Origin of the sequence: Paenirhodobacter ferrireducens, from assembly GCF_004022265.1 — a bacterium.
GTDB lineage: Bacteria > Pseudomonadota > Alphaproteobacteria > Rhodobacterales > Rhodobacteraceae > Rhodobacter > Rhodobacter ferrireducens.
This window is the reverse complement of the sequence record NZ_SAVB01000010.1, coordinates 1-56,160: the sequence shown is the minus strand read 5'-3', so window position 1 is coordinate 56,160 and position 56,160 is coordinate 1. Positions and strand designations below refer to the sequence as shown.

51 protein-coding genes and 1 pseudogene (1 of these 52 only partly in view) are annotated in these 56,160 nt (G+C 66.4%); 11 read left to right on the top strand and 41 right to left on the bottom strand.

Going from position 1 to position 56,160, the window contains the following annotated elements:
- The 5 genes in view from EOW65_RS09430 to EOW65_RS09410 are tightly spaced (at most 55 nt apart) and all read right to left on the bottom strand, a layout consistent with a single transcriptional unit that may run on beyond the window.
- A protein-coding gene (locus EOW65_RS09430; protein ID WP_128148835.1) for an ATP-binding cassette domain-containing protein crosses the window boundary here: on the bottom strand, positions 1-17 show its 5' portion. It extends 721 nt beyond the left edge of the window; the window shows 17 of its 738 coding nt (coding positions 1-17); its start codon is at positions 15-17; its stop codon lies off the left edge, out of view.
- Positions 10-1,038 (bottom strand): ABC transporter permease subunit, encoded by a 1,029-nt coding sequence (locus EOW65_RS09425; RefSeq protein WP_128148833.1) that lies wholly within the window; start codon positions 1,036-1,038, stop codon positions 10-12. Before EOW65_RS09425 ends, EOW65_RS09430 begins: the two co-directional genes overlap by 8 nt.
- 13 nt (positions 1,039-1,051) lie before the next feature.
- Complete coding sequence (locus EOW65_RS09420; RefSeq protein WP_128148831.1) at positions 1,052-1,918, bottom strand: branched-chain amino acid ABC transporter permease; 867 nt, start codon at positions 1,916-1,918, stop codon at positions 1,052-1,054.
- 21 nt (positions 1,919-1,939) lie between these two features.
- A complete protein-coding gene (locus EOW65_RS09415; RefSeq protein WP_128148829.1) occupies positions 1,940-3,175 on the bottom strand; it encodes an urea ABC transporter substrate-binding protein in 1,236 nt (411 codons plus the stop codon).
- A gap of 55 nt (positions 3,176-3,230) precedes the next feature.
- Positions 3,231-3,524 (bottom strand): hypothetical protein, encoded by a 294-nt coding sequence (locus EOW65_RS09410; protein ID WP_128148827.1) that lies wholly within the window; start codon positions 3,522-3,524, stop codon positions 3,231-3,233.
- On the opposite strand from EOW65_RS09410, the gene EOW65_RS09405 reads away from it, so the two are divergent.
- Positions 3,523-5,265, top strand: a complete 1,743-nt coding sequence (locus EOW65_RS09405) for a nitrilase-related carbon-nitrogen hydrolase (RefSeq protein ID WP_128148825.1) — start codon at positions 3,523-3,525, stop codon at positions 5,263-5,265. The two genes, EOW65_RS09410 and EOW65_RS09405, sit on opposite strands and share 2 nt — an antisense overlap.
- On the opposite strand, the gene EOW65_RS09400 is transcribed toward EOW65_RS09405, so the two are convergent.
- The 6 genes from EOW65_RS09400 to EOW65_RS09375 form a co-directional block, all read right to left on the bottom strand.
- Positions 5,255-6,031, bottom strand: a complete 777-nt coding sequence (locus tag EOW65_RS09400; RefSeq protein ID WP_128148823.1) for an SDR family NAD(P)-dependent oxidoreductase — start codon at positions 6,029-6,031, stop codon at positions 5,255-5,257. The two genes, EOW65_RS09405 and EOW65_RS09400, sit on opposite strands and share 11 nt — an antisense overlap.
- A gap of 3 nt (positions 6,032-6,034) precedes the next feature.
- The gene (locus EOW65_RS09395) at positions 6,035-7,345 is read right to left on the bottom strand and encodes a TRAP transporter large permease (protein WP_128148821.1); all 1,311 of its coding nucleotides are present in this window, start codon (positions 7,343-7,345) and stop codon (positions 6,035-6,037) included.
- Between the two features lie 84 nt (positions 7,346-7,429).
- Complete coding sequence (locus EOW65_RS09390) at positions 7,430-7,945, bottom strand: TRAP transporter small permease (RefSeq protein ID WP_121534257.1); 516 nt, start codon at positions 7,943-7,945, stop codon at positions 7,430-7,432.
- Positions 7,946-9,031, bottom strand: a complete 1,086-nt coding sequence (gene dctP, locus EOW65_RS09385) for a C4-dicarboxylate TRAP transporter substrate-binding protein (protein WP_128148820.1) — start codon at positions 9,029-9,031, stop codon at positions 7,946-7,948.
- 43 nt (positions 9,032-9,074) lie between these two features.
- Positions 9,075-10,562, bottom strand: coding sequence for a class I adenylate-forming enzyme family protein (locus tag EOW65_RS09380; protein ID WP_128148818.1), 1,488 nt, complete (start codon positions 10,560-10,562; stop codon positions 9,075-9,077).
- Positions 10,563-11,723, bottom strand: coding sequence for a thiolase domain-containing protein (locus tag EOW65_RS09375; protein ID WP_128148816.1), 1,161 nt, complete (start codon positions 11,721-11,723; stop codon positions 10,563-10,565). It lies immediately after the preceding gene.
- 102 nt (positions 11,724-11,825) lie between these two features.
- On the opposite strand from EOW65_RS09375, the gene EOW65_RS09370 reads away from it, so the two are divergent.
- A complete protein-coding gene (locus EOW65_RS09370) occupies positions 11,826-12,392 on the top strand; it encodes a LuxR family transcriptional regulator (RefSeq protein ID WP_128148814.1) in 567 nt (188 codons plus the stop codon).
- 54 nt (positions 12,393-12,446) lie between these two features.
- Here EOW65_RS09370 and EOW65_RS09365 read toward each other — a convergent pair whose 3' ends face one another.
- Genes EOW65_RS09365 through EOW65_RS09340 form a run of 6 tightly spaced genes read right to left on the bottom strand, consistent with a single transcriptional unit; the run spans position 12,447 to position 17,950 of the window.
- Positions 12,447-13,250: a M55 family metallopeptidase gene (locus tag EOW65_RS09365; RefSeq protein ID WP_128148812.1), complete on the bottom strand. Its 804-nt coding sequence runs from the start codon at positions 13,248-13,250 to the stop codon at positions 12,447-12,449.
- 35 nt (positions 13,251-13,285) lie between these two features.
- Positions 13,286-14,329, bottom strand: coding sequence for a DmpA family aminopeptidase (locus EOW65_RS09360; protein WP_128148810.1), 1,044 nt, complete (start codon positions 14,327-14,329; stop codon positions 13,286-13,288).
- Positions 14,330-14,337: 8 nt separating this feature from the next.
- Positions 14,338-15,081, bottom strand: a complete 744-nt coding sequence (locus EOW65_RS09355; protein WP_128148808.1) for an amino acid ABC transporter ATP-binding protein — start codon at positions 15,079-15,081, stop codon at positions 14,338-14,340.
- 3 nt (positions 15,082-15,084) lie between these two features.
- Positions 15,085-16,203 (bottom strand): amino acid ABC transporter permease, encoded by a 1,119-nt coding sequence (locus tag EOW65_RS09350; RefSeq protein WP_128148806.1) that lies wholly within the window; start codon positions 16,201-16,203, stop codon positions 15,085-15,087.
- Positions 16,204-16,207: 4 nt separating this feature from the next.
- Positions 16,208-17,053, bottom strand: a complete 846-nt coding sequence (locus EOW65_RS09345; RefSeq protein ID WP_128148804.1) for an ABC transporter substrate-binding protein — start codon at positions 17,051-17,053, stop codon at positions 16,208-16,210.
- Positions 17,054-17,086: 33 nt separating this feature from the next.
- Positions 17,087-17,950: a D-amino-acid transaminase gene (locus EOW65_RS09340; protein ID WP_128148802.1), complete on the bottom strand. Its 864-nt coding sequence runs from the start codon at positions 17,948-17,950 to the stop codon at positions 17,087-17,089.
- 173 nt (positions 17,951-18,123) lie between these two features.
- Between EOW65_RS09340 and EOW65_RS09335 the strand changes: the two genes are divergently transcribed.
- Entirely contained in the window at positions 18,124-19,041 is a 918-nt protein-coding gene (locus tag EOW65_RS09335; RefSeq protein ID WP_128148800.1) for a LysR family transcriptional regulator, read from the top strand.
- A 31-nt stretch (positions 19,042-19,072) separates the two neighbouring features.
- Here the strand turns inward: EOW65_RS09335 and EOW65_RS09330 are convergent, their stop codons facing one another.
- From EOW65_RS09330 to EOW65_RS09290, 9 genes are read right to left on the bottom strand one after another with little or no spacing between them, the layout of a single operon-like run.
- Entirely contained in the window at positions 19,073-19,876 is an 804-nt protein-coding gene (locus EOW65_RS09330) for a M55 family metallopeptidase (RefSeq protein WP_128148798.1), read from the bottom strand.
- A 25-nt stretch (positions 19,877-19,901) separates the two neighbouring features.
- Positions 19,902-21,542 carry a flavin monoamine oxidase family protein gene (locus tag EOW65_RS09325; RefSeq protein ID WP_128148796.1) on the bottom strand — a complete coding sequence of 547 codons (1,641 nt, stop codon included), beginning with the start codon at positions 21,540-21,542 and terminating at the stop codon, positions 19,902-19,904.
- 51 nt (positions 21,543-21,593) lie between these two features.
- Positions 21,594-23,144 (bottom strand): L,D-transpeptidase family protein, encoded by a 1,551-nt coding sequence (locus tag EOW65_RS09320; protein ID WP_128148794.1) that lies wholly within the window; start codon positions 23,142-23,144, stop codon positions 21,594-21,596.
- On the bottom strand, positions 23,141-24,118 hold the full coding sequence (locus EOW65_RS09315) for an ABC transporter ATP-binding protein (RefSeq protein WP_128148792.1): 978 nt from the start codon (positions 24,116-24,118) through the stop codon (positions 23,141-23,143). The genes EOW65_RS09320 and EOW65_RS09315 overlap by 4 nt, the downstream gene beginning before the upstream one ends.
- Positions 24,111-25,088, bottom strand: coding sequence for an ABC transporter ATP-binding protein (locus EOW65_RS09310; protein ID WP_128148790.1), 978 nt, complete (start codon positions 25,086-25,088; stop codon positions 24,111-24,113). The genes EOW65_RS09315 and EOW65_RS09310 overlap by 8 nt, the downstream gene beginning before the upstream one ends.
- Positions 25,085-25,912, bottom strand: a complete 828-nt coding sequence (locus EOW65_RS09305) for an ABC transporter permease (protein WP_113901758.1) — start codon at positions 25,910-25,912, stop codon at positions 25,085-25,087. The genes EOW65_RS09310 and EOW65_RS09305 overlap by 4 nt, the downstream gene beginning before the upstream one ends.
- Positions 25,913-25,923: 11 nt before the next feature.
- Positions 25,924-26,856: an ABC transporter permease gene (locus EOW65_RS09300; protein WP_128148788.1), complete on the bottom strand. Its 933-nt coding sequence runs from the start codon at positions 26,854-26,856 to the stop codon at positions 25,924-25,926.
- 51 nt (positions 26,857-26,907) lie between these two features.
- On the bottom strand, positions 26,908-28,512 hold the full coding sequence (locus tag EOW65_RS09295; RefSeq protein ID WP_128148786.1) for an ABC transporter substrate-binding protein: 1,605 nt from the start codon (positions 28,510-28,512) through the stop codon (positions 26,908-26,910).
- Between the two features lie 28 nt (positions 28,513-28,540).
- On the bottom strand, positions 28,541-29,398 hold the full coding sequence (locus EOW65_RS09290) for a serine hydrolase (RefSeq protein WP_164880050.1): 858 nt from the start codon (positions 29,396-29,398) through the stop codon (positions 28,541-28,543).
- Between the two features lie 177 nt (positions 29,399-29,575).
- On the opposite strand from EOW65_RS09290, the gene EOW65_RS09285 reads away from it, so the two are divergent.
- On the top strand, positions 29,576-30,523 hold the full coding sequence (locus EOW65_RS09285) for a LysR family transcriptional regulator (protein WP_128148783.1): 948 nt from the start codon (positions 29,576-29,578) through the stop codon (positions 30,521-30,523).
- A gap of 146 nt (positions 30,524-30,669) precedes the next feature.
- Here the strand turns inward: EOW65_RS09285 and EOW65_RS09280 are convergent, their stop codons facing one another.
- Positions 30,670-31,707, bottom strand: a complete 1,038-nt coding sequence (locus tag EOW65_RS09280) for an aldo/keto reductase (protein WP_128148781.1) — start codon at positions 31,705-31,707, stop codon at positions 30,670-30,672.
- A 174-nt stretch (positions 31,708-31,881) separates the two neighbouring features.
- Between EOW65_RS09280 and EOW65_RS09275 the strand changes: the two genes are divergently transcribed.
- The gene (locus EOW65_RS09275; protein WP_128148779.1) at positions 31,882-32,781 is read left to right on the top strand and encodes an AraC family transcriptional regulator; all 900 of its coding nucleotides are present in this window, start codon (positions 31,882-31,884) and stop codon (positions 32,779-32,781) included.
- Positions 32,782-32,974: 193 nt separating this feature from the next.
- On the opposite strand, the gene EOW65_RS09270 is transcribed toward EOW65_RS09275, so the two are convergent.
- From EOW65_RS09270 to EOW65_RS09255, 4 genes are all read right to left on the bottom strand, one after another.
- Positions 32,975-34,027, bottom strand: a complete 1,053-nt coding sequence (locus EOW65_RS09270; protein ID WP_128148777.1) for a 2,3-butanediol dehydrogenase — start codon at positions 34,025-34,027, stop codon at positions 32,975-32,977.
- A gap of 192 nt (positions 34,028-34,219) precedes the next feature.
- Positions 34,220-36,019 carry an NAD(P)/FAD-dependent oxidoreductase gene (locus EOW65_RS09265; RefSeq protein WP_128148775.1) on the bottom strand — a complete coding sequence of 600 codons (1,800 nt, stop codon included), beginning with the start codon at positions 36,017-36,019 and terminating at the stop codon, positions 34,220-34,222.
- Positions 36,020-36,159: 140 nt separating this feature from the next.
- Positions 36,160-37,908 (bottom strand): sigma-54-dependent Fis family transcriptional regulator, encoded by a 1,749-nt coding sequence (locus EOW65_RS09260; protein WP_128148773.1) that lies wholly within the window; start codon positions 37,906-37,908, stop codon positions 36,160-36,162.
- A 138-nt stretch (positions 37,909-38,046) separates the two neighbouring features.
- Positions 38,047-39,063: a GlxA family transcriptional regulator gene (locus EOW65_RS09255; RefSeq protein ID WP_240664607.1), complete on the bottom strand. Its 1,017-nt coding sequence runs from the start codon at positions 39,061-39,063 to the stop codon at positions 38,047-38,049.
- 185 nt (positions 39,064-39,248) lie between these two features.
- Between EOW65_RS09255 and EOW65_RS09250 the strand changes: the two genes are divergently transcribed.
- Both EOW65_RS09250 and rlmF read left to right on the top strand, forming a co-directional pair.
- Positions 39,249-40,085: an alpha/beta fold hydrolase gene (locus EOW65_RS09250; protein WP_206364047.1), complete on the top strand. Its 837-nt coding sequence runs from the start codon at positions 39,249-39,251 to the stop codon at positions 40,083-40,085.
- Between the two features lie 270 nt (positions 40,086-40,355).
- On the top strand, positions 40,356-41,261 hold the full coding sequence (gene rlmF, locus EOW65_RS09245; RefSeq protein WP_128148767.1) for a 23S rRNA (adenine(1618)-N(6))-methyltransferase RlmF: 906 nt from the start codon (positions 40,356-40,358) through the stop codon (positions 41,259-41,261).
- 159 nt (positions 41,262-41,420) lie between these two features.
- Here the strand turns inward: rlmF and map are convergent, their stop codons facing one another.
- The 10 genes from map to EOW65_RS09200 form a co-directional block, all read right to left on the bottom strand.
- Positions 41,421-42,170, bottom strand: coding sequence for a type I methionyl aminopeptidase (gene map, locus EOW65_RS09240; RefSeq protein ID WP_128148765.1), 750 nt, complete (start codon positions 42,168-42,170; stop codon positions 41,421-41,423).
- Positions 42,171-42,184: 14 nt separating this feature from the next.
- Entirely contained in the window at positions 42,185-42,313 is a 129-nt protein-coding gene (locus EOW65_RS20380; protein ID WP_276319600.1) for a hypothetical protein, read from the bottom strand.
- Between the two features lie 406 nt (positions 42,314-42,719).
- Positions 42,720-44,501 (bottom strand): thiamine pyrophosphate-binding protein, encoded by a 1,782-nt coding sequence (locus tag EOW65_RS09235; RefSeq protein ID WP_240664605.1) that lies wholly within the window; start codon positions 44,499-44,501, stop codon positions 42,720-42,722.
- 65 nt (positions 44,502-44,566) lie between these two features.
- Positions 44,567-46,357 carry an ABC transporter substrate-binding protein gene (locus tag EOW65_RS09230; RefSeq protein WP_128148761.1) on the bottom strand — a complete coding sequence of 597 codons (1,791 nt, stop codon included), beginning with the start codon at positions 46,355-46,357 and terminating at the stop codon, positions 44,567-44,569.
- Between the two features lie 107 nt (positions 46,358-46,464).
- A complete protein-coding gene (locus tag EOW65_RS09225; protein WP_128148758.1) occupies positions 46,465-46,746 on the bottom strand; it encodes a DUF2160 domain-containing protein in 282 nt (93 codons plus the stop codon).
- A gap of 12 nt (positions 46,747-46,758) precedes the next feature.
- Complete coding sequence (locus EOW65_RS09220) at positions 46,759-47,628, bottom strand: carbohydrate ABC transporter permease (protein ID WP_128148756.1); 870 nt, start codon at positions 47,626-47,628, stop codon at positions 46,759-46,761.
- Between the two features lie 9 nt (positions 47,629-47,637).
- Positions 47,638-48,501 carry a carbohydrate ABC transporter permease gene (locus tag EOW65_RS09215; protein WP_128148754.1) on the bottom strand — a complete coding sequence of 288 codons (864 nt, stop codon included), beginning with the start codon at positions 48,499-48,501 and terminating at the stop codon, positions 47,638-47,640.
- Positions 48,494-49,576, bottom strand: a complete 1,083-nt coding sequence (locus tag EOW65_RS09210; RefSeq protein ID WP_128148753.1) for an ABC transporter ATP-binding protein — start codon at positions 49,574-49,576, stop codon at positions 48,494-48,496. The genes EOW65_RS09215 and EOW65_RS09210 overlap by 8 nt, the downstream gene beginning before the upstream one ends.
- Positions 49,569-50,657 carry an ABC transporter ATP-binding protein gene (locus tag EOW65_RS09205; RefSeq protein ID WP_128148751.1) on the bottom strand — a complete coding sequence of 363 codons (1,089 nt, stop codon included), beginning with the start codon at positions 50,655-50,657 and terminating at the stop codon, positions 49,569-49,571. Before EOW65_RS09205 ends, EOW65_RS09210 begins: the two co-directional genes overlap by 8 nt.
- Complete coding sequence (locus EOW65_RS09200; RefSeq protein ID WP_128148749.1) at positions 50,654-52,210, bottom strand: FGGY-family carbohydrate kinase; 1,557 nt, start codon at positions 52,208-52,210, stop codon at positions 50,654-50,656. Before EOW65_RS09200 ends, EOW65_RS09205 begins: the two co-directional genes overlap by 4 nt.
- A 253-nt stretch (positions 52,211-52,463) precedes the next feature.
- On the opposite strand from EOW65_RS09200, the gene EOW65_RS09195 reads away from it, so the two are divergent.
- From EOW65_RS09195 to EOW65_RS09180, 4 genes and pseudogenes are all read left to right on the top strand, one after another.
- A complete protein-coding gene (locus tag EOW65_RS09195) occupies positions 52,464-54,206 on the top strand; it encodes a glycerol-3-phosphate dehydrogenase/oxidase (protein ID WP_128148747.1) in 1,743 nt (580 codons plus the stop codon).
- Positions 54,178-54,966 (top strand): GntR family transcriptional regulator, encoded by a 789-nt coding sequence (locus tag EOW65_RS09190; protein WP_128148745.1) that lies wholly within the window; start codon positions 54,178-54,180, stop codon positions 54,964-54,966. The genes EOW65_RS09195 and EOW65_RS09190 overlap by 29 nt, the downstream gene beginning before the upstream one ends.
- 232 nt (positions 54,967-55,198) lie before the next feature.
- A pseudogene (locus tag EOW65_RS20480) lies at positions 55,199-55,609 on the top strand (transposase); the annotation flags it as partial.
- 301 nt (positions 55,610-55,910) lie between these two features.
- Positions 55,911-56,160 (top strand): hypothetical protein (locus tag EOW65_RS09180; protein WP_206364045.1); only part of this gene is annotated, 250 nt, incomplete at its 3' end.

Here is a 56,160-nt window from a genome sequence, read left to right as displayed (position 1 = left end):
TTCGTCCAGTCACTCATCGGCCTTGCCTCCGGTCTTCTTCCGCCGCGCCAGGGTCCAGCCATCGACGATCAGCTTGCGCAGCGTCGGCACGATGCCCTTGGGCAGGGCCAGCACCAGCACCATCATGATCGCGCCAAGGACGGCGAGGCTGTTCAGCAGTTCCATCGTGCCAAGCTTGAGCGTCAGCCATTGCAGCAAGATCACCCCGATGATCGGACCGACCAGCGTGCCGACGCCGCCCGCCATCACCCAGACCAGCGCCTTGGCCGACATCTCCATCGAGAAGGCGTTGGGGTCGATGAAGGCCTGATAGGTGGCCCACATCGCCCCGGCGAGCCCGGCGATGCCCGAGCCGATGGCAAAGACCACCAGCTTGTGGCGCCGCACGTCATAGCCGAGCAGCGAGGCGCGGGTCTCGTTCTCGCGGATACCGATCGAGACGCGGCCGAAGTCCGAGGCGATCAGCAGCCGCAGCACGATATAGACGACGATCAGGAAGCCCATGAAGACCTGGAACATCTGCACCGGGTCGAGCATCGCCTCGGGCTCGCCCGGGATGTTCATCACCGGGATCGAGGGGATGCCGTTGAAGCCGCCAAGCCGCGCCGCGCCGATCGCATATTCGGGGCCGGCGGTGTGGTTCGCGAGCTTCCAGAACAGCAGCGTGACCACCATCGTGACGACGCCGAGGTAAACATCCGACAGCCGGCCGTAGAAGATGAAATAACCGAGCGCCGCACCGAAGAGACAGGGGATCGCGAAGGCGAGGATCAGCGGAATGGTGGTCTCGCCGATGTTGATCGCGGCGACGGCGAAGGTATAGGCGCCGAGCCCGAAGAAGGCGGCCTGACCAAAGCTCAGGATGCCGCCGAAACCCCAGATGTAGCCGAGCGACAGCGCGAACACGGCCAGCACCACATATTGGGTGATCTGCATGATGGTGAACATGTCGAGCACCACCGGCAGGATCAGCATCGCCGCAAGGCCGATCGCGACCATCACGTAGAAGCCAGGGTCCCGGAGTACGGATTTCTCCATCTGCTGGGTCTCCTCAGAGGGAACGTTTGAAGATGCGGCCGGTGATGCCTTGCGGCAGCAGGCGCAGCAGGACGAGAGCGGTGACCAGAAGCGCCGCATCGCCATAGACGGGGCCGGTCAGGAAGGTGACGCCCTGGCTGATCGTGCCGAGCAGCGTCGCCGAGGACAGCGTGCCCGCGATCACCGAGGCGCCGCCGGTGATGACGGTGATGAAGCTCTGCCCCACCAGGTTCATCCCCATCGTCGGCACCACTCCGGTGACCGGGGCGAGCAGCCCGCCCGCCAGCCCGGTGATCGCCGAGCCGATGCCGAAGGTGGTCATGTAGACCCAGCGGGTGCGGATGCCGAGCGCCTCGGCCATGTCGGCGTTCTGCATCGTGGCGCGGGCGATCAGCCCGGCCTTGGTGAATTTCAGCACGCACCAGATCGCGACCAGCACCAGCACGGCAAAGCCGATCAGCACGAAGTTGTAGACCGGCACCTGATAGGCGCCGATCTTCATGCCGCCGAACGGCGTCGAGACCCCCTGCACGGTATTGCCGAAGATCATCGTGACGCCGCCCATCATCAGCATCGACAGCCCCCAGGTGGCCAGCAGGCTGTCAAGGATGCGCCCGTAGAGCCGCTGGATCACCAGCCGCTCCACGATGATGCCGAACACCCCCACCACGACGGGAGCGAGGATCAGGATGGACACCCACTCGTTGACGCCGGCATTGGTCGAGATGACGACGGTATAGCCGCCCAGCATCAGGAACTCGCCATGGGCGAAGTTGATGATGCGCATCATGCCGAAGATGATCGCAAGGCCCGAGGCCAGCAGCACGAGCCAGGCGATGGCCCGGATCATCTCGAGCGCGACAACGAGTGTGTAATCCATGTCGGTGCTCCGCCTTTCAGCTTACAGGCTGATTTCGTACTGGGTGTTCGACTTCGGATCCTTGATCAGATCGCACACCATCTGGGTGTCTTCGGGCTGCGAATCCGGGAAGGTCTCGTTGATCGCGAAGGCGCCGTCCTTGCAGGTGGCGATATAGACGTCGCGCACCGCATGCTGGGTCTTCGGGTCGATCTTCACCTTGCCCGCCGGCATGTCGTAGGTCTTGCCCGAGGTCAGCACCTCGAGCAGCGCGTCGCGCTTGGTCGAGCCGGCTTCCTTCACCGCATCGGCCCAGATCTTCATGCCCTCGTAGGTGACTTCGGAAATCTCCGACATCACCCATTTCTTGTCCGGGTATTCCTGCGCGACCTTCTCGAGGAAGGCCTTGTTGGTCGGGTTGTCGATCGCCTCGAAATAGCCGAACGAGGCGATGATGCCGTCCGATTCCTCATGCGTCAGGATCACCTGCTCGGTGCCGCCGGCGCCGTAGACGGTGGAGACGATCGGGATCTGGCTCTTCATCCCGGCCGCCGCCCACTGGCGATAGAAGCCGAGGTGCGAGGTGCCGACCATCGCCGAGAGCACGAAATCGGGCTTGGCGCCCTGGATCTTCGAGATCGTCGAGCCGAACTGCGCGACATCGAGCGGGAAGAACTCGGTCGCGATCACCTCGCCGCCGTTCTCCTCGACATAGCGCTTCACCCAGGCCGCGGTGATGTGGCCATAGTTGTAGTCGGCGGCGACGGTATAGACCTTCTTGCCGTAGAGATTCATCGCATAGGGGATCACGCGCTTGACCGTCTGCGCGGGCGTGGTGCCCAGCGTGATCTCGTTGCGGTCGCACACGCCGCCTTCATACTGCGTGTTGTAGAAGTAGAAGGTGTTGTAGCGGTGGAAGATCGGGCGGATCGTCTCGCGGCTGGCCGAGGTGATGCCGCCCATGACCACGTCCACCTTGTCCTTCAGCGCCAGCTGGGTCGCGTATTGCGAATAGAGCGACATGTTCGACTGCGGGTCGTAGATCACCGCCTCGACCTGCTTGCCCAAGAGCCCGCCCGCGTCGTTGATCTCCTTGATCGCGAGCTGGAACACCTGGTTCATCGGCACGCCGGTGGAATCGAGCGCCCCCGAGAGGTCGTGCAGACCGCCGACCTTGATCGTGTCGGTGCCCGCGCGGGCCACGAGCGGCGAGGCAAGCGTCGCGGCCGCTGCGGCGCCCGTCGTGTAGAGGAAGTTGCGTCGGCTGAGCTTGGTCATTTCGAGAGCCCCTGTTGGAAACGGATGCTCGATCAAAGGCAGATTCATTGAATTATCAAATATCGAAAGCTGATAATTGGCGGGATTTATGGATTTCGCCCAAAATTTGACCTGAATCCGGGGGGTGATGGCTGGTTTCGCATCGCCAATCTGCCGAAATGCCCTCGAATCTCTGCCGAATCCGCCGGAAACGGGCCGGATCGGTCAGGACTCTGTCCGCCGCGGGGATGCGGCGGCACAGATTTGCCTCTTGCGCCGATATACTTTCCATTTCAATATTTTTCAGGAATCCGGCCCCATCCCTCATGGGGTTTTCCGGCCGGAGCCCCAGCTCACGGAGATCCGCCATGCCCGCGCCAGCCCCCTTCAAGGTCGCCTCGATCCAGTTCGAACCGACGATGTTCGCGAAGGAGGCGAACATCGCCAGCCTCGCCCGGATGTGCAGCGAGGCGGCGCAGGACGGCGCCCGGCTGATCGTGATGCCCGAGATGGGAACGACCGGCTATTGCTGGTATGACCGCGCCGAGGTCGCCTCCGAGGTCGAGACCATCCCCGGCCCGACGACCGAGCTCTTCCACGAGATCGCCGCGGCGCATGACTGCTATATCGTGGTGGGGATGCCCGAGGTCGATCCGGTCACCGACCTCTATTACAACAGCGCCGCGCTGATCGGGCCCGAGGGGGTGATCGGCACGCACCGCAAGTCACACCCCTATATCTCGGAGCCGAAATGGGCGGCTTCGGGCGACATCGCGCATCAGGTCTTCGACACGCCGATCGGGCGGATCGCGATCCTGATCTGCATGGACCTGCATTTCTTCGAGACGGTGCGGCTTGAAACCCTCGCCGGCGCCGATGTGATCTGCCACATCTCGAACTGGCTGGCCGAGCGCACCCCCGCGCCCTACTGGATCACCCGCGCCTTCGAGAACGGCTGCTATGTGGTCGAGGCGAACCGCTGGGGGCTCGAGCGCACGGTGCAGTTCTCGGGCGGCAGCTGCCTCATCGGCCCCGATGGCCGCGTCGAGGCGCAGGTGGATGCCGGCGACGCGATCGTCACCGGCATGATCGACCCGGCCCGCGCCCGTGTCGGCCGGGTGCTGGGCGAGCCGGTCTTCGAGATGCGCCGCCCGGCGCTCTACAAGACGCTGATGACGAACAGTTTCACGTGGAACTCTCTCGATTACTTCCGGCTTTACGGCTATCAGCCGCTGCCCCGGGCCGGGGCCTCGACGCTTGCCGTCGCGCAATTCGCCCCCGGGGACGACAGCGCCGCAAACCTTGCCCGCATCGCGGCCTTCGCCGCCGAGGCGCAGGCCGCGGGGGCGGCGCTGCTGGTGCTGCCCGAGCTTGCGCTGACCGGCCCCCACGACCCGGCGGCACGCGCCGAACCCGTCGAGGGCGCGCTGATCGACCGCTTCACCCGGATCGCGATGCGGCACCGGCTGCACATCGTCGCGGGCTTTGCCGAGCGGGCGGGCGCGCGGCTTTACAATGCAGTGGTGCTGGCCGGCCCCGAGGGGCGGGTGGGGGTCTATCGCAAGATCCACCTTTCACAGGCGGATCTTGACTGGGCCACGGCGGGCGATGACTGGGCGGTGTTCGATCTGCCCTTCGGCCGGCTCGGGCTGCTCACCGGCACCGATGCACTGCTGCCCGAAAGCGTGCGGGTGCTGGCGCTTGCAGGCTGCGACATCGTCGCCTGCCCCGCCGCGCTGCCGCCCGGTTTCACCGGCGCGCATGCGGGCACCACGATCCCGCACAACTTCCCGATCCCGAAGGCCGCCGATCCCTGGCACTGGCACGCGCTGCGCACCCGCAGCGGCGAGAACAACCTGCATCTGGTCTTCGCGAATGTGCCGGGCGCGGGCAACCCGGGGGCAAGCGGCATCTTCGGCGCCGACACCTTCGCCTTCCCGCGGCAGGAAAGCGCGATCCTCGAGGGCGAGGGGCTGGCGACGCTGGCGATCGACCTGACGAATGCCGACACGCCCTATCCCTCGACCGTGGTGCGGCGCAAGGATCTGGTCACCATGCGCCTGCCACACCACTACCTGCCGCTGGTGCTGGACGGCGGCCTCAGACCCTGAGCGCGCCGGTCTGCGTCATCCCCGCGGCCATGTAGCCGCCGTCGACGGTCAGCACCACGCCGTTGACATAGCCAGCCCCCGCCGAGGCGAGATAGGCCACCGCCTCGGCGATGTCGGCGGGCAGGCCACGGCGCCGCGCCGGCACCATGTCGAGCACCCGCGCCCAGGTCTCCTCGCTGTAGGCGCCCATGGTCATCGGCGTCTCGATCACCCCGGGCGCGATCGCGTTTGCGGTCACGCCGAGCGGGCCGAGTTCCAGCGCAAGCTGCCGCGTGAGGCCGATGATCGCCGCTTTCGAGGTGCCATAGGCCGCGCGTCCGACCCCCGCCCGCATCCCCGAGATCGAGGCGATGTTGACGATCCGGCCATGGCCGCGCGCCGCCATGCCGCGCCCGGCGCGCTGGCTGCACAGGAAGGTGCCGGTGACGTTGACCGCCATCACCTTGTGCCAGCTTTCCGACGCAAGACCGAGCAGCGGCTCGACGATCAGCAGCCCGGCGCTGTTGACGAGAATGTCGATGCCGCCAAGCTCTGCCTCGGCACGGTCGAAGACCGCCCCGATCGCCACCGGGTCGGCGACGTCGAGCGCCAGCCCGACCGCCACGCCGCCCTGTGCGCGGATCTCGGCGGCGACGGCCTGCGCCGCCTCGGCCCGCAGGTCGGTCACCGCGATCGCCACCCCCCGCCGGGACAGTTCCAGCGCCGCAGCGCGACCGATGCCCGAGCCCGCGCCGGTCAGCAGGGCCACCTCTTGCCGATTCCCCATCTCTTACCTCCCCATCATCGTGTCGGGCAGCCAGGTGGTGATGACCGGGATGAAGAACAGGATCAGCACCGTCACCATCTCCATCGCGATGAACCACAGCGCGCCGCGGAACACGTCGGACAGCGGCGTATCGCGGTCGATGCCGGCGATGACGAAGCAGTTCAGCCCGACCGGCGGGGTGATGAGGCCGATCTCGCACATCTTCACGCACAGGATGCCGAACCAGATCGGATCGAAGCCGAGCCCGGTCACCGTCGGGAACATGATCGGCAGGGTGATGACCATCATCGAGAAGGCATCGAGGAACATGCCGAGCGGGATGTAAAGCAGCAGCAGGATGCCGACGACCAGAAGCGGCGGCACACCGCTGCCGACGATCGCCTCGGCCACCGCCTGCGGCACCTGGGCGAGGGTCAGGAAATAGCTGAAGATGCCCGCACCGATCATCGTGAACAGCACCATCACCGTGGTCGTGGTGGTCGAGCGGAAGCTGTCCTGCAGCCGTCCGCCCAGCCCCCGGCGCCCCTCGCGCGAGAACACCAGCATCAGGAAGGCCGCAAGCGCACCGATCGCCCCCGCCTCGGTCGGGGTGACGAGGCCGAGATAGATCCCGCCGAGCACGATCGCGAACAGCACCAGCACCTGCCAGGCCTGACCGGTGGCGCGCAGCCGCTCGCCCCAGCCGGCGCGCGGGCTGCGCGCGGCGATGTTGTGGCGCGAGACGATCGCGGTGCCGGCCATGAAGACGATCGTCGTCAGGATGCCCGGCACGAAGCCCGCGATCAGCATCTTGCCGGCCGAGACCTCGGTCAGCGCGGCATAGAAGATCAGCAGCACCGAGGGCGGGATCAGCACGCCCAGCACGCCCCCCGCCGCGACCGATCCCGCGGCAAGGCGGGGGTCATAGCCCGCGCGCTTCATCTCGGGGATGGCGACGGCGCCCACCGTCGCCGCGGTGGCGACGGACGAGCCCGAGGTCGCGGCAAAGCCCGCCGAGGTCAGGATCCCCGCCATGGCAAGCCCACCCGGCAAGTGTCCCACCCACTTGTTCGCGACATGGAACAGCCGTCGCCCGACCTGCGCCTGATGCGCGAAGGCACCCATCAGGATGAACAGCGGGATGACCGTCAGCGAATAATTCGCGGCCGAGGAGAAGGGCAGCGATTTCAGCCGGCTGAGCAGGAAGGACAGATCCTCGCTCATGACGATGCCGAAGGCGCCCGAGAGGGCCAGCGCGGCAAAGACCGGCGTGCCGATCGCCAGCAGCACGAAGATCAGCCCGACGGCCAGAAGTGTAATCAGTGTGATGTCCATGACATGTCCCATGCGACCCCGCCGCGCCGGGGATGGCGCGGGCGGGACGGGTGAGGGGGGCGGACCGGAGACCGGTCCGCCGGCTCAGTGGGAGGCGCTCTCGCGCGGGTCGGGGGCGATCCGGCCGGTGGCGATCATCGCCGCGTGGACCAGCGCCTGCAGCGCCGCGAACCACAGGCCGAAGGCGGTGGCGATCTTCGCCCACCAGACCGGCACGTGGAAATAGCCCCAGCGGAACTCGCGGATCGAGAAGGAATAGGCGGCCTCCTGCGTCGCGGGCCAGGCCAGCAGCAGGAAGGTCAGCGCCGCCAATATCCAGCCCAGCGCCGCCAGCCCCCGCGACAGATGCAGCGGCAGGGCGTCGGTCATCAGCGTGACGCGGATGTGGCCGTCATCGACCAGCGTCGCGCCGAGCCCCATGAAGACCACCATCACCATCGACATCTCGGTCATCTCGAAAAGCCCGGGCACGGCGCTGCCGATCAGCGCGCGCGCGACGACATCGACAGTGATCGCCACCATCATGAAGCCGAGGAAGGCAAGCGCCACCCAGGTCAGCCCGTGCGAGACCCGCTCGAGCGCGCGGTTCAGCCGCTCCATTCACAGCTCCGCCGCGATCTCGACCGGGCGGCGCAGCCGGCCGGCGGGGGCGTGCTTCGCGATCGCCGTGTCGATCAGTGCCTGCATCGCGGCGCCGTCGATGCCCGCCGGAGTGGCGACGGTGTCGACCCATTGCTGTGTCTCGGCCGGCTGCACCAGCGCCCGGGCCTTCGCCTTCTCGGCATCGGGCAGGGATTGCAGCCTTGCCCCCTCGGCCAGCGCCTTCTTCACATAGTCGGTCAGCACCCGGTCATAGATCTCGGTGAAGGTGCCGCCATAGAGCTCGTTTGCCAGATCGGCGCAGATCTGCTGGTTCGCGGCCGACAACCCCTCGAACACGCCGCGGTTCATCACCGTCACCGCAGGCGCATGGGCGCCGTCGCCGATGTCGTAGAAGTTCGGCGCGATCTCGTGCAGCTTGTAGGCGACGGCGGTGACGAAGTCGAAGCCATAGACCCCGTCGAGCACCCCGCGTTCGAGCGCCTGATAGACCTCGCCCGCCGCCATCGGCACGGCAACGCCGCCCAGGCGCTGGATCACGTCGGTGGCAATGCCATAGCCGCGGATCTTCTTGCCCTTGATGTCCTCGATCGAGGTGATCGGCTCGCGCATCACCAGCGGCGCATAGTTCCAGTTCGTCCAGTACAGCACCTTGCAGCGGTGCCGCTCTTCCCATTCCTGGCGCAGCGGCGCGAACTGCTCATAGACGTCGCGGCAGACGAGCTGCAGCGTGTCCGCCCGGTCGACCCGGAAATACCATTCGAGCCCGCGCGTCACCGGCACCTCGGCCTGATAGTAGCCGGGCGAGATCAGCGTCATCTCGGAGGTGCCGTCGCGCACCGCGCCCAGATGCTCGCCCACCTTGTTCAGGCTGCCCGCCCAGTAGCGGCGCACCTTGATCTCGCCGCCCGAGCGCTTTTCCAGCTCGTCGAGGAACCAGCGGTCGATCCACGAGGGGCCGGCGGTCTCGGTCACGTAGCTGTCGAACTTGAGCGACGTCGCGGCTGCCGCCGCAAACGGCAGGCCGGACAGCATCCCGGCCCCGGCCAGTGCCCCGCTCGTGCGCAGGAAATCACGTCTTTTCATGGTTTCTCCTCCCTTTGTCCGGGCTCCTCCTGCCCGGGATGTGTCAGATCTGCGCGCCGGCGCGCAGTTCGGTCTTCAGGATCTTGCCGTAGCCGTTCTTCGGCAGATCGGGCACGAAGACATAGCGCTTCGGCCGCTTGAACGAGGCGATGTGCTGGCGCACCCAGCTGTCGAGCTCGGCCTCCTCGGCGCTGCGGCCCGGCTCGAACACGACATAGGCCACCACCTGCTCGCCCCAGTCGGGTTCGGGCTCGCCGATCACCGCCACCTCGAACACCGCCTCGTGGCGCAGCAGCGCCTCCTCGACCTCGCGCGGATAGATGTTGGTGCCACCCGAGATGATGACGTCCTTCGAACGGTCGGTGAGATAGAGGAACCCGTCCTCGTCGAGATGGCCGAGATCGCCGGTGTGCAGCCAGCCGCCGCGCAACGTCTCGTCGCTCGCCGCCGGGTTCTGCCAATAACCCTGCATCACCGTCGGACCCTGCACGCAGATCTCGCCGGTCTGGCCGGGCGGCAGGGGCTCGCCCTCGGGCGACAGGATCGCCACGGTCGCGGCGCCTGCCGCGATCCCGACCGAGCTGCGCCGCGCCCGCCAGCGCGGGTGGCCCTGATCGGCGACAAGGGCGCGCGGCAGCACCGAGATCGTCATCGGGCTTTCGCCCTGACCGTAGATCTGCACGAAGCGCGGCCCGAAGAGCTCGAGCGCCTCGTCGATGTCATTGGCATACATCGGCCCGCCGCCATAGATGATGGTGCGGATGCCGACGCCGTCATAGCCAAGCGGGCGCGCCGCGGCGACCAGCCGCTTGACCATCGTCGGCGCCGCGAAGAACACGAGGTTGCCGCGGCTTTCAGCGAGGGCGATGATCTCGGCCGCGTCGAAGCCGCGCGAAGCCGGCACCAGATGCGCGCCGCCCGCGCGGATCTGCGCGAACATGTAAAGCCCCGCGCCATGCGACATCGGCGCGGCGTAAAGCATGTGATCCTCAGGCCGCGGCCCGTCGACGTCGAGCGCATAGCACAGCGTCATCTGCCGCAGGTTCTCGTGGCTGAGCATCACCCCCTTGGGCTTGCCGGTGGTGCCCGAGGTGTAGAAGAGCCAGGCCAGATCACCCGCCGCCGCCGGACGCGGCGGGGTCAGCTGATCGCCCTTCGGCACCGCGGCGGCGATCGCCTCCTCGGCCAGGCCCGGGAAAAGCGTGCCCTTGTCGGTGACGACCAGCGCCGCGCCCGAGTTGCGCACGATCCATTCCGCCTCGGCCGGGTGCAGCTTGCAGTTCACCGGCACGACGACCGCACCGATCCACCAGCAGGCATGCAGCCATTCGATGTATTCGGGCGCGTTCTTGGCAAAGATCGCCACCCGGTCGCCCGGGCCGATGCCATGCACCGCGCCCAGATGCCGGGCCCGGTCGCAGACCGCGCGCAGCAGGCTTGCATAGCTGTGCCGCAGGCTGTCACCCTGGAACACGGCAGGACGGGTCGGCCAGGCATGGGCCGTCTGGTAAAGCCAGCTCGCGATGTTCATTCAGAGGCCCGCCGCCTGCAGCACCGTGGCATAGTTCGCCACCGCGGCGCCGCCCATGTTGAAGGTCAGGCCCCATTCGGCCCCCGGCCGCTGCATCGCGCCCGCCTGTCCGGTCAGCTGCCGGAACGCCAGCGCATGCATCGACACGCCGGTGGCGCCGACCGGATGGCCCTTGGCCTTCAGCCCGCCCGACAGGTTCACCGGCAGCGCCCCCTCGGGCAGCACCGTGCCCTCCTCGATCGCGCGCGCGCCCTGCCCCTTCTCGGCCAGCCCCATCGCCTCGTAGATCAGCAGCTCGGCCGGGGTGAAGCAGTCATGCACCTCGGCGAAGTCGAGATCACCGACCGTGATCCCCGCCGCAGCATAGGCCGCGCGGATCGCGCGTTCCGGCCCCTCGAAGGCGATGAAATCACGCCGGCTCATCGGCAGGTAATCCGAGACATGCTCGGCCGCAGCGATGCGGACACGGCGGGCCGATTGCGGATCGGAGGTCAGCACCACGGCCGCGGCGCCATCCGAAACGAGCGAGCAATCCGACAGCCGCAGCGGCGGCGCGATCAGCGGGTTCTTCTCGCTGACCTCGCGGCAGAACTCATAGGACATCGCCTTGTGCATCTGCGCGAGCGGATTGTTCAGCGCATTGGCGTGGTTCTTCGCCGCAATCCGGGCCATCGCGTCCATCGGGTCGCCGTAACGCTCGGCATAGGCCTGCGCCGCCACGGCGAAGACCTGCGGGAAGCTCAGCGCCGCCTCGGCCGGGTCGTTCTGGTAACCGGCGCCGGCCAGAGCCGTCGTCACCTCGGGCGTCGAGCGGTGGGTCATCTTCTCGGCACCCACCACCAGCACGGTGCGCGCCCGCCCGGCACGGATCATGTTCAGCCCGGCATGGATCGCCGCCGCGCCCGAGGCACAGGCGTTCTCGCAACGCGCCGCCGGCTTGAAGCGCAGCGCCGGATGCGCCTGATGGATCAGCGACGAGGCGAAACCGTCCGGCACCAGCCCCGAGTTGAAATGGCCCAGATAGACCGCGTCGATCTCGGCCGGGTCGATCTCGGCCTCGGCGATCGCCTCGCGCGCCGCCTCGACGATCAGCTCCTCGAGCGTCTCGGTCAGCCGTCCAAAGCGGGTGTGGCCGCTGCCGGTGATATAGATGGATGTCATGTCGATGTCCTCCCGCTGTCACTTTCGCCGTCGGGAGGGCTGGCGCACATCCGCAAAACTACGTAGATAAATACGTATAAACCACGTAGATGCAGGTGCAGCATGGACTATGCGGAGCTTCCCGAGGCGGTGCAGAACCTGACCGGCTTCATGGATGCGCCGGTGGCGATCATGGTGATGTCGGATCGCCGCATCCTGCGGGTGAACACCGAGACCGAGCTGCTGTTCGGCTGGAACCGAGCCGAGCTCGAGGGCCAGTCGATCCGCGTGCTCTATCCCTCGAGCGTCGATTACGAGAAGACCGGCGACCGCTGGCACCGCTGGCTGGCGAGCCGCCCGCGCTATGAGGACGAGCGCTTCATGCAGCGCCGCGACGGCGAGATCGTCTGGATGCGGGCACGCGGGCGCACCCTGACGCCGACCGACCCGTTCCGCCTGATGGTCTGGACCTTCGAGCCGCTGAAGGAGCGCGCCCCCGATGCCGCGACGCTGACGCCGAAGGAGCGCGAAGTCGCGCGCCACATCGTCAACGGTCACACCAGCAAGGAAGCCGGGCAGGCGATGGGGATCTCGCCGCGCACGGTCGAGGTGCACCGCGCCGCGATCCTGCGCAAGCTCGGCGTGCGCAATGCGGCCGAGCTTGCGGCGAAGATGATCGTCGCGCGCTGAGCCGCGGCCGGGCCGGCGGCACGGCTTTTGGGGACCCGGTCAACGGCGGTGGCCTCAGCCGCCGGAGACGAAGCGCAGGATGCGCTGAACCTCGAAGGCGTCGAAGACCGTCCAGCGCACCGACCGCTCGCCGCAGATCTCGCCGCCGGGGAACCAGTGGGACCGGAACGCGCTGGCCGGGTTATCGTATTCGATCACCAGCTCGTAGCGTTCGGGCATCGGCGGCATCAGCGCCGCGCGCCGTCCCGCAACGCCACGCTCGACCCCCTCGCGGATCGCCGCGACCGCCCGCGACGGCGTGAGCGAAACCGTCGCGCTGCCGATCCCCTCGCTCGTCGCCACAGTCTCGATGCCGGGCACGAGGGCGCGCGCCGCCGCACACATCCCGGCATCGCCCGACAGGAAAACGGAAGGAACACCGTAGCGCGCCGCGGTGCGGGCGTTGAGCGTGAACTCCGACGCCGGCGCGCCGTTGATGGTGATCCGCATGATCCGCGTGTTCAGAGTGTGCGCCAGCGGGTTCGTCTCGGCCCCGGCGCGGTCGTGATAGCCGGTGTAAACGGCGGCAGAGAAGCCCCGGTCGAGACCGAACATCATCGAATCCGGATGGCCGCTCCAGTCCCGCACCACGCGCACATACTCCGGCAGGCGTCCGATCACCAGGTTGCGGCCGGTCTCATGCGCATCCTTCACCAGAACCTCTTCGGCACCGGCGGCGCGCGCGCCCTCGCAGGCCGCCACGACCTCCTCAGTCATGTAGGCGCGGAACTCCGCGTAATCGGGATGATCCTTTTCCGTCTCGCTCCAGCTGGTGATACCCGCCGTGCCTTCCATGTCGGCACTGATGAAAACCTTCATATCCTCTCCTTTTCCGATCGTCCGCTCCCCGCGTGCTATTGCGCGGCGCCCGCGCCGGCCCAATCGGCGAGCGCGGGGAAATGCCGCCCGTCGCGGCCCCGGGTCGCCGGCGCCGCGCACAATGCGTTCAGCACCGCCTCCTGAACCGTCTCCGCCGCGGCCCGGAACGGCAGGTCGATCAACCCGTCGTCGAGGCGGCGCAGGGTCCGGAAAGGGTCCGTCCCCTGATGCGGAAGCGGGTCCGCGGTGGTGAAGGCAAGGGCGACATCGCCCGAGCCGTTGCCCCAGAACGCCCCGAGCCGCGCCAGCCCAGCCCCGGCACGGCGCGCGATGCGCTGAAGCTGCCGCCCGTCGAGCGGCAGGTCCGTGCCCAGAACGACGATCACCGAGCCCTTCTCGCCGGGCCGGGGGCCGCGCGGGTCCGGCCGCCGCCCGTCGGGCAGGACCAGATCCCCTGCCCGGCCGAAATTCGCCAGCACCAGCGCCCCCAGCATGAACGCCTGCGCGCCGATCTGCATCCGGCGCGAGGCGCTGCCGATCCCCGCCTTGAAGCCGAAGGCGGTCATCCCGGTGCCGGCCCCGACGGCGCCCTGTTCGAAGGCGCCGCCCTGCGCATCCGCGATCGCCGCCAGCGCATCGGCCTCGCGCACGGCCAGTCTCTGGATGTCGTTGATCGACCCGTCATTGCATTCGAGCACCAGCGGGTTGACCGTCGAGGTCGCGCGACCGATTTCCGGATTTTCGGCGATCGCGCGGCGGATCAGCGCCTCGCAGCAGGCGGCGACGCCGAAGGTGTTGGTCAGCAGGATCGGCGTTTCCAGCGTGCCCAGTTCAGCGACCTGCATCAGCCCCGCCGACTTGCCGAAGCCATTGATGACCTCGACCGCCGCGCGGGGCTTGCTGCGGAAAAGATCACCGGCCTGCGGCAGCACCGCCGTGACACCGGTGGCAAGCCCCGCCCCGGAAATCGTGCGATGACCGACCGAAACGCCGGGGACATCGGTGATCGCGTTCCATGGCCCGGCCGGCAGGGCATTGCGCCCCTCCGTCCAGAGGCCAAGCCGTCGTGCCTCGTTCATCTTCCCTCCTAAAGCCGCCCGGCCCGCTTGAGACTGCTCAGGAAGGCCTGCGTGCGCTCGCCCTGCGGATCGCCGAACACCTGCGCCGGAGGCCCCTGTTCATAGATGTTTCCCGCCTGCAGGAAACAGATGCGGTCGGCAACCTCGCGCGCAAACCCCATCTCATGCGTCGCAAGGATCATCGTCATCCCGCCGGCCGCCAGATCGCGCACGATGTCGAGCACCTCGGAAACCAGTTCCGGGTCAAGCGCCGAGGTGATCTCGTCAAGCAGCAGCAGCATCGGGTCCATCATCAGTGCACGCACGATCGCGACGCGCTGCTGCTGTCCGCCCGACAGGCTGTCGGGATAGGCATTCGCCTTATGCGCAAGACCGATCCGGTCGAGAAAGCCCAGCGCCTTCTCCGTCGCCTCGCGGCGCGACAGGCCAAGCACCCTGGTCGGCGCAAGCAGCGTGTTTTCGAGCACGGTCATGTGCGGAAACAGGTTGTAGCCCTGGAACACGATGCCGATGTCGCGCCGCAGCCGGTCGAGATCGACGCCCTCGCCGGTGATCCGGTCGCCATGGATGCGGATCTCGCCCGCGCTGATTTCTTCCAGCCGATTGACGCAGCGCAGCAGCGTGGACTTGCCGCACCCCGACGGGCCGATCAGGCAGATCACCTCATGCTCGCGGACATCGAGCGACAGACCGGAAATCACCTCGAACGATCCGTAGTGTTTGCGGATGTTGTCGATTTCAAGCAATGCCATGGTTCAGCCCCCTGCCCGCATCCGCTGCCGGTCGCGCTCGGACAGCCGGTCGGCGAGCCGCGCCTGCGGGATCGTGACCGCGATGAAGAGAATGGCGACGGTGGTCACCGCCGACAGGTTGAAATGGTTGGCCGCGATGATCTTCGACTGGTTGAAGGCGTCGATCGTGCCGATGATCGCGACGAGGGCGGTATCCTTCTGCAGGCTGATGCAGTTGTTCATCAGCGGCGGGATGATGTTGCGCACCGCCATCGGCACGACAACGTAGCGCAGCGTCTTCGCATGGCTCAGCCCGAGCGAGCGCGCCGCGGCGACCTGGCTGTGATGCACCGATTCGATCCCGGCGCGATAGACCTCGGAGGTATAGGCGCCGTAGGTCAGCGTGAGCGCGATGATCGCATAGCTCGTCGAGGACAGATGCGCGATCACCGGCAGATTGGTCAGCGGCAGGCCGAAACCGATCAGGTAGATCGTGATGATCGCAGGCAGGCCGCGGAACAGATCGCCATAGGCGATGGCGAGAAAGCGCAACGGCTTGCCCGCCTCGCCCGGCAGCGTCCGCGCAACCGCCACGATGAGGGACCAGATCAGGATCAGGACCCCGGAGACGAAGAAGATCACCACATTGGTGCCGAAGGCGCGCAGCACCTTCAGCGCCGAATCCCGGATCAGCGCGAGGTCGAAGAAGGTGCGGCTGACCGCCGCGTCATTGACCACGAGAAACCAGGCCGCCGCGGTCAGGATCAGCAGCGCCCCCTCCCAGGACATCGCCTTCCAGGCGCCGAGCGAGGCCGAGGCGCCGAGCTCGCGGGCGGCATAGACCTCGCTGTGCCGGGCCGCGGCAAGCGCGCAGCGCAAGGCGCGCAGCGCCATCAGCAGGACCACCACCGCGGCGAGCACCGCCACAATCCCGGGCAGCGTCGCCACGACCGGCGAGACCCCCTGCGAGATCGCGTAGGCGCCGATGTGCTGGGCCGAGATCGCAACGGCGAGAAAGGTCACCAGCCCGAGGGCCAGTGTCAGGCTCGCCCGGCCAAGATGGCTGCGCGGCGTCGAACCTGCGCGCCAAATCTCGGCGCGCAGGTCCTGCTCCGGCAACGCGTTCGAAAACGGGTCTGCCATCGTCTCAGTGCTTCCAGACCGGAACATCCGCCGGCATCAGGCCGCCCCAGGCGGGCGCGAGATACTGCATCTCCAGATCCTTCAGCGTGCCATCCGCCTCCATGTCGGCGATGATCTTGTTGATTGTTGCCTCCTCGGCCGAACCCTTCGGGTAGATCCCGGCGGTGTCGCGGTCGCTCGCATACTTCCCGACCACGGCGAGACGGCCCTTCGAGTTTCCGACCTGGCCAAGCACGACCGACAGGTCGGTCATCACCGCATCGACATTGCCCGCGGCCAGCGCGGTGAACATCGCACCGGTATCGTCGAAGACCGAGAGCCTGGCATCGGGCAGATTCTGCTGGACCCAGTCCACCATGATCGTGCCGGCCTGCGTGCCGAGTTTCGTGGTCTTGATGCTGTCTTCCGTCACCGGCGCATCCGCGCGGGTGGCGATCCCGAAGGCGCCGTGGGCATAGGGCGTCGAGAAATCGACCACCTTCTTGCGCGGCTCGGTCACCGAGATCAGTGCCAGCGCGATGTCGAAATCCTTGTTCTGGCCGGCGACGATCGAGTCGAAGGAGGCATTCTTCAGCACCACCTTGTCGAGCCCGAGACGGTAGGCGATGTTCACCGCCATGCAGAACTCGCGCCCGCTGGTGACGCTGTCTTCGGTATCGCCGTTGAACTCGCCCACCGCGGGCAGGTTGATGATGACGGTGAACTGGCCGGGAACCGCGGGGGTGATCGTCTCCGTGCCGCCCTTGCCGTAGAGTTTACAGTCGCCATAGCCCTCGGCCGCCAGAGCGGGAGCCGAGACACCCAGCACTGCGCCAAGGGCGAGGCCGAGGATCTTTGAAGTCGTCTTCATGTGTCTCTCCTGTTGGTATTGGTTCTTGTCAGGTCAGTTGGAGACCGGCGCACGAACGCCTACGGTCTCGAGGTAAAGCTGTTGCAGATGGCGGGTGACGGGGCCCGGCGCGCCGGTCCCGACCGCAACGCCCGCGATCCGGATCACCGGGGTGACGAAGCTCGAGGCAGAGGTCTGGAACGCCTCGGCGGCAGCCTGTGCCTCCGCCGGCGAAAAGGGACGTTCGTCGAGCGTGAGCCCATGCACCGCACACAGCCGCAAGAGCGCCTGCCGGGTGCAGCCGGGCAGCGAGATCCGCGAGTTCGGCCGCGTCACCACCTGCCCCGCGGCGGTGACGATATAGGCCGTCGCCGAGGCCCCCTCGGTCACCATTCCGTCCTCGCAGAGCCAGACGTCATCGCAGCCCTTGCGCCGTGCCGCCGCCTTCGCGAGCACCTGCCCCAAGAGCATCACCGTCTTGATGTCGCGGCGCTGCCAGCGCGTGTCGGGCGCAAGATCCACCTCGATGCCCTCACGCTGCGCGGCGGTGTCGTGGAGCGTCTTTGCCTGGGTGAACCCGATCAGCGTCGGGGCGATGTCCTCGGGCCACAGGAAATTGCGATCCGCGATGCCGCGCGACACCTGCAGATAGACCACGCCTTCGCGCAGGCCGTTGCGCGCGATCAGCTCGTGCTGGATCCGCGCGATCTCTTTCCGCGCGGCGGGCATCGGAATACCGAGCTCGCCGAGGGAGCGCTGCAGCCGTGCAAGGTGAAGATCGTTGTCGATCATCCGGCCGTCGAAGACCGCGGTCACCTCGTAGACGGCGTCACCGAACAGCGTGCCGCGATCAAAGATGCTGATCGTCGCGCGCGCCTCGGGAACGAAGGTTCCGTTGCAGTAGATGGTTCTGCTCATGTCATGCACCAGTTCGACTTGGGTTGGATCGAACCTGGGGCGATGCGCGGGAGCATGGCCAATTCAACTTGCGCAACATCTCATGCACGAATTGCATAATGCTTTTTATTCATCCCTTTATAAGATGCCCCGTCGGAAGCGCCCGCGTTTGTCGGAAAAGGTGTGCTCAATAAATGGAACTCAAGTGGCTCGAAGATTTCGTGACGCTGGCGGAAACCTCGAGCTTCTCGCGCGCCGCCGAGGCCCGGAACGTCACGCAACCGGCCTTCAGCCGCCGAATCAAGCAGCTGGAGGCCTGGCTCGGCACGACGCTCATCAACCGGGCCACGGTGCCGGCCGAACTCACCCCGGAGGGGCGGCGGTTCCTGCCTGTGGCGCAGGACGCGATCCGCAATTTCTACTCGGTGCGCGAGTCCCTGCAGCCTTCGGGCGAAGGGCGGATGTTGCGCCTGGCCGCGCTGCACACGCTGACCGTGACCTTCCTGCCCGACTGGCTTGAAAACCGCTTCGCGAACATCCGGGTCTCGCTGATCCCCGATCGCGGCGGGATCGAGGCCAATCTTGCGGCGCTGATCGACGGCGAGGCGGATTTCTTCCTGACCTATGCGCATGGGCTGGTGCCGTTCCACCTCGACTGGCAGCGTTTCGACTTCCTCGCGGTCGGCACCGACCGGCTGATCCCCGTCGCCGCGCCCGAGGTGCGCCTGCGCTCGGGCGTGCATGTTCCGGGGGCCGCGCTGTTCGACCGGATGCAGAGCCAGGGCGCCGAGGTCCCCTATCTCAGCTATGGCTACAGCTCGTTCTTCGGCGTCGCACTCGAACGCCTGTTCGCCGGCCGGTCGGGGCCCCGGCGCCGGACAGTGCATGAAAACACGATCAGTGCCGGACTGAAGACGCTCGCGATGCGCGGCGCCGGGATGTGCTGGCTGCCCGAAAGCCTGATCGAACAGGAGCTGCGGGCGGGCACGCTGGTGCGTGCTTCCGCATCACCGGACTGGGACATGGAGCTTGAAATCCGGCTCTATCGTCACATCCATGCACAAAACGCCGACACCCGCCGGTTCTGGCAGGCGGCCCAGGGCCCGCACTGAGCCCAGCCCCGCCCCCAGCCGCTCCCGGGTCTCAGCCGCCCGAGACGAAGCGCAAGGTGCGCTGGATCTCGAACGGGTCGGAGAAGCGCCAGCGCACCGAGCGCTCGCCGCAGAGTTCCCCGCCCGGGAACCACTGGCAGCGATAGGCGCCTTTCGGGTTGTTGTACTCGATCACCAGCTCGTAGCTGTCAGGCATCGGCGGCATCATCCCGGGGCGCCGCGCGGCGACTGCGCGCTCGACCCCCTCGCGGATCAGCGCGGCCGATTTCGCCGGTGGGATCGACAGTGTGGCCCCGCCGATTCCCTCGGAGGTTGCCACGGTGGCGATGCCGGGGACGAACTCCCCGGCCGCCCGGCACATGCCCGCATCCCCCGACAGGAAGACCGAGGGCACTCCGTAGCGCGCCGCGGTGCGGGCATTGATGGTGAACTCCGAAGCCGGCTCACCGTTGATCGTGATCCGCATGATCTGGTCGGTCAGGGTGTGTGACAGCGGGTTGGTCTCTGCCCCGGCGCGGTTGTGATAGCCGGTGTAGATGGCCGCGTCGAACTCCGCGCCGATGCCGAACATCATCGTGTCGGGATGCCCGCTCCAGCTGCGCAGAATGCGCACATAGGCCGGCAGCCGCCCGATGATGAGGTTGCGCCCGGAGGAATGGGCGTCCTTCACCACCACTTCCTCGGCCCCCGCAGCCCGCGCGCCTTCGCAGGCGGCCAGGACCTCTTCGGTCATGTAGGCGCGGAACTCGGCGTAATCGGGGTGATCCTTTTCCGTCTCGCTCCAGGTGGTGATGCCGGCGGTGCCTTCCATGTCGGCACTGATGAACACTTTCACGTTTCGTCCTTTCGATGGCGACGGATCAGTCGAGCGCGACCGGCCCGAGGGTGGGATAGAGATCGCCCGGGCCGGGGTTCGCCGGATCGCAGGCGCCGCCGAAATGGGTCAGGATGCCCCAGACCGCGTTCAGCGCCGTCTGCACCGCACCCTCGACCCAGGCCGGGGTCCAGCTGATGCCGTCGCCGGCAAGGAAGATGCCGCGCTGCGCCGCCGGCAGGGTCTCCTGCATGAAATGGCCATACATGCGATGGTTGTAGCGGTAATGCCCCGGCAGCGCGCCCTTGAAGGCACCGAGGAAATTCTCGTCGGTCTCCCAGCTCACGCAGATCGGATTGCCGCGGATATGGCTGGCGATATCCACCCCCGGATAGATCCGCCCAAGTGCCGAGAGCGCCAGCTCCACCCGCTTTTCCGCATCATGCGGCAGCACCTTCAGCGCATCGGTCATCCAGGAATAGGACAGGCAAATCACCCCCGGCCGGTCCCGCCCGTTGTCGAAGAAATAGGTGCCGCGGGTGATCCGGTCGGTCAGCGTCATCGACATCACCGGCCGCCCGGTCGCCGGGTCGATGTCATGCCAGAACGGCCGGTCGACCATCACGAAGGTCTTTGCCGCCTGCATGTAGCGGGTGCGATCGAGCGCCATCCAGAGCTTCTGGTCGAAAAGCTCCTCGTCGGTCTCGATCGAGGTGGTCAGCAGGTGGCTCTGGCAGGTCACCAGCACCGCGTCGTAAAGATCCACTCGGCCCCAGCGATCGGTCACCGCGATGGCACCGCCGGCATCCCGCGCGATCCGCGTCACGCGCGAGCGCGTCGCACCGCCGTTCAGCCCGGCCAGCGTCATCCGCCCCCAATGCGCGCAATCGGCGGGCTGCCGCCAGAGCCGGTGCAGCACGTTCTCCACCCCGCCGACGATATAGCGCTGGTTGTCGTCGAGCGCACAGAGGTTCACCCGCAGGATCTCGAGCATCGAATTCGGGAAGTCGCTGTCCCAGCCGCCGGTGCCGAACCCGACCTGCCCGAACACCTCGCGGTGGCGGAAGCCGAGCTGGCGGAAGGCCCCGGAGGTGGTGACGAAATCATAGAAGGTACGCTCGTCCCAGGCCGCGACGAGCGGGTCCCAGATCTCCTTCACGCGCGCGGCGTCCCGCGCTGCCATCGCCGCGCGCAGGTCGGAAAACCGCGCCCCCTCCTCGAGCGCCGCGTCATAGGCGCGCGCGACCTCGCGATAGAGCTCGGGCAGATCGTCGAGCGTGCGGGCGAAAAGCGTCTCGCCCTCGAGGTCGATCACCGTCGAGCCGGCCGCCTCGGTCAGCGGGTTCGGAAAGGGCGCGCTCTCGCAGCCGAGAAGATCGACGTAATGGTAGAAACCGCGCGACGAGACGGGAAAGCGCATGCCGCCGAGTTCGGCGATGACATCCTCCGTGCCCTCGAAGGGTTCCGAGCGCAGCCGCCCGCCGAAGGCGCCCGATTCATAAAGCACCGGGCGCAGGCCGAGCTTCATCAGCTCGTGCCCGGCGATCACCCCCGCCGCACCAGCCCCGACGATCGCGACCGCGGCGCCATGGCGCGCCGCGGGAACCTGCCCGAGCCCGGCAGGATTGGCGAGCCAGTCGTCATAGGCAAAGGGGAAGTCGGGCCCGAAAGCCGAAAATTCTGACATCTTGCATCCTTTCAATCCGGCTCTTGTACCGCAGCGCCGCAATCCGGCGGCCTATTCTGCCGGGCCGGTCCCCGCACCGGCCACAGGGGCCCGGGCCAGGCGGTTCGCGAAGTGGCACAGAAAGGCAAGCTCGGTGCCCGCCGCCGCCGTAAGCCCGGCGAAGATCAGGGCCCCGTCGGCGGGCGCGGTGATCGGCGTGCCGTCGGCGCGCTGCCCGATGACCTCGCCGCGGCGCACCGGCTCGCCGGCGCTGAACTGGCGGATCATCCGGTCGTCGTCATCCGCGGCCAGGATCGCCTCGCCGATCTCAAGCTCGCGCGGCATGGGCAGGTCCGGCAGCGGCCGGTCGATCATCCGCAGATGCGAGAGCCCGTTCAGGATCACCTGCCAGCCGATCTCGGGGCCACGCGGATCAAGATGCTGACCGCATTCCACCGTGACTGCATAGCCGCCCGCGAAGCGCATGAATTCCGTCGTGCCGACGCCGTGGGCCGCAAGCCCCGCCGGCCCGCCCGCCGCCCGGCGCTGTGCCAGCGCACGCTCATGCGCCGCCATCCAGCCATGCACCACAAGCGGCAGGCCAAGCGCCCGCACCAGCGCAGCCTCCTCTGCCGCGCGGTGGAACGGCTCGAGCCCGTCGTCATTGTCAGCCGGACCGCAGAGCGCGAAGGCCTCGCCCGGCGCGGAAAAGGAATGCAGGTCGATCAGCACGTCATGGGCGCGCAGGATCGGGCAGATCACATTGCCGAGCCGGTCCTCGTTGTCGAGCGGCACCGGGCGCTCGCACAGATCGCGGTTGAGGTTGCGCATACCCTCGCGGCTGTTCTGCGCCCAGGCGAGCGGGTTCATCACCGGAACGAAGGTGACCGAGCCGCGCCGAAGCCGCAGCGCCCCCGCGCGGAACGCCGCAATGGCGCGCGCGATCGCCGCCGGCCCGGCGGGCTCGTTGCCATGCACCGCCCCGGTGACGAGGAGCCGCGGCCCGGGGTGCAGCGCGCGGAAGGTCACGCTTTCGGGCCCGCCGGCCTCCGGTTCCGTTGCCCGGGCCGGCACGCTGGCCGTGTCGGCGAACCCGATGTCGATCAGCATGCCCGGGCGCAGCCGTTCGGCAAGTGGCATGAGATGCGCACGCGCGACCGCGACACAGCCGGCAGAGCCCGAGAAATCCTCCCGCGCGGCATGGATCAGGATGCCGCTGCCCTTGCCGATCACCGGTGTCGCGTCGTTCCAGCCGACGGGGATGAACAGATCGAACAGCGCCTCGTTGTCGCGCCCGCCGCACCCGCCGTCTTGCGCGAACCGGTTGTAAAGCGGGTCCGTCACATCCTCGACCCACAGCCAGTCCGCCGGTTTCGGCACGAAGGGAAAGGCCAGCCCGCGCGGCGCATCGCCGAAGACCGCCGGGTCGTAGAAGCCATAGCGCAACGGGAAGGTCCCGATCGGCGTGCACAGATCGCCCTCGCGCTTGCGCGACGGCTCGATCAGTCCGCCCCGGCCGGTCACACAGGGAATTTCCCAATCGCCGATCCGCAGCGTGCCAAGATGCGGCGCCCGGTGATCGGCGCCCGAACGCACCACGATCACGTCGGCATGGTTGCTCATCGCGAAGCTCCTTCAGTCAACAGATGGCAGCGGGCGCGGTGGTCGTCCGCCAGCCCGGTGAACTCCGGCACGCCACCGGCGCGACAAGCCCCGAACGCCTGTGCACAGCGCGGATGAAAGGCGCAGCCTGCGGGCGGGGCCAGCGCCGAGGGCGCCTCGCCGCGCAGCCGCTCCCAGCCGGCATCGGGGCGCGCCGGGTCGGGGATCGAGGCGATCAGCGTGCGGGTATAGGGATGGGCGGGCGCGGTGAAGATCTTGCGCCAGTCGCCCTCCTCGACGATGCGGCCGAGATACATCACCGCGATGCGGTCGCTCATGTGTTCGACCACGCCGAGGTCATGCGAGATCATCAGCAGCGCCACCCCGAGCTCGTCCTTGAGCTCGAGCAGCAGGTTGATGATCTGCGCCCGGATCGACACGTCGAGCGCCGAGACCGGCTCGTCGCAGACAACAAGCTGCGGCTCGACGATCAGCGCACGGGCGATGGCGATGCGCTGCCGCTGCCCGCCCGAGAATTCATGCGGATGGCGGCCGGCCGCATCGGGGTTCAGCCCGACCTTGCGCAGCATCGTGGCAACGCGGTCCTCGCGCTCGGAGCGGTTGGTAACGCCATGCAGCTTCAGCGGTCCCCCGAGACTCTGGCCGATGCTCTGGCGCGGGTTGAGCGAGGAGAACGGGTCCTGGAACACCATCTGCACCATCCGCGCCCGGGCAAGCCGGTCGGCCCCCCAGTCCTCGCGCCCATTGAGCGCAATGCGCCCAGAACTCACCGGCACCAGCCCCATCACCGCCTGCGCGAGCGAGGACTTGCCGCAACCGGATTCCCCCACGAGCCCGAGACATTCGCCGCGCCCGATATCGAGGCTCACGCCATCCACGGCTCTCAGCATGCTTTTGCCGAAGCCGTGGCCCAGACGCACCGGGTAATGCACTTTCAGATCCTGCAAGCGCAGGACGGGCTCTGCTTCAGTCATGGAGAAAACACCGTATCCGCCCGCCCTGCGGGAGTTGCGTGGTCTCGGGCGTGGCCGCGGCACAATGCGCCATCACCCGGGTGCAGCGCGGCGCAAAGCGGCAGCCCGCACCGTAGTCGAGGATCGCCGGCACCGTGCCCGGGATCTCGGTCAGCGCCGCCTGCCCCTCGGTCAGCCGCCGGCCGAGCCGCGGCAGGGCCCCGACGAGGCCCCGGGTATAGGGATGGTGCGGCGACAGGAAGATCCGCTCGGCCGCCTGTTCCTCGATCAGATGGCCGGCATACATCACCGCAACGCGGTTGCAGATCCGCGCCACCAGCCCGAGATCATGCGAGATCATCAGCACCGCCGTCCCCTGCTCGCGGCACAGTTCGAGGATCAGGTCGATGATCTCGGCCTGGATCGTGACGTCGAGCGCGGTGGTCGGTTCGTCCGCGATCAGAAGCGCCGGATCGCAGGCAAGCGCGATCGCGATCATCACCCTTTGCCGCATCCCGCCCGAAAGCTGGTGCGGATAGTCGTCGACCCGCCGCGCCGCGCCCGGCACCTGAACCCGGTCGAGCGCTGCGATCGCCGCCTTGCGGGCGGCACGCGCCCCCAGGCCGCGGTGCAGGACGAACATCTCGCCGATCTGGTCGCCGATCGTCATCAACGGGTTCAGCGCGGTCATCGGCTCCTGGAAGATCATCGCGATCCTGTCCCCCCGCAGCGACCGCAGTGACCGGTTCGACAACCGGGCCACATCCTGTCCCTCGATCAGGATACGACCGTTCGAAACGTGCATCGGCGCGGTCAGAAGCCCGGCCACCGACAGCGCGGTCAGGCTCTTGCCGCAGCCGGACTCGCCCACGAGCCCGACGACCTCGCCTCGCCCGATCGTCAGGTTGACCCCCTCGACCGCCGGGTGATCGCGCCCCTCGACGCGCAGTGCAATCGTCAGATCCTCGATCCGCAGAACGTCGTCGCTCATCGTTTCGACCTCCCCTGCGGATCAAGCAGGTCGCGCAGACCGTCGCCGAGCAGATTGAACCCGAGCACGGTGAAGAAAATCGCAAGGCCGGGGAAAACCGCGACCCAGGGCGCGACGATCAGCTGCTCGCGCGCCCGCGCCAGCATCGATCCCCAGCTCGGCGCCGGCGGCACCACGCCCAGCCCGAGGAAGGAGAGCGACGCCTCGGCCATGATCGCCGACCCGATCCCCATCGTCGCCACCACGACCAGCGGCCCCGCGATATTCGGCAGCAGCTCGCGCGCCATGATATGCACCGGGCCATAGCCCATCGTCCGGGCCGCCTGCACGAAGGGGCGCGATTTCATCGTCAGCACCTGCGCGCGCGAAATCCGGCAGCTGTAGGCCCAGTCGGTCATGCCAAGCGCGATCAGCAGGCTCAGGATTCCGGGCCCCAGCACCGCCATCAGCGCCAACGCGAAGACGATCGTCGGCACCGCAAGCATGACATTGGTCAGTCCCTGAACGAATTCGTCCCACCAGCCGCCGAAATATCCCGCCGAAACGCCCAGAGCGACGCCGATGATAGTGTTCATCAGCTCGACCAGCAGCCCGATCGTCAGCGCGATCCGCGCGCCATAGACGATACGCGAGAAGATATCGCGCCCCTGCTCGTCGGTGCCCATCAGGAAATCGGCATCGGGCGCGGTCTCGGCGAACATCAGGTTTGCGTCGGTGATCGGATCGTGCGGCGCGATCAGCGGCGCGAAGACGGCGACGAGGATCGCGATCAGGACGATCGCACCACCCGTCGCCAGATTGGGACGCGCCAGGAGCTTGAGCATGGCCGGCTTCCTCATTTGTAGCGGATGCGCGGGTCGATCAGCAGATAGGCGACATCGACCAGCGTGTTGACGATCAGGAAGAACAGGACGATCACGAGGATGCAGCCCTGCACCACGGGGATATCGCGCAGCCCCACCGACTGGATCAGCAGCGAGCCCACACCAGGCCAGGCGAAAAGGCTCTCGATCACCACCGAGCCGCCCATCATCGAGCCGAACTGCAGCCCGATCATCGTCAGGATCAGCATGAAGGCATTGCGCGCGAGATGCTTGCGCACGAGCCGCCCCTCCGACATGCCCTTCGACCGGGCGGTGCGGATGAAATCGGCAGTCTTCGTCTCGAGCACGGCGGCCCGGGTCGTCCGCGCGAGCAACGCCATCGGTGCAATGCCAAGCGTGAGCGCGGGCAGGATCAGGTGTTCGATGCCGCCCTGGCCATAGCCGAAGGTCGGCAGCCACCCGAGTTGCAGCGAGAACACATACATCAGGAGCAGACCGAACCAGAACCCGGGCACCGACAGGCCCGAGACCGCGAAGACCATCGCCAGCCCGTCAATCCAGCGGTTCTGCCGCGCCGCGGCGATATAGCCGAGCGGCAGGCCGGTGACGATGGCGCAGGCCATCGCCGCGCAGGCCAGCTTGAACGAGGCCCAGATCCGGCCACCCAGCATCTCGGTCACCGGCTGCTGGGTGGCGAAGGACAGGCCCAGATCGCCATGCAAGATCCCGACCAGATACTGTCCCAGCCGCAGCGGGACCGGATCGTTCAGATGCAGTTCGGCCGCGATCCGCTCTGCCACCGCAGGGTCGAGCGATCGCTTCTCGGCCATCAGCGACGAGACATAATCGCCCGGGATCACGCTGAAGATCAGAAAGACCAGTGTGATCACCACCGCGACCGTCACGACGGCCTGGAGCAGACGTCGGAGGAGGACCAGCGCCATCGGAAATCCTTTCAAGAGCCGGCGGCGGGCTGCCCCGCCGCCGGAACGCGGTCACTTGCGGCCGGGGGCGTCGGCGTCAAGCCAGATGCTGTCGACCTCGAGGATCGCCGCCTCGGTCACGTTGCCGCCGATGCCGTGCACCCAGGGCTGCGTGGCCACCACCGCCTTGTTGTTGTTGTGGAACCAGACCGGCGCCTTGTCGAAGATGTAGCCATCGGCCTGTTTCGTCAGCTCGATCCGCTTTTGCGCGTCGAGCTCGCCTGCCGCCTTGTCCAGCATCGCATCGAAGGCCGGATCGGAGAAACCGCCGTAATTGCATCCCGCCCGCGTCGTGCGGCTGTCGAAGCAGCGCAGAGCCGCGATCGGATCGGGCCCGGTGCCCGCCGAATAGATCCAGGCCTGTGCACTGCCCGCGCTCATCGCGTCGGAGAGCATGCCCGCTTCCACCACCTTCGGCTTCACGGTGAGACCGATCGCCTTCAGATAGGGGGTGATCGCCTGCACCACACCGATGCCGTTGGTCCCGTCGCGGGCCCAGACCTCGATCTCGGCGCCGTCGGGGTATTTCGAGGCCGCCATCAGCGCCTTCGCCTTTTCCACGTCATAGGGATAGGGCGTGCGCGCCGCATCGAAGGCGATCGAGGTGCGCGGCAGCCAGCCGGTGGCCTTGAACGCCTTGTCCTTGAGCAGCTTCTGGATGATCAGATCGCGGTCGATCGCATAGTTGATCGCCTGCCGGACCTTCTCGTCGTCGAAGGGCGGATCGGCAAGGTTCATCCCCATATGCGCGGTGAACAGCTCGGCCACCTCGACCAGCCCTTTCGAGAGCTGCGGATCCTGCTTGTAAAGCGCATAGGCTGAGCCCGAGATCACCGTGGCATCAAGCTCGCCCGCGCGGAACGCCATGTCGAGCGCACTGTCGTCACCCGAGATGGTGAATTCGACGCGGTCGGCATAGGGCTTTCCGGGCTTGAAGTACTTGTCGAACTTCTTGCCCACCACCCGCGAGCCCGCGATATGCTCGACGAAGACATAGGGGCCAAGCCCCACCGGATGGGTGATGAAACCGGGTTTCTCGACTTCTTCCTTCGGCAGGATCGAGGTCACACCGTCGAAGAAGAGCATGCCCGGATCGGTGAAGTTCTTCATCTTGATCTGCAGGGTCTGGTCGTCGATCTTGCGCAGCCCGGAGATATGGTCCGCCTTGCCCGCGGCATAGTCATCAGCCCCTTCGATGGTCTGGATCAGCGAAGACCCCGGAAAGCCCTTCTGCGGATCCATGATCCGGGTGAAGGACCAGATGATGTCATCTGCCGTCATCTTCCGGCCGTTGTGGAAATAGACGGTGTCGTAAAGCTTGTAGGTGTAGGTGAGCCCGTCCGGCCCGACCTCGACCGAAGAGGCCAGATCCAGCGCCGGGGCATTGGTCTCGGTGTCCCAGGTGTAGAGCGAGCGGTGGAAGGCCTTCGAAACCGCCATGTCCTGCGACCGCCAGGTCATGTGCGGATCAAGCGATTTCAGCGCCGCGCCGAAGGGCGCCGAAAGGTGCAGCGTACCGCCCGGCAGCGGCGTTTCCGCCCAGACCGCCGTTCCCGCCAGCAGCGCGGCAACCATCGCCCCCGCCCGCAAGGCCGTTCCGATTTTTCCGTGTTTCATGTTCTGGTTCCCTGTTGTTTTCTGCCGGTCATGCCGGGCATTCTGATTGTGCCCGAAAGGCGGCAAGGCACAGCCGCGCCACCTCGGGCAGAAAGGTCGTGTCATCGGCGCTCCAGTGGCTGTCGGTCATCACCGAAAGGATGAAGCCCGTCTCGCCCAACTCGCCGTAAAGCAGGTCATGGCGGGTCCAGCTCGTATGCCCCGCCTTCGCCCAGACCTTCACATCCTCCGCAAGCCCTTCGCCCAGAAAGCCCCGCACCTGGTCGCCCTCGGGCGGGCATCCGCCGCTTGCAAAGGCGGCGCGCTGCGCGGAACGGTCGAGAAGCGACATCATCCAGGCCGACCCCGCCGCCGCGCCGCGCACGATGTCATGCAGAAGCGCCGCACCCGCCCGCGCCGTCAGCCGGTTGCCGCTGGTGCCCTCGCGGATCTGCTTTGCGGCGCCATAGGGGCTGTCCTCGTAGGTCGCGTGCAGCACGCTGATCCCCGCAAAGTCCGGATCGCGCCGCGCCTCGAACCACGCCTGCACGCTGTGCCGGGCGCGGGTAAACTCCGCCAGCGTCGCCGCATCGCACCAGGGCCCGTCGAACGCCCCGCTCATGCGCCCAACGAGATAGGCCGTCGCCTCGTTCGACGAGATTTCGATCATCGCCCGTGCCGCGCGCCGGTCCTCGTCGGTCAGCACGAGGCGCCCCTCGGCCTCCAGCCCGCACAGCTCGTACAGATGGAACAGCTTGACCACGCTTGCCGGATAGACCGGCACCTCGGCGCGATGGGTCACGCAACCGGCAAGATCGAACCGTCCGGGATCGGCAAGGCGCGGCGCGCGCGCATAGGGCTTCAGCACAAAGCTGATGCGATCGGACGTCAGGGCGCCGCCGCTCATGTCCTCTGCGCACCGCAGAATCGCGGCGCGAAGATCGTCTGGAAACGATGCTGTCACGATAGACCTTCCTGCATTTCGCGCCCGGTTCATCCAGACTGCGTTCTGTTGGAATTCAATAAAATCTCGCTTTGCCGTCAGAGATATAGAAAATAAGATGCAAGTTCATTCATTTCAGATATGGACTGCCGAACCATGGCCTATCAGCACATCACCGAGCTCAATCTCCGGCAGGTCGAGATCTTTCGAGCGGTGATGAAATTCGGCACCGTGACGACCGCGGCGACGGCCCTTGGCTCCTCGCAACCCACGATCACGCGCGAGATCTTGCGGCTCGAGGATGCCGTGGGCTTCCCCCTGTTCGAGCGCCGCCGCCAGCGGCTGCACCCGACCGCGCGCGCAGCCAAGCTCTATCACGAGGTCCAGGCTGCCTTCATCGGGCTCGAGCGGATCAATGAATGCGTCAACCAGTTGCGCGGTGCACATGATGAAGTGCTCTATATCTCGGCGCTTCCGGCCTTCGCACAGACCATCCTGCCCGAAGCGATGGCCCGGCTCTACCGGACGCATCCGCAGGTCTCGGTGCGGATCGACAGCACCGATCCGCGCGACCAGTCGCCGATCTCCGGCTTCAACTTCGACATCGGCCTGACCGAATCCACCAATGTCGTGCCGGATGCCGACGTGATCTCGCTGGGCCAGTTCGAGCAGGTCTGCGTCCTTCCCCCCGACCACCCTCTCTGTGCCCGCAAGGTACTCGAGCCGACCGATTTCGCCGACATGCCATTCATCTCGCTCGGAGAATACGACCCCTACCGGCAGCTTATCGACCGCACCTTCGACACCGCCGGGGTGCAGCGGCGCATGAAGATCAGCGCGCAATCCTCGCATGCCGCCTGCGAGATGGTACGGCGCGGTCTCGGGGTGACGATCCTCAATCCGCTGACCGCGCTAAGCTATGTCGAGCGAGGGGTCGAGCTGCGCCGTTTCCGGCCGGTCCTGCGCTTCTGGGTCTCTGCGGTCTGCCCGGTGAACCGACCCGCCGTGGCGACGGGCAAAAGCCTGGTGCGCCATCTGCGCGCCACCTGCGCCGAGGCCCGCCAACAGCTTGATGCGCTGCTGGCCTAGCGCCTGCCGCGTCTCCACCTGCCGCGAGTGATGTCGCCCAGCCCGGGAAAAAGCCCCGCAAGACGCGGGACGCAATGCCGGGAAGATCCGGGCCCTGAAACGAATCGGCCCGCCTCGTGATGCAAGGCGGGCCAATGCGGTGCAGCTCAGCCCTTTTGCGGGCGGAACGCCGCGCGATACTCCGATTGGCGCTCCAGCATCCAGCCCGGATATTCCGCGGGCAGCTTCGTCACCGCATCCAGCGCCGCCAGATCTTCGGCCGAGAGCATCACCTCGGTTGCGCGGATATTGTCCTGCAACTGATCGATCCGCTTGGCGCCGACGATCACGCTGGTCACCACCGGCTGATGCAAAAGCCACGCCAGCGCCACCTGCGCGACGGTGCAGCCCCGCGCCGCGGCGATCTCGCGCAGCACGGAAATGGTGGCGTCGCCGCGGTCGAGATCCACCGGCGGGAAGTTGAAATTCGCCCGGCGGCCCTCGTTCGCCTTACTGCCGTCGCTGTACTTGCCCGAGAGGAACCCGCCAGCCAGCGGGCTCCAGACCATCAGGCCGATGCCTTCGGCCTGCAGCATCGGCACGATCTCGCGTTCGAGGTCGCGGCCGACCAGCGTGTAATAGGCCTGCAACGACAGGATCGGCGCGAGCTGCCGCGCCTCGGCGATGCCCACCGCCTTGACGATCTGCCAGGCCGCCCAGTTCGACAGGCCGATATAGCGCACATGCCCCTGCCGCACGAGCGTATCGAGCGCTTCCAGCGTTTCGGCGATCGGCGTCAGCGGATCGAAGCCGTGGATCTGATAGAGATCGATATGATCCATCTGCAACCGCCCAAGGCTGGCCTTGGCCTGCGCCAGGATATGTGCCCGCGACGCACCGCGCGCGTTCGGCCCCTCGCCCATCGGCCCCAGAACCTTGGTCGCGATCACCACATCGTCGCGCGCGATGCCGAGATTGCGCAGCGACTGGCCAAGGATCCGCTCGCTCTCGCCGCCCGCATAGACATTCGCGGTGTCGATGAAGTTGATGCCGGCGTCGAGCGCCGTTCTGACCAGCGTGTCGGCCTCGTCCTGACGCAACTGGCCGATCTGGCCCCACATGCCGTCCGAGCCGCCAAAGGTCATCGTGCCAAGGCAAAGTTCGGAGACCAGAAGGCCGCTCGGGCCAAGAGTACGGTACCGCATGGGATGTTCCTTTCTGTCGGAGGATACGCCGGGGGAAACCTCCCCGGGACGCGGCAAAGATAGGGCCGTCTCGCTCCGGGGCGCGACGCTGATCCTCGCAATTCCTTGCACGATCCTCTCATCGGAACCGATTTCAGGCTGTGAACCTTCCGGACAGGCCCTAGGTTGCAGACCATGGAACCCGATCATCTCACCCCGCTCCGCGACCAGATCGCCCGCCAATGGCAGACGCATGGCCGCGAACTCCCGATCGACGGGCTGCTGCTGACCTCGGTCACGGCGCCGACGGGGCCGATCCATGCCGTCTATCGGCCCTCGCTCTGCGTCGTGGCGCAGGGCGCCAAGACCAGCATGCTGGGCGAGCAGGCCTATCGCTACGAGGCCGGGAAATGCCTGATCGCGTCGATGGAGGTGCCGATCCGGGCCGAGATCACGCGCGCCACGCCCGAACGGCCCTATCTGGCCTTCAGCCTCGCGCTCGATCCCGCGACGATCTCCGATCTGCTGCTGGAGCGGGACGGCCGGGACGGTGCATCTGCCGGCCCGGCGCTGGCCGTCCACGCCTTCGGTCCGGAGCTGGTCGATCCGCTGTGCCGACTGATGGCGCTGTGCGACCGGCCGCGGGATATCGCGGTCCTCGCGCCGCTGATCCGGCGCGAGATCACCTGGCTCTTGCTGAACGGGCCGATGGGGCCGGCGTTGCGGCAGATCGGTCTGGTGGGCAGTCACATGGCGCGGATTGGCCGGGCCATCGCCTGTATTCGCGAGAGCTTCACCGGGCAGCTGAACGTGCGACACCTCGCCAATCTCGCGGGAATGAGCCCCGCGACCTTCCATCGGCACTTCAAGGCCGTGACGGCAATGACCCCGGTGCAGTATCAAAAGCAGCTCCGGTTGCAGGAGGCGCGGCGTTTGCTGCTTTCCGACAGCGCCGATGTCGCGCGGATCGGCTATGCCATCGGCTACGAGAGCCCGTCGCAGTTCAGTCGCGAATATCGCCGCCTGTTCGGGGCCCCGCCGGGCAAGGACGGACTGGAGATCCGCAAGGGGCTCGCGCCCCGGATCGAGGCGTGACGGCAGTATCCTTGCGGGCTCTTCGCGGCCCGTCGCTGCCGCGAAGAGCCGTCATGCGCGGGGAGCGCGATGGTCGCGAGCGGAGGCACGTGCATGGATGGTGCCGAACGGCCAGCCCCGATGCCGCTCTCACCAGCAAGCTTCCGGTCGCCTGGCCGCATGGCGGCGACCGGAAAATGTGTCGGGGCCAGTGTCACTCGGGGGCTTTGACGAGGATCTTCACGTGGGATTTCTCCTTGACCAGTGCCTCGAAACCTTCCGCGACGATGTCATCCAGCGCGATCCGCTTCGTCACCAATTGGTCGGCGCTGAAATAGCCCTGTGTCATCAGGGCCATGACTGCCGGATAGACATTTCGGTAGGCGATGGTGCCGTGCAACTGGCGCTCCTTGAGGACGACGGTGTTGGGCTGGAAGGCGGCTGCCTTCTCCCAGATCGAGACGATCAGGACCTGTCCTTCGTGGCGGGTGGCGTCGATGCACTGCGGCAGCACCTGCGGCACGCCCGTGACTTCGAAGGCCACATGCACGCCGCCGGTCGCCGCGCGGATCGCCGCGACCGCATCCGTGGCCGTCGGGTCGATCACCGCCGTCGCGCCAAGCTCCAGCGCCTTCTGGCGGCGCACCTCGGAGGGCTCGACGACGTGGATCTCGGAGGCGCCCGCCACGCGCAGGGCCTCGACCACCAGAAGCCCGATCGGCCCGGCACCGAAGACCGCGGCCTTGTCTCCGGCCCGGATCTTCGACAGGCGCACCGCGTGCAGGGCGACGGCGGCCGGCTCGACCAGCGCCCCTTGTTCCATCGAGAGCCCCTCGGGCATCTTGTGGACCATGCGCGCGGGCACCACGCTATGCGCCGCAAAGCCGCCGTGACCGCCGGAAAGGCCGACGAAGCCGAGGTTGTCGCAGAGGTTGTACTTGCCCTCGAGACAGGCGGCGCAGGTGCCGCAGGCGAAGATCGGCTCGATCGCGACGCGGTCGCCGACCGCGAGCCCCGTCACGCCCGTGCCCAGCTCCGTGATGGTGCCGCAATATTCGTGCCCCATGGTGATCGGCGCCTTGTCGTGGCTCAGGGGGTGGTTCTGCTCCACTGGGACGAAGATCGGCCCGGCGAGGTATTCGTGCAGGTCGCTGCCGCAGATGCCGGTCCAGGCGACTTTGATCTTCACCTCGCCCGCCTGCGGGCCGGGTTCGGGGATATCCTCGACGCGGATGTCTTTGACGCCGTGCCAACGTGCTGCTTTCATGGTCTTATTCCTTTGTTCGTGCGGTTTCGGCGAGCGACCGCGCGGCCGTCGGCCCGGCTCGGCCGGCCATGGCGCGCGCCCCGCCGGTGACGGGAACGCCTGTCCCGCTGAGCGGCAGGGCGTTCCCGCTGCGGTATCGGGGAAGGTTTGCGCGCACCCGTTCAGGGAGGAACCGGGTGCGCGCCGGGGGTGTCAGGACAGGTGATGCACCTCCTGCAGGCCATAGACGGGCGTCTCGAGCCCCTCCATCCGGGCCTTCAGCTGCAGCGCGAGATAGAGCGAGTAATGCCGCGACTGGTGCAGGTTGCCGCCGTGGAACCACAGGTGCTCCTGCTGGGTCGGCTTCCACATGTTGCGCTGCTCCCCCTCCCAGGGGCCGGGATCCTTGGTGGTGTCGGAGCCGAGGCCCCAGACCTTGCCCACCTTGTCCGCGACTTCCTGGCTGATGAGATCGGCGGCCCAGCCGTTCATCGAGCCGTAGCCGGTGGCCATGACCACCAGATCCGCATCGAGATGCGTGCCGTCGCTCAGCACCACGCCGGTTTCGTCGAAGCGCTCGGGCTGGCCCTTCACCAGCTTGATGGCGCCGTCGATGATGAGCTGGCTCGCGCCCACGTCGATGTAATAGCCCGACCCGCGCCGGAGATACTTCATGAAAAGGCCCGAGCCGTCATCGCCCCAGTCGAGATCGAAGCCCGCCTTCTCGAGCCCCGCATAGAACTCGGCATCACGCTCGCGCATCTTGTCGTAAAGCGGGATCTGGAACTCGTGCATGATCCGGTAGGGCAGCGAGGCAAAGACCATGTCGGCCTTTTCAGTGGTCATCCCGGAGGCCACCGCCTCTTCGGAATAAAGCGCGCCGAGGCCGATCTCCATCAGGCTGTCCGAGCGCACGATATGGGTCGAGGAGCGCTGCACCATGGTGACGTCGGCATCCGCCTCCCAGAGCGCGGCGCAGATGTCATGCGCCGAGTTGTTGGACCCGATCACCACCACCTTCTTGCCGGTCCAGTCGTCCGGCCCCTTGTGCTGCGAGCTGTGCTGGATTGCGCCGCGGAAGCTCTCCATCCCCGGGAAAGAGGGCATGTTCGGCTTGCCCGACATGCCGGTGGCAAGCACCAGCTGCGTCGGGCGGAGCGTCACCTCCTCGCCGTCGCGGTTCACCTTGACCTCCCAGGTGCCGCTCTCCGCGTCAAAGCGCGCCTTCTGCACCTCGGAGCGCGTCCAGTAGTTCAGCTCCATCACCTTGGTGTACATCTCAAGCCAGTCGCCGACCTTGTCCTTGGGGGTGAAGACCGGCCAGTTGTCGGGGAACTTGATGTAGGGCAAGTGGTCGTACCAGATCGGGTCATGCAGGCAGAGCGACTTGTAGCGCGAGCGCCACTGGTCTCCGGGCCGGTCATGCTTGTCGAGGATGATGGTCGGCACGCCAAGCTGGCGCAGCCGCGCGCCGAGGGCGATGCCGCCCTGGCCGCCGCCGATGATGACGGTGTAGGGCTGCCGGGTGTAGCCGAGCTCCTCCGCCTCGGCGGCACGCTTTTCGCTCCACGACAGGCGGTTCTTGGAGGCGCCGTGTTCGGCCCCCATCGGGCGCCGTTTGCCCCGGTTCTCCTCGAAGCCCTTCAGCTCCTGCAGCGCGGTCAGCAAGGTCCAGATCCGCCCCTCCTTCAGGCGCATCAGGCCCCAGCCACGGCCGGTGGCGGTCTCGAAGGTGACCCAGGCGGTGGTGACGCCGCCCTCCTCGGCGGGGATCTCGCCGCCCTGCAGGGCGAACCGGCCGGGCTTGGTGTGCGTGAGCTGGGCGGCAAGCATGTCCTGGATGGCTGCCGGCCCTTCGGCCGTCTTCAGGTTCCAGGTCACGGCGACCAGATCGCGCCAATAGCTGTCGGTGGCAAAGAGCGCGCTCGCTGCCTGTGCGTCGCCTTCCTCAAGGGCGGCGTTCAGGCGGTCGAGCGTCTCCTGCACCTGCGTGGTGACTGTCGAGTCGAGCATTGCGTTTCCTCCTCATCAGCAATGTGCTGGGGGAAGATTGGCAAGGCGCGGCGCTTCGGCTCCACGGAAAATTGCCGGAAAATGCCCTCCCGGCACTTGCGGCGACGCAGCATGTTGCACACGCAACGCCGCGCAACATCTCACTGAGGCGCCTGCAACCCTTCCTTGCGGATGCGGCGCAGGATGGTCGAGCGGTTCACCCCGAGACGGCGGGCGGTGCGGGCCATGTTCCAGTTGCAGGCATCCAGCACGGCCTCGAGATCGAGCGTCTCCTCGCGCGGTCTGGGCGCCGCGGGAAGGTCCGGCAGGTCGATCACCGTGCTCTCGGCCAGCGCGCAGGCGACGTCGAGCACATTGCCGAGCTCGCGCAGGTTCCCCGGCCAGTCGCGCGCCATCAGCTCCGAGCGTGCCGAGGGCGTCAGGCGCATCTCCCCGCCGCAGCGCCGGCCGAGGAGACGCTCGATCAGCCAGCCGAGATCCTGCCGCTCGCGCAGGGGCGGCAATTCGAGAACGGAGCCGGCAAGCCGGTGGTAGAGCGCCGCCGGGAGGGTCTCGCCCGAGAGCAGGGCGCCCGGCGCGTGGCCGCTGGTGGCAATCGGGCGCATGTGGGCGTGTGCATCCAGAAGCGCGGGAAGGGCCCGCACGATCTCGGGCCGCAAGTCCTCCACTCCCCGCAACAGCAGCGTCCCCGGCTCCGGCTGCGCCGAGAGGGCGGCCTCGATCTGTTCGGGCATCGCCCCCGCACAGTCGAGGGCAACGAAGCCGCGCCGACGCGATGCCATGTGGATGGCGCGGGCGAGCTTGGTCTTGCCGCTGCCGCTCTCGCCGCAGATCAGGAGCGGGACATGTGTCGGGGCGAGCCGTTCCGCCTGCGCCAGCAGGCGGGCCATGGTCGGATCGCTTCCCGCCAGGGTGGCAAGAACCCCGCCGACCGCGCGCTTCTCCGGCGTCGAGCGGTCCTTTTGCGCCCTGCGCGGCCTCTGGGGGGCGATCGCATGGCCGAAAACCGCCCCGCCGTCGCTCAGGGAGACGACTCTTTCCTCGGTCGGGCGGTCGCGCATCAGGTCGGGCAGGTCGTCCACGCTCAGCCCGAGCAAGCTGTCGATGTGCTCTCCGATCAGCCCCTTGCCGCGCGACAGCATCCGTGTCGCCGCATGCGTGGCGCCGATCACGCGCCCCGATCCATCCAGCGACACCGCGGCTTCCGGATCGACATCGAGGAATTCGGGGCTCGTGGAAAACCGCAGCACCCATTCGCGACGGCTGGCCGCCATGAGGTTCGCCATCTCGACCCGCCGCGCCGCAGAGGTCACCAGAGACATCGCGAGGTTCTGGCTGCTTTTCGGCGAGGGCGAGCGCAGGAGGGAAATATCGAGCACCGCCGCCAGTTGGCCGAGGCTGTCGTAGATCGGGGCCGAGGTGCAGGAGAGCCCCGTATGCGCGCTGCCGAAGTGGTCGTCCTGATGGACGGTGACCGGCTCGCCGGTATAGATGCAGGCACCGACCCCGCAGGTTCCCGCCAGATCTTCGGACCAGTTCGAACCCAGATAAAGCCCCGCGCCGCGCAACTCGTCCACGAGCCGGTCGTCCCCGAAGAAGTCGACGCAGACGCCTTTTGCATCGGTCAGCAGCAGAACGTAATTCTGCCCCGCCACCTGTCGAAACAGCCTCTGGAGGCTCGAGCGCGCCGCGCCGATCATCCAGTCGGCCTGCTCCCGATGGGTGCGGAACTCCGAGTCCGTGACGATATGGGCCGGTACGCGGCTGGTCGGATCCATGCCGTAGACCTCGACACAGCGCCGCCAGGACGCATCCACATAACTGTCCCGTCCCGTTGCCTGACCATCCAGGACCTGCGCGATCTCCTCGACGTGATCATGCTCGACCATGCGGCACTCCTCCCGCCAGCCACGTTACCAGTTCGCGACATCATTCCGATGGTGGACTTTGGTACAAGGCTGTGCCGGCTGTCCCTCGGGCCCGCAGCGACCATCGCGCTCTGTTCGGGGCGACGGGATGGGGGAGCGTCAGCCGTTTTCCCGACCTCTGGGTTGCCCGCCGCTGGCCCCCGCAATGCCGAAGCGTTGCCGGTAGGCGACCGGCGTCGAGCCGGTGATCTTCTGGAAGATCTTGCGAAAGGCCGCGGGATCGGAATAGCCCACCTGCCAGGCGATCTGATCCACCGGCGTGATCGTGCGCTCCAGATCCTCGCGCGCCTTCGCGATCCGGACCTGTTGCAGGTAGTCGTTGGGCCGGTGGCCGGTGGCGGCGGTGAAGCGGCGCAGGAAGGTGCGTTCGGTCATCCCGGCTATGCCGTGCAGATCCCCGAGCCGCAGCGCCGTGAACGCATGGGCATGCAGGTGATGCTGTGCGGCGCGGATCGCCTCGTCGCCGTGATCGAAGCGCGGGATGAACTGCGCGAAGGGCCGCTGGCTCGTGCGCGGCGGGTCGATCAGCAGGAATTTCGCGGTCGCGAGCATCGTTGCCGGCCCCAGCAACCGCTCGACAAGGGTCAGTCCCAGATCGGTCCAGGCGAGAATGCCGCCCGCCGTCATCACATCGCCCTCGTCAATCATCATGTGATCCTCGGCCAGCCGGATGTCGGGGAACCGCGCGGCGAGCTGCGCGGCGAAGGCCCAATGCGTCGTCGCCCTGCGGCCGTTCATCAGCCCGGTCTCGGCCAGCACGAAGGCCCCGGCGCAGACCGAACAGAGCACCGTCCCCGTGGCATGCTGGGCAAGCAGCCAGGTCGCGGCCCCGGGGGCCGGTGCCATCCGATCGGGCATGACGATGCTGGGCGGGATGATAGCATGCCCGAGCGCATGCGGCGGGCCCGGGTGGCTGTCCCAGACGCAATCCACCCCGTCCTCCGTCGCCTGCCAGTGGCTGACCCGCAGGCTCGCGGCATTCGCGCCGGTCCATTCCCCGGCAATGCGAAACAGATCGGTCAGCCCATGCACCGCGGCCAGCTGGCAATCGGGATAGATCAGCAGGCCGATCTCGGCCACCGGGACGACTCCTTGCAACATTGTCTGTTTTGCCATCTTCAATGTCATTTACGCCACGCCTCGTGAGGTCTCTCAGGTTCTAGGTTTCCTCCTGTCGAAAGCAAGAGGTCACAATGGCGATCGAACACACAAGGCGACAGATGCTGATGACCGCGGCGGCGGCCGCGGCCCTCTCGGCGCTGCCGCGTGAAATTCTGGCACAAATCCAAGGAGATATCATGATGGATACGATCAAGACGAAAGACGGCGTGGAGATCTTCTACAAGGACTGGGGGCCGAAAGACGCTCAGCCCGTCGTCTTCCACCACGGCTGGCCGCTGTCGTCGGATGACTGGGATGCGCAGATGCTGTTCTTCCTGTCGCATGGCTATCGCGTCATCGCCCATGACCGCCGCGGGCACGGCCGCTCGCAGCAGGTCAGCGAGGGGCACGACATGGACCATTATGCCGCCGATGCGGCGGCCGTGTTCGAGGCGCTCGATCTGCGTAACGCGGTCCATATCGGGCATTCGACCGGCGGCGGCGAGGTCGCGCGCTATGTCGCGAAATTCGGTCAGCCACAGGGCCGGGTTGCCAAGGCTGTCCTCGTGGCCGCCGTGCCGCCCCTGATGCTGAAGACCACGGCCAACCCCGAGGGCACGCCGCTCGAGGTCTTCGACGGCTTCCGGGCTGCGCTCGCCACGAACCGGGCGCAGTTCTTCCGCGATATCCCGGCCGGCCCGTTCTACGGCTTCAACCGCGCGGGCGCGACGGTGCTGCCGGGCGTGATCGACAACTGGTGGCGTCAGGGCATGATGGGCGGTGCCAAGGCCCATTACGACGGGATCAAGGCCTTCTCGGAGACCGACCAGACCGAGGATCTGAAGGCGATCACCGTGCCCACGCTGGTGCTGCATGGCGACGACGACCAAGTCGTGCCCTACAAGGACGCGGCCGAGAAGCAGATCAAGCTGCTGCAGAACGGTCAGATGAAGATCTACAAGGGCCTCTCGCACGGGATGCTGACCACCCATGCGGACCTGCTGAACGCCGATATCCTGGCCTTCATCACGGCCTGATCTGACCGAGAGGTCCGACCATGCCGGGCAGCTCCGGCATGGTCGGATTGAAGATGAAAGCGGCAAGAAAGTCTCGCACCGCAGCCACAGAAAACCGAATGCTGCTGCATCTCACCCCGCCTGGCAGCATTTGCGACGCCGAACCACACCGCAGGCGGGTTGGCAAATGTCGCCACCGGGCCGTTCAGGTATTCCGCAAGCAGCTGCGAAGCTCTAAGCTTGACGCCCTGTCGGGCGCGCGGCCTGCACCAATAGGCCAGAAGGTTTTCCATGGCAGTCAAACCGATGTTGCACCCCCGCAACCAGCACCGGGAGGGGTATGACTTTGAACGCCTGTTCGTGAGATCTCCCGAACTGGAGGCCCTCACGACAAGAAACCCGCGCGGTCAGACGACGATCGATTTTCAGGACCCGAACGCGGTCCGCATGCTCAATCGGGCGCTGTTGCGGACGCATTATGACATTGATTTCTGGGATATTCCGGCCTCTTTCCTGTGTCCTCCGATCCCGGGCCGTGTCGATTACGTCCACTACCTGGCGGATCTGCTGGCCGAGAGTAACGGCCACAAGATCCCGCACGGCCCCGAGATCAAGGCGCTAGACATCGGAACCGGCGCCAGCCTCGTGTATCCGCTGACAGGTCGGCATGAATACGGCTGGGACTTCACCGGTGTCGATATCGACCCGGTCTCGCTCAAGTCGGGCCGCGAGATCTGCAAACGCAATGGGCTGAATATCCGTCTCAGGCGTCAGAACAATCCGGAGGATATCTTCGAAGGTGTTGTCGGCCCCGATGACATTTTCCATGTCACGCTGTGCAACCCGCCGTTTCACGCATCGCTTGCCGAAGCCGAAGAGGGCACGCGGCGCAAGTGGCGCAATCTTGGCAAGGGGCAGTCGGCCGCACTCAATTTCGGCGGCCAGAATGCCGAACTCTGGTGCCCCGGGGGTGAAATCGGCTTCATCGCCCGAATGATCGAGCAGAGCATAGCTTTTGCCGACCAGTGCCTGTGGTTCACCTGCCTGGTGTCCAAGAAAGACAGCCTCAAGCCACTCTGCAGACTGCTGAAGAAAGCGAAGGTTGCCGAGTTCAAGGTTGTCGAAATGGCGCAGGGCCAGAAGACCAGTCGGTTTCTGGCCTGGACGTACTATCCTGAAAGGCAGAGATCCTTATAGGCGGGTCACTGCCGGCGCCATCGCCCAAGGCGCGCGAGCCCGTCACAAACTGCGAAGCGCATGGTCAATGTCGGCTCTGAGCCGCTCAGGTGCGGCCAGATCTTGCGCTGGGTGCCCCCGGCAGTTCCCGCATGACCGCGACGAGCCGAGGCACCTCACTCAACCTGGCAGAGTCACGATGACCGGCGCGCCATGCGTCGCGATGACGGTATGTTCGTATTGGACCGCCAGGGCGCGGGGATGGCTGAAGAGAGTCCATCCGTCGTCACCTTCCGTCGCCATCAGCCCGCCCCGGGACAGGAACGGCTCGACCGTCAGCACCATCCCGTTGTGCATGCGGCGCTTGTCTCGGCGCGTGGGCCAGGTTGCGATCTCTTCGGGATATTCATGCAGCGAACGACCGACACCATGGCTGGCAAGATTGCGGATCAGGGTATAGCCGCGCGCAGAGGCGAAACGCCCGATCGCCTGACCGATCCCGGCCAGCGGCTTGTCGTGGCCGACCTGCGCAATGCCGATCTGCATCGCCCGCTTGCCGTCCTTGCACAGGCGCTCGAGAGAGGCGCGCACCGGGGGCACCCGAAAGCTCGCCCCGGTATCGGCAAAGAACCCATCCTTCGATGCGGAAACATCGATGTTCACCACGTCGCCCCGGGCGATGCCCCTGTCACCGGGGATCCCATGTGCAATCTCCTCATTCACGCTGATGCAGGTGGTGCCGGGGAAGTCATAGGTGAGCTTTGGCGCCGACTGGGCGCCTTCGCGGTCGAGAACCTCGCGCCCGATCTCGTCAAGCTCGCGCGTCGTCATCCCGGGTTCGAGCGCCGTCGACATGATCTTCAGCGTGTTCGCCACGATCCGGCCGATCGCCTTCATGCCATCCAGTTCTTCTTCTCTGGTGATCGTCATGACAAACGCTCTTTTCAGGGGAGACAGGGCAATGCCGTAATAGCAACGACCGGCAAGGTTTGCATTGCCAGAATGCGCGCAGGGATTTCGCAGAAGCGCAGCTTGGCCGCGCGGTCGGTGACGGCATACCGTTTGAGGTTCATGCCACCCGTTCTCAGAAAAACGATCCCCCGGATCGTTTCCAGATCTTCGAGCGGGGGCCGATCCGGCGGCCTCTCTGGTCGCCGGATCAAGGCCCCGAGCCTGATCGAGGTCGTCCATGGCCAAAACGTCGATGACAATGCAGTTTCCGTCTCTTGGTCACTTCCGATGAACAGGATAACGGGAAAACCATTGCCACTTTGCCGCACAGCTCCTTCGCGCTCAGCCAGGCCTGGTGCGCCTTCAGGATGTCAATGGTCTGCTTTTCGCGGAACCGGATTCGTCATCATCTGTCCCTCATCTGGAAACCAGGCTTCCCTGAAAGCCAGGACATTTCAGGAGAGCAGATCGGGTCCATGCACCTCCACAAGGGCGCCGCACCCGGCCAAAGCCGGATGCGGCGCCAAGTCATTCAGCCGGGTCCTCGACCAGCTGCGGCGAGACCTTCCAGTCGCGCAGCTTGTACACCGTGCCGGGGCGCGGGCGCGGCGCATCAGCGCTCTCGCGCATCCGGCGCTTGAACGAATGGATCGGCGTTGCCCGGTCGTCGATGCGCACCTCCACCACCGAGGGGCCGTCATGAGCGAAAGCCGCATCAAGCGCGGGACCGATCTCCTCGGGCCGATCCACCGTGAAGCCCCGCAGCCCGAGGGCCTGCGCCGCTGCGGCAAAGCTCGGCTGTACTGTCTCCGTTTCCAGGAGTGCCGATTGCACATTCTTGAAGAAGATCTCCTGCCAGAGCTGGATCCAGCCGAGTCTGCCGTTGTTCAGCACCACGTTCACCACCCGTTGGTTGAACTGCGCCTGAGTCGCAAGTTCTCCCACCGTATAGGAAAAGGCGCCGTCACCCGCGACGGTAACGATCCGCGTTCCGGGACGGGTTTCGGCCGCGCCGATCGCACCCGGCACCGAATAGCCAAGCCCGCCCTGACCGCGCGCAAACAAGAACTGGCGCCCGGGCTGTTGCGCCGGAATGTAGCCCGCGATCCAGCCGGCAGAGAAGGAGGCATCCGAAACCACAATATCCTCGGACCCGATCCGCTTTGCGAGTTCCGCCATCACCCGCGGAGGCTGGATCGGAACCGTCTCAGCGGCAATCTCGACCGCTTTCTGGCGTTCGCCCTCGGCCTTCACCTCGGCGATGCGCTGCAACCAGCCCGCCCGGGCGGGCTGCGCGCCCAGCGCGCCGTCGAGCGCGACGATGATCTCGCGCACGTCGCCAAGCAGCGGCACAGTCGGCCGAAAGGTGCGCCCGTGTTCCAGCGGATCGAAGTCAATGGTGATCGTCGCCTGCTCCGGGCGCGGCAAGGTCCAGTTCATGCCGGTGTTCTGGCTCACCTTCGAGCCGCACCAGATCACCAGATCGGCCTCCTGAATCAGTTCAATCGCGGCCCAGGAGCCAAGCGGATTGAGCACCCCCGCCGCATAGGGGCGGGTTTCGGGAACCGACCCCTTGCCGGAGAGAGAGGTCACCGTCAGCCCGTTCAGCCTGTCGGCGAAGGCGGTGACCTCTGCGCAGGCATCGGCGCCATGCACGCCACCGCCGCAGACAAGCGCGGGACGTTTCGCCCGGCGGATCAGCGCGGCCGCCATCGCGATATCGCCCGCCGGCGCGGTCGAGCGCAGATAGGGGATGCGGATCGTGCGGTCGTCCACCGTTGGCGGTGGGGTCACACCATCCCAATCGGCATCGAAAATGTCATGCGGGATTATCACCGCGACCGGCCCGGGGCGCGGCGAGGTCGCCACCCGGAACGCGGTGCGCAGGATATCTGGCAGCGCCGCCGCCGAAGGCACCTGCCAGGCAGCCTTGGTGCAGGTCTTGAAGAAGGAAAGCTGGTCGAAGCCCTGGCTTGCGATCCCCTTCTCCTTCAGCGCCAGCCAGTCGAGCGGCAATTCGCCCACAATGCCCACCATCGGGATCGACGCATTCAGCGCCTCGAGGAACCCGGCAGGCAGCAGGTTCGCACCTGGCCCCACCGTCACATCGCAGACACCCGGCTTGCCGGTCAGCCGCGCATAGGCATCGGCGGCATAGGCGGCGTTCCTCTCGTCGCGCATCAGCACATGCCGGATCCTGTTCGAGCGCCGCGAAATCCCGTCATGCAAGGCGGTCGTCTGCCCTCCGGGCATTCCGAACACCACATCGACACCGGATCTTGCCAGCATCTCGGCCACCAAATCGCCCATGTGGGGCATAGTTCTCTCCTTTCGTCAGGGGGATGCGCCGGGGCGCCTGCCCCGGCGTGGTTACGTCAAGGCTTGACCTTACCCGCCGCCCAGGCGGCCAGCAGGTCCTCGTAAGCGACGGTCTCACCTTGCGGCTTCTCATTGGCGAGCTTGCGCTGCGGCGCGAGATTGCCGTCCTTCTCGGATTTCTCGAACCAGTACTCAGCCGTTTCCTTCTTGTTCAGCTTCGGCCCGCAGATCTTCTGCACATCGGCGCGCTCCAGCCGCTCCATGACCTTGTCCTGCGCGTCGGCGAGGTTGTTCAGCGCCTCCTGCACCGAGGTCTCGCCCGAGATCGCCGTGGCGATATTGGACCACCACAGCTGCGCAAGCTTCGGGTAGTCGGGCACGTTCACGCCAGTGGGCGTCCAGGCCACGCGGGCCGGAGAGCGGTAGAACTCGATCAGCCCTCCAAGTTCCGGCGCCCGCTTGGTGAAGCTTTCATGGCGCACGGTGCTGTCGCGGATGAAGGTCAGCCCGACGTGGGATTTCTTCACATCCACGGTCTTCGAGGTGACGAACTGCGCATAGAGCCAAGCCGCCTTCCGCCGCTCCGCGGGAGTGGATTTCAGGAGCAGCCAGGAGCCCGCATCCTGATAGCCGAGCTTCATCCCCTCGTGCCAATAGGCGCCATGCGGCGAGGGCGCGACGCGCCATTTCGGCGTGCCGTCGGCATTCACCACCGGCATACCGGGCTTCGCGAAGTCAGCGACGAAGGCAGTGTACCAGAAGGCCTGCTGCGCGATGGTGCCGCCCGAGGTGACCGGCGAATATTCGTAGAAGGTCATGCCCTGCGCTTCGGCCGGCGCATAGTCCTTCAGCCAGCGGATCGAGGTGTCGAGCGCATAGACCGCTGCCGGACCGTTGATGTCACCGCCGCGTTCGATCGAGGATCCGGCCGGGTGGCAATCCTGCATCCGGATGCCCCATTCGTCGACCGGCAGCCCATTCGGCAGGCCTTTGTCGCCCGACCCGGCCATGGAGAACCATGCATCGGTATAGCGCCAGCCGAGCGACGGGTCCTTCTTGCCGTAGTCCATGTGGCCGAAGATCGGCTGGCCGTCGATTTCCTTCACATCCTTGCTGAAGAATTCCGCGATGTCCTCATAGGCAGACCAGTTGACCGGCACGCCGAGGTCATAGCCGTATTTTGCCTTGAACTTCTCCTTCAGGTCCGGGCGGCTGAACAGGTCGTAGCGAAACCAGTACAGGTTCGCGAACTGCTGGTCGGGCAGCATGTAGATCTTGCCGTCGGGCGCGGTGGTGAAGGAAATGCCCATGAAATCCGGCAGGTCGAGCGTGGGCGAGGTGACGTCCTTGCCGTCGCCCGCGATGTAATCCGAGAGCGGCACCGTCCAGCCATAGCGGAAATGCGTGCCGATCAGGTCACTGTCGTTGACATAGGCGTCATAGACATTCTGCCCCGATTGCAGCTGCGTCTGCAGCTTCTCGATCACGTCGCCTTCCTGCAGCAGGTCATGCGTGACCTTGATCCCGGTGATTTCCTCGAAGGCCTTGGTCAAGACCTGCGATTCATAGGTGTGGGTCGGGATCGACTCGGACACCACGTTGATCGACATCCCCTTGAACGGGACGGCAGCTTTCTGGAACCACTCCATCTCCGAGATCTGCTGGTCGCGGCTGAGCGACGAGGGCTGGAACTCGCTGTCCACCCATTTCTCGATTGCGGCGCGGTCCTGGGCTTGGGCGGCCTGCCCGACCAGGCCAACACTTGCGCTCAGGAGCGCGATCCAGGCGCGTCTGCGGGGGGCCGGCCTGCCGATGGCCGGTTTGCCCAAGGTTGCGGTAGGTCTCATCTCTTCCTCCCTGTTGCGGGCAGCCCCTCCTCCGGGCATGCCTCTCTCTTGCCCGGTCCGAAGCCTCGGATCGGAATGCGCGAATTTCCTGCAGAAAGCGGGTGCGATCAGCCGAAGCGCAGGATCAGCAGCCCGAGTGCGACCGACAAGCCAAACGGCAGCCAGAAGGTTTCCATATCCGTGGCGTAGACAAAGCCGAGGTGCAGGAAGGCAGCGGCGATCAGCGCCAGAAACAACCGGTCACCGCGCGTCGTCGGCATCGGCAACAGACCCTTGCGTTCGGTGGTGGGCCAGAGAACCTGCGCCACCGTCATCGACGCCAGGAGCAGCACGATCACCGCAAAGAACACCGCAGTGGGCGTTGTCCAAGCCATCCATTCGAGATCCATCTCCGATCCTCCTCAGACCCGGCCCAGGGCAAAGCCCTTGGCGATGTAGTTGCGCACGAACCAGATCACCGCGATCCCGGGCAGGATCGTCAGCACCCCGGCCGCCGCCAGAAGCCCCCAGTCCATCCCCGAGGTGGAGGCGGTTCGCGTCATCGTCACCACAATCGGCCGCGCATCGACGGAGGTCAGCGTCCGCGCCAGAAGCAGCTCGATCCAGGAGAACATGAAGCAGAAGAAGGCCGTGACCCCGATCCCCGAAGCGATCATCGGCATGAAGACCGTCACGAAGAAGCGTGGCAGCGAGAAACCGTCGACCAGCGCGGTCTCGTCGATCTCGCGCGGGATCCCCGACATGAAGCCTTCAAGAATCCAGACCGCGAGCGGCACCACGAAGAGCGTATGCGCGAGCGCCACCGCCCAGGGCGTATCGAACAGCCCGACCGCCGAATAGAGCTGAAAGAACGGCAGCAGGAACACCGCAGGCGGCGCCATCCGATTGGAGAACAGCCAAAAGAACACATGTTTGTCGCCCAAGAACCGGTAACGCGAGAAGGCGTAGGCCGCCGGCAGCGCCACCGCGAGCGAGATCACCGTGTTCAGCGCCACATAGCTGATCTGATGCACATAGCTCATGTACCAGCTCGGATCGGTGAAGATCGTGCGGTAATTGTCAAGCGTGGGCTCCACCGGCAGGAAGTCAGGCCGCGTGAGCACGTTATTCGGCGTCATCAGTGACATCCGCACGATCCAGTAGATCGGCAGGGCCTGGAACAGCAGGAACAGGCCAAGCAGAGTTGCGCTGAAGATCCGGGCGCGGGTCGCGGTGCGCTTCGGGCGGGTCAGTTCCGCGGCCGCGGGAACAAAGGTCTGGATTGCGGTCATGACGGGCCCTCAGCGCGCGTTGTTCAGTTTCATGATCGTGTAAAACACGTAGGAGAAGAGCAGGATCACGAGGAAATACATCAGCGAGAAAGCTGCCGCCGGTCCGAGGTCAAACTGCCCCACCGCCATGTTCACGAGGCGGATCGACAGGAAGGTGGTCGAGCTGCCGGGGCCGCCCCCGGTGACGACAAAAGGTTCAGTATAGATCATGAAGCTGTCCATGAAGCGCAGCAGGACCGCGATGGTCAGCACTCCGCGCAGCTTCGGGAGCTCGATGAACCGGAACACGGCTGCCCGGCTGGCTCCGTCGATACGGGCGGCCTGATAGTAGGGCTCCGGGATCGAACACAGCCCCGCGAAGGCAAGCAGAATGACCAGCGGCGCCCAGTGCCAGGCATCCATGAGCAGGAGCGTCACCCAGGCCGCCAGAGGGCTTGCGGTATAGTTGTAATCGATACCGGTGGCGTTGATCAGGCGCCCGAAAAGCCCGATCTCCGGGCGGGCATAGACCTGCCAGATAGTCCCCACCACGTTGAACGGCACCAGCAGCGGAATCGCCACCAGGATGATTGCGAGCGAGGATTTCCAGCCGCTGCGCGGCAGCAGCAGTGCGACCCCCACCCCGAGCGGGATCTGCATCGCCAGCACCAGCAGCGAAAACAGGATCTGGCGCAAGAACGCAGATTGCACGGTCGGGTCGCGCAGCATCTCGCGGAACCATTCGACGCCGACGAAAGCGCGCTGGCCGGGACCGAAGATGTCCTGCACCGAATAGTTGACCACCGTCATCAGCGGCACGACCGCATTGAAGGCGACCAGCACGAAAACCGGGATCACCAGAAACCAGGCGCGGTTGTCTTCGAGTTTATGCATGGGTGAGGTCTCCCACCAACTGGTCGTCGGCATAGACGAGCGTGGACGAAAGGTTGAACGCCAGCGGGAAGCGCCCCGCAGGCAGCGGGATGTCCTCGGGCAAGCGCATCTTGATCCGGTTCGCGCCAAGGGCGAGATCGACGATCCGGTAGGAGCCGCGCTCCTCAACTTCGATCAGATCGGCCTCGATCCCGGTCGGCGCGGCGGCGGGGCGGATCGCCTGCGGACGCAGCCCAAGGGCGAGCTTCGCCCTTCCCGGCACGGCGAGGCCCCGCGCGGGCAGCCGCCCGCCGTCGAAACGGATCTCGCCTCCCTCTAGGGCACAGGGCAGGAAATTCATCCCCGGAGAGCCGATGAACCGACCGACGAAACTGTGCGAAGGGCGCTCATAGAGGGCCTCGGGCGTGCCGGCCTGCAACAGCTCGCCATGCGACATCACCACCACTTCGTCGGCGAAGGTCAGCGCCTCGTTCTGGTCATGGGTCACATAGACCAGCGTGAGTTTCAGCGTCTCATGCACGAGCTTCAGTTTGCGGCGCAGTTCGAACTTCACCTGCGGGTCGATCACCGTCAGCGGCTCGTCGAACAGAATCGCCGCCACGTCCTCGCGCACCAGTCCGCGCCCGAGACTGATCTTCTGCTTGTCGGCCGCCCCGAGCCCCGCCGCACGTCGCTTCAGCAGCGGGCCGAGATCAAGCATCTCGGCGACCTCCGCCACCCGCCGCGCAATCAGCGGTGCCGGCAGGCGGCGGTTGCGCAGTGGGAAGGCCAGATTTTCCGCCACAGACATCGTGTCATAGAGCACCGGGAACTGGAACACCTGGGCGATGTTGCGCTCCTCCGGGCGCAGATCGGTCACCTCGCGCCCGTCGAACAGAATTCGCCCCGCGGTGGGCCGCACCAGACCGGAGATGATGTTCAGCATGGAGGACTTTCCGCCCCCCGACGGCCCCAGCAGGGCATAGGCGCCGCCATCGAGCCACACATGATCGATCCCCTTCAGAGCCAGGCGCGAGCGGTCCGACAGATCTCCGTCATAGGAATGGCACAGGGCGGAAATGGTGATCTCAGCCATGGACGGGCCCTCCGGTCGCGGCGGGCGCAACCAGCGCACCGTCGGCGGCAAAGACATAGAGATCGCGCGGATCGACATGGCCCGCAAAGGCCGTGCCGGGGTGCAGGGCGTGGACGCCCTCGATCCGGGCAACCCAAGGATGCCCTGCAGCCGTGAAATGCGCGAAGGTGGAGGAGCCGTCGACTTCGGCGAGCAGCATCTCCCCTTCGAGCCGGATCGCTCCGGGGCTTTCGGCGTGCCGGACCCGGTGCGGTTGCAGCCCAATGCGGCATTCGCCCTGAAGGCCGGCCGGGATATGGGCGGGGCGGGGTATCGAGAGCGTGCCGATGCGCAGCCGGTCGGCCTCGATCCGGGCCGGGACCAGATTCATCGGTGGCTCCGAGAAAATCGAGGCCACCAGCGCTGATTGCGGTTTCCGGTAGATTTCCTGCGCCGGCCCCTGCTGGACCACGCGGCCCTCGTGCAACACGATGGTGGTGCCCCCCATCTGCAGCGCCTCCTCGGGTTCGGTGGTCGCATAGACCACGATCTGGCGGCCCTGGCGGAACAGGCCGCGCAGCTCCTCGCGCAAGCCTTCGCGCAGCTTGTAATCCAGGTTCACCAGGGGTTCATCGAACAACATCAACGATGCCTCGCGCGCCAATGCTCGGGCGATGGCGAGGCGCTGCTGCTGCCCGCCGGAAAGCTGCCCCGGCAACCGGTCGAGAAAGGACTCCAGCTGGACCCGGCGCGCCACATCGGTGACCCGGCGCGAGATTTCCTCTGCGGACAGCCCCCTGCGGCGCAACGGGGCGGCGATGTTTTCGCCCACCGAAAAGGAGGGATAGTTCACGAACTGCTGGTACACGAAGGCGACATTGCGGCTCGGCACCGGCACGGCGGCGAGGTCGGCGCCGTTTTCCGTCATCCGGCCCTCGCTCGGACGGTCGAGCCCCGCCAGCACGCGCAGCAGGCTGGTCTTGCCGGCATGGGTCCGGCCGAACAGGACATAGAGCCGTCCCGGCTCCAGCACCAGATCGATCCCGGACAGGTGCATGGCCCCGTCGACGCGGCGCCCGACGTTTTCCAGACGGATGGTCATGCCTGCGCCCCTTCGAAACAGGAGGGCGACGGCTCGGGGCCGGCGGGCATCCAGGCGTCGGAAAGCTGCCGCGACATCCGACGGAAGCGGTCATACTGGCAGTCGATCCGCACCAAGCGTTCGGTGCGGGGCGTATACCTGCGGGCGACACGGGTCATGCGGGCGATCGCGACCGGGATATCGGACGCCGCACCGATGGCCACGGCACCGCAGATCGCGGCGCCTTTTGCGCCGAATTCAGAGCCCTCAGCCACGGTGAGCGGCAAGCCGATCACATCGCAGAACATCTGCGACCAGACATGGCTCTTCGACGGCCCCCCGGCCAAAAGCACCTGTTTCGGACGCGCCGAGGCCCCACCGCCGAGCAGATAGTCGATATCGGTGCGATGGGCGAAAACGATGCCCTCGAACACCGCGCGCAGCACATCGCCGAGGCTCGAGCCGGCGGTCAGGCCGAACAGCGCGCCCGGCACCCCATCCGGCCCGCCGAACAGATAGGGAAGGAAAAGCGCATCGCTCTCCCGTTCGATTCCCTCGGCCACCAGTTCGCTGCAGATATCATAGATCGATCGCCCGGCACGGTGTGCGCGCTCGGCCTCTGCGGCCAACATCGTCCGACACAGCCATTCCAGGTTGGAGGCAGAGGTCGGTGTGGCAATGGTGGCGATGTAATGCCCCGGTGCTCCCGGGTAAGGCGATTGCAGCGTCGGCATCGGGTCGAGGCAGGGGGCCCGGTGCAAGGTCGAATTGATGCTGAAGGTGCCGGCCACCACGCCCAGCTGATCGGTGCCGGTGAACCCGGAGGCCAGCGAGCAGCCGACCACGTCATAGACCCCCCGCGCAACCGGCGTCCCCGCGCGCAGGCCGGTCAGCGCCGCGGCGTCGGGTGTAACCGCCCCCACCAGCTCCCCCGCGGGTCCTATCGGCGGCAACTTGTCCAGCCAGCGCCGCAACCCGGCCTCGCGCAGCGCATCCGCCGCATAGCAGCCGCGCGCCAGATCCAGCACTCCGGCGCAGCCCGCATCCGTCGGATCGGTGGAGATGGTCCCGCTGAGGCGATAGGTGAGGAAATCCTTGCAGCTGAGGACATGGGCTGTGCGCTCGGCGACCTCGGGCTCATGCTCCTGGAACCAGGCGAGCAGAACCGAAGTCTGGCCGGTCCAGACTCCCTGGCTCACCGCGAGCGGCAACTCAGTGGCAAGCCCATTCCGCCTCCAGCGCGCGACCAATCCGGCGGCCCGGCTGTCGGTGGACCCCAGCGCGGGGCGTACGGGCCGCCCGGCATGGTCCAGCAGGAAGATCCCGGCGCCGTAGCCGGAGGCCGTCACCACCGCCACGTCAGCCGGGTCGATCGCCATTCGCGCCAGCAGGTCACGGATCGCGGCAGCCGCATTGCGCCACATCACGTCCGGGTCCCGCTCAGTCCAGCCGGGGTGCGGAAATGTCATCGGATTGGGGCGATGCTCGCATCCGAGCTCATGCCCCTCGGCGTCGAAGGCTGCAACCTTCACCATCGTGCCTCCGGCATCCACGCCGATAAACAGCTTGGCCATTGTATCTCCTCCCTCGCGGTATTCGCCACGCCATCGCCAGGCTGAACGCCCTCCCAAGCGTTGAGCCAACCTGTAATGATAAGTTGATGAAGGCGGAAAGATTTTAGCCTGTCAACCGATAATATTCATGCTGCAACCGCGCAACCTTCGTGCTGCAAGCGCAAATATCAGGGGGAAATGGTAATCATAACTTACATCTTGTAATTATATGTTGCAATGCCTAGCCTGCCCCTTGATCCGGGGGAGGATGATCATGAGGCAACGGGACGAACTGATTGCAGCACTCAGGGCCGGCGACGGCGACGACAGGATCCTGATCGTCGGCGGCGGCATCAACGGGGTCGGGCTGCTGCGCGATCTGGCAGCGCAGGGGGTAGAGGCGATTCTGGTCGAGCGAAACGACTTCGCCGCAGGCACCAGTTCGGCGCCCTCCCGACTGATCCACGGTGGGCTGCGGTATCTCGAAACGGGAGAATTTTCGCTGGTCCGCGAATCTGTCGAGGAGCGCAACCAGCTGCTGCTCAACGCAGCCCACCAAGTGCGCCCGATCCCGGTCTGGATCCCGGTCTTCAGCTGGACCGGCGGGACCCTGGCGGCCGGTCTGCGGTTTCTGAAGCTGAAGCGCGATCCGGGAGCGAAGGGGGCGCTGGTCGTCCGCTTCGGGCTTTGGATCTTCGACCGCTTCGGCGACCACCTGCGGAGCATGCCGCGGCATCGGGCGATTCCATTGGCCGACGCGCGCCGCCGCTTCCCGTTGCTCGCGCCGCGCGTGGCGGCGGTGCTGGAATATTTCGATGCCCGGATCTCCTCGCCGGAGCGCCTGACGATGGAGATTGCGGCCGATGCCGAGGCGGATTGCCCGGGGTGCATGGCGCTGACCCATCTGGCAGTGACCGGCGTCGCGGGCGACCGGGTGATCCTGACGGACCAGATCGGCGGGGCCACGCTGGAGCTGCGCCCGCGGCTGGTGGTGAACTGCACCGGAGCCTGGATTGACGGGGTGGACCATTGCCTCGGCATTCCCGATCGGCTGGTGGGGGGCACACGGGGCTCGCATCTCGTGCTGGACCGCCCAGATCTGGCGGCGCAGCTGGACGACAGCATGATCTATTTCGAGACCTCGGATTTCCGCGCCTGTCTCGTCTACCGGCTCGATGGGGGGAAGGTGATTCTCGGCACCACCGACCTGCGCTGCGACGAGGCCGATAGTGCGTGCTGCACCGACGAAGAGATCGACTACCTGTTTAAGGTGCTCGAGGAAGTCCTGCCCGGCGCCGCTCCCCGTCGCAATGATATCATCTTCACCTTCTGCGGGGTCCGGCCGTTACCGCGCACCGCCTCGGGCGCCACCGGCGCGATCAGCCGGGATCACAGTCTGCGGGTGTTCGAACCCGACGCCAGCCGCCCGTTCCCGGTGCTTACGCTGGTCGGCGGCAAATGGACCACCTATCGCGCCTGCGCGGCCCAGATCGCGGATGTGGTTCTGGCGCGGCTCGGGCTGGCCCGGCGCAACACAACACTGCAGATGCAGATCGGCGGTGGCCGGGATCTACCGCGCGACGCGGACGGCCGCGCACGGGTGCTGCGCGACATTTCCCGACGGTCCGGGCTGCCAGCGGCGGAGGCGGAACGGCTCTTTATGCGCTATGGGATGACCGCGCTCGAGATCGCCGATGCCCTCGCCGGGGCGCCGCGCCCGATTGCAGCCCTGCCCGGCTATTGGGAGCAGGAGATCGCCTGGCTGTGCCGCAATGAGCGCGTGGAGCGCCTCGACGATCTGGTCCTGCGCCGTACGCTTTTGGCATTTGAGGGGCTTGCGACGGAGCCTGGAATTGCCGCATTAGGAAGTATCGCGGCACAGACGCTCGGCTGGTCCGGAGCGCGGCTCTCAGAAGAGCTGGGCCATCTGGCGGAGCTGCTCGAGACCCGACACCGTACGCGCATCTGCCTGAAGGAACTGCCCCGCCATGACCTCCAAGCCACCGCTTCGGGATGACCCCCCTCCGGACGCCCCGGCGCGGGAGGCAGGCACTGCGCTCGACCGCAATGGTCCCCCGCTCTGGGTGCAGCTGCGCGATGGCCTGCTGGCGCGCATTGCGGATGGCGGCATGCCCCCGCACAGCCGTCTGCCGTCGGAAGCCGAACTCTGCGCCGAATTCGGGGTGTCGCGGACCGTGGTACGCGAGGCGTTGAACCAGCTGGTGGTAGACGGCCGGGTCTACAAGGTGCAGGGCAAGGGGTCTTTCGTCGCCGACACGCGTGAAGCGCAGGATTTTGTCGGCAGCAATATCTCCTTCAGCCGGGATTTCCTCGGGCGCGACGATGCAATCTTGCGGATCGTTCTGTCCCAGCGACTGCGGGGCCCGACGGACCACGAGGCCGAGATGCTGAAGCTCGGTCCGCGCGAGAAGGTGGTGGAATTCAACCGACTGCTGATGGTCGACGGGGTGCCGCGGCTGATCGTCTATACCCAGTTGCGGGCGACGGATGTGCCGGGTTTCACCGAGTTGCACATGCACGACAAATCGCTCTATGCCACGCTGAGCCAGCGCTACGGCCTAACCATCCGGGAGGCCGAGCGCTGGATCGAAGCGGTGTCCGCACGCGACGACATTGCCGCGATGTTGCGAGTGCCCGAGGGCACGCCGATCCTGCGGATCGAATCCGTCTCCACTGGCGCGAATTCGGTGCCGGTCGAGCATTACATAGCCTATTACCGCTCCGACAAGGCGCAGCTGCATTTCAAGATCAGCTGAACCTGTGCGCTGCGGGACAGGCGGCGGGCTTGCCGAACGAGGGCGCGGGTGATCTGCGGCAAACTGTTCCCTTTTCAGCAGATTAAAATCCGGACTGGCTTTGACGTAACCCCCCATTCTGCTCCGAATTTATGAAGAATCCGCCGGTTGATTTCCTGGACTACGCGGCTGCTTTGCCCGGCGATTACAGATCGATCTGATGCTAGGGTCCGGCGGAAGGAGGTGACCGGACCTGAAGCGATCGAAGTTCACGGAGGAGCGGATCATCGCGCTCCTGCGCGAGCAGGGTCGACCTGTATGTCGACGGGGCGAAGACGGCCGGGGGCTGCCGTCGGCACGGGATCAGCACCTCGACTTTTTACGCCTGGAAGGCGAAGTTTGGGGGCATGGAGCCGTCCGAGACGAAGCGTCTGAAGGCGCTCGAGGAGTGAGCCCGTGAACGCCACCGGTTCGAGAGAACGGGCGAACAACGCCAAGTTGAAGCGCCTGTTGGCAGAGGCAATGCCCGACAACACGGCGCTGAAGGATCTGCTGTCAAAAGTGAGGGCGTTCCGCCATCGGTTTGAGGAATGCCCGAACGGTGACGCCCGCCGCCAGGCGAGAGGCCATCGCCCATCTCGAACAGGGCCACGAGATGAGTGAGGTTGGAGCGTAAAGCAAACAGTCCGGGGGACAGTTTGTAGCGCACAACGGCGTGTTCCCTGATCGGGGTGGATCGGTCTTCGGGGCGATGCCGACACCGGTGCCCGGATGACCGCGAACTGCGCGAGGTGCTACGCGGGGCCGCCGAGACGCACCGGCGGTTCGGCTATCGCCGCCTGAATGTGATCCTGCGGTGTGACGGCCATGTGCTGAACCGCAAGCGCCCCCCCGCGGCTCTGCCGGGAGGAGGGGTTTCGGTGCGCCGACGCCGGAAGCGGGCCATGGGAAGGCGAGCGCCATTGGTGACCGAAGCCATGGCGAACGCCCGCTGGCCGATTGACTTCGTGCAGGACCAATTTGCCGATGGCCGCCGATTTCGCATCCTGAACGTGATCGACGACGTCACCAAGGAAAGCCGTCGGCCGTGGTCGACACCTCGATTTCAGGCCAACGCCATCCTCGCCGGCATCCCAGCCGAGGAGGTGAAAGAGCAGATGCTGGACCTGAGCGCGCGGCGCAAGGAACTGGATCGCCTTCTGGCAACGGCGCCCG

What these genes read in the sequence shown, in the direction of transcription:
- EOW65_RS09425 (WP_128148833.1), bottom strand. Translation starts at nt 1,038, where the DNA reads ATGGAGAAATCCGTACTCCGGGACCCTGGCTTCTACGTGATGGTCGCG.
- EOW65_RS09255 (WP_240664607.1), bottom strand. Translation starts at nt 39,063, where the DNA reads ATGGCAAAACAGACAATGTTGCAAGGAGTCGTCCCGGTGGCCGAGATC.
- EOW65_RS09350 (WP_128148806.1), bottom strand. Translation starts at nt 16,203, where the DNA reads ATGGCAGACCCGTTTTCGAACGCGTTGCCGGAGCAGGACCTGCGCGCC.
- EOW65_RS09265 (WP_128148775.1), bottom strand. Translation starts at nt 36,019, where the DNA reads ATGCTCGACTCGACAGTCACCACGCAGGTGCAGGAGACGCTCGACCGC.
- EOW65_RS09355 (WP_128148808.1), bottom strand. Translation starts at nt 15,081, where the DNA reads ATGGCATTGCTTGAAATCGACAACATCCGCAAACACTACGGATCGTTC.
- EOW65_RS09280 (WP_128148781.1), bottom strand. Translation starts at nt 31,707, where the DNA reads ATGCGGTACCGTACTCTTGGCCCGAGCGGCCTTCTGGTCTCCGAACTT.
- EOW65_RS09290 (WP_164880050.1), bottom strand. Translation starts at nt 29,398, where the DNA reads ATGAGCGGCGGCGCCCTGACGTCCGATCGCATCAGCTTTGTGCTGAAG.
- EOW65_RS09370 (WP_128148814.1), top strand. Translation starts at nt 11,826, where the DNA reads ATGGACTATGCGGAGCTTCCCGAGGCGGTGCAGAACCTGACCGGCTTC.
- EOW65_RS09295 (WP_128148786.1), bottom strand. Translation starts at nt 28,512, where the DNA reads ATGAAACACGGAAAAATCGGAACGGCCTTGCGGGCGGGGGCGATGGTT.
- EOW65_RS09285 (WP_128148783.1), top strand. Translation starts at nt 29,576, where the DNA reads ATGGACTGCCGAACCATGGCCTATCAGCACATCACCGAGCTCAATCTC.
- EOW65_RS09390 (WP_121534257.1), bottom strand. Translation starts at nt 7,945, where the DNA reads ATGGAGCGGCTGAACCGCGCGCTCGAGCGGGTCTCGCACGGGCTGACC.
- EOW65_RS09320 (WP_128148794.1), bottom strand. Translation starts at nt 23,144, where the DNA reads ATGAGCAACCATGCCGACGTGATCGTGGTGCGTTCGGGCGCCGATCAC.
- EOW65_RS09190 (WP_128148745.1), top strand. Translation starts at nt 54,178, where the DNA reads ATGACCTCCAAGCCACCGCTTCGGGATGACCCCCCTCCGGACGCCCCG.
- EOW65_RS09250 (WP_206364047.1), top strand. Translation starts at nt 39,249, where the DNA reads ATGGATACGATCAAGACGAAAGACGGCGTGGAGATCTTCTACAAGGAC.
- EOW65_RS09310 (WP_128148790.1), bottom strand. Translation starts at nt 25,088, where the DNA reads ATGAGCGACGACGTTCTGCGGATCGAGGATCTGACGATTGCACTGCGC.
- EOW65_RS09335 (WP_128148800.1), top strand. Translation starts at nt 18,124, where the DNA reads ATGGAACTCAAGTGGCTCGAAGATTTCGTGACGCTGGCGGAAACCTCG.
- EOW65_RS09275 (WP_128148779.1), top strand. Translation starts at nt 31,882, where the DNA reads ATGGAACCCGATCATCTCACCCCGCTCCGCGACCAGATCGCCCGCCAA.
- EOW65_RS09215 (WP_128148754.1), bottom strand. Translation starts at nt 48,501, where the DNA reads ATGCATAAACTCGAAGACAACCGCGCCTGGTTTCTGGTGATCCCGGTT.
- EOW65_RS09230 (WP_128148761.1), bottom strand. Translation starts at nt 46,357, where the DNA reads ATGAGACCTACCGCAACCTTGGGCAAACCGGCCATCGGCAGGCCGGCC.
- EOW65_RS09345 (WP_128148804.1), bottom strand. Translation starts at nt 17,053, where the DNA reads ATGAAGACGACTTCAAAGATCCTCGGCCTCGCCCTTGGCGCAGTGCTG.
- EOW65_RS09360 (WP_128148810.1), bottom strand. Translation starts at nt 14,329, where the DNA reads ATGAACGAGGCACGACGGCTTGGCCTCTGGACGGAGGGGCGCAATGCC.
- EOW65_RS09420 (WP_128148831.1), bottom strand. Translation starts at nt 1,918, where the DNA reads ATGGATTACACACTCGTTGTCGCGCTCGAGATGATCCGGGCCATCGCC.
- EOW65_RS09220 (WP_128148756.1), bottom strand. Translation starts at nt 47,628, where the DNA reads ATGACCGCAATCCAGACCTTTGTTCCCGCGGCCGCGGAACTGACCCGC.
- EOW65_RS20380 (WP_276319600.1), bottom strand. Translation starts at nt 42,313, where the DNA reads ATGAACCTCAAACGGTATGCCGTCACCGACCGCGCGGCCAAGCTGCGC.
- EOW65_RS09195 (WP_128148747.1), top strand. Translation starts at nt 52,464, where the DNA reads ATGAGGCAACGGGACGAACTGATTGCAGCACTCAGGGCCGGCGACGGC.
- EOW65_RS09400 (WP_128148823.1), bottom strand. Translation starts at nt 6,031, where the DNA reads ATGGGGAATCGGCAAGAGGTGGCCCTGCTGACCGGCGCGGGCTCGGGC.
- EOW65_RS09225 (WP_128148758.1), bottom strand. Translation starts at nt 46,746, where the DNA reads ATGGATCTCGAATGGATGGCTTGGACAACGCCCACTGCGGTGTTCTTT.
- EOW65_RS09300 (WP_128148788.1), bottom strand. Translation starts at nt 26,856, where the DNA reads ATGGCGCTGGTCCTCCTCCGACGTCTGCTCCAGGCCGTCGTGACGGTC.
- EOW65_RS09395 (WP_128148821.1), bottom strand. Translation starts at nt 7,345, where the DNA reads ATGGACATCACACTGATTACACTTCTGGCCGTCGGGCTGATCTTCGTG.
- EOW65_RS09200 (WP_128148749.1), bottom strand. Translation starts at nt 52,210, where the DNA reads ATGGCCAAGCTGTTTATCGGCGTGGATGCCGGAGGCACGATGGTGAAG.
- EOW65_RS09340 (WP_128148802.1), bottom strand. Translation starts at nt 17,950, where the DNA reads ATGAGCAGAACCATCTACTGCAACGGAACCTTCGTTCCCGAGGCGCGC.
- map (WP_128148765.1), bottom strand. Translation starts at nt 42,170, where the DNA reads ATGACGATCACCAGAGAAGAAGAACTGGATGGCATGAAGGCGATCGGC.
- dctP (WP_128148820.1), bottom strand. Translation starts at nt 9,031, where the DNA reads ATGAAAAGACGTGATTTCCTGCGCACGAGCGGGGCACTGGCCGGGGCC.
- EOW65_RS09210 (WP_128148753.1), bottom strand. Translation starts at nt 49,576, where the DNA reads ATGGCTGAGATCACCATTTCCGCCCTGTGCCATTCCTATGACGGAGAT.
- EOW65_RS09260 (WP_128148773.1), bottom strand. Translation starts at nt 37,908, where the DNA reads ATGGTCGAGCATGATCACGTCGAGGAGATCGCGCAGGTCCTGGATGGT.
- EOW65_RS09415 (WP_128148829.1), bottom strand. Translation starts at nt 3,175, where the DNA reads ATGACCAAGCTCAGCCGACGCAACTTCCTCTACACGACGGGCGCCGCA.
- EOW65_RS09205 (WP_128148751.1), bottom strand. Translation starts at nt 50,657, where the DNA reads ATGACCATCCGTCTGGAAAACGTCGGGCGCCGCGTCGACGGGGCCATG.
- EOW65_RS09305 (WP_113901758.1), bottom strand. Translation starts at nt 25,912, where the DNA reads ATGCTCAAGCTCCTGGCGCGTCCCAATCTGGCGACGGGTGGTGCGATC.
- rlmF (WP_128148767.1), top strand. Translation starts at nt 40,356, where the DNA reads ATGGCAGTCAAACCGATGTTGCACCCCCGCAACCAGCACCGGGAGGGG.
- EOW65_RS09380 (WP_128148818.1), bottom strand. Translation starts at nt 10,562, where the DNA reads ATGAACATCGCGAGCTGGCTTTACCAGACGGCCCATGCCTGGCCGACC.
- EOW65_RS09315 (WP_128148792.1), bottom strand. Translation starts at nt 24,118, where the DNA reads ATGACTGAAGCAGAGCCCGTCCTGCGCTTGCAGGATCTGAAAGTGCAT.
- EOW65_RS09405 (WP_128148825.1), top strand. Translation starts at nt 3,523, where the DNA reads ATGCCCGCGCCAGCCCCCTTCAAGGTCGCCTCGATCCAGTTCGAACCG.
- EOW65_RS09365 (WP_128148812.1), bottom strand. Translation starts at nt 13,250, where the DNA reads ATGAAGGTTTTCATCAGTGCCGACATGGAAGGCACGGCGGGTATCACC.
- EOW65_RS09270 (WP_128148777.1), bottom strand. Translation starts at nt 34,027, where the DNA reads ATGAAAGCAGCACGTTGGCACGGCGTCAAAGACATCCGCGTCGAGGAT.
- EOW65_RS09375 (WP_128148816.1), bottom strand. Translation starts at nt 11,723, where the DNA reads ATGACATCCATCTATATCACCGGCAGCGGCCACACCCGCTTTGGACGG.
- EOW65_RS09325 (WP_128148796.1), bottom strand. Translation starts at nt 21,542, where the DNA reads ATGTCAGAATTTTCGGCTTTCGGGCCCGACTTCCCCTTTGCCTATGAC.
- EOW65_RS09235 (WP_240664605.1), bottom strand. Translation starts at nt 44,501, where the DNA reads ATGGGCGATTTGGTGGCCGAGATGCTGGCAAGATCCGGTGTCGATGTG.
- EOW65_RS09410 (WP_128148827.1), bottom strand. Translation starts at nt 3,524, where the DNA reads ATGGCGGATCTCCGTGAGCTGGGGCTCCGGCCGGAAAACCCCATGAGG.